Source organism: Chromobacterium haemolyticum DSM 19808, from assembly GCF_000711885.1.
Taxonomy (GTDB): Bacteria; Pseudomonadota; Gammaproteobacteria; order Burkholderiales; family Chromobacteriaceae; genus Chromobacterium; species Chromobacterium haemolyticum.
On sequence record NZ_JONK01000032.1, the window covers coordinates 1 to 56,492 of the forward strand.

47 protein-coding genes, 4 tRNA genes and 1 CRISPR repeat array (1 of these 52 running past the window's edge) are annotated in these 56,492 nt (G+C 63.5%); of the genes, 23 read left to right on the forward strand and 28 right to left on the reverse strand.

Going from position 1 to position 56,492, the window contains the following annotated elements; genetic code table 11:
- The coding region (locus BR71_RS24255) for a transposase (protein ID WP_244269656.1) at window positions 1–283 on the reverse strand (283 nt) is incomplete at its 3' end.
- Between the two features lie 36 nt (window positions 284–319).
- Window positions 320–1,027, reverse strand: coding sequence for an alanyl-tRNA editing protein (locus BR71_RS16470; protein WP_043640094.1), 708 nt, complete (start codon window positions 1,025–1,027; stop codon window positions 320–322).
- A gap of 195 nt (window positions 1,028–1,222) precedes the next feature.
- Between BR71_RS16470 and BR71_RS16475 the strand changes: the two genes are divergently transcribed.
- On the forward strand, window positions 1,223–1,897 hold the full coding sequence (locus BR71_RS16475) for a pseudouridine synthase (RefSeq protein WP_043640096.1): 675 nt from the start codon (window positions 1,223–1,225) through the stop codon (window positions 1,895–1,897).
- A 232-nt stretch (window positions 1,898–2,129) separates the two neighbouring features.
- On the opposite strand, the gene BR71_RS24260 is transcribed toward BR71_RS16475, so the two are convergent.
- On the reverse strand, window positions 2,130–2,372 hold the full coding sequence (locus BR71_RS24260) for a hypothetical protein (RefSeq protein WP_156039015.1): 243 nt from the start codon (window positions 2,370–2,372) through the stop codon (window positions 2,130–2,132).
- Between BR71_RS24260 and BR71_RS16480 the strand changes: the two genes are divergently transcribed.
- The gene (locus BR71_RS16480; RefSeq protein ID WP_019100609.1) at window positions 2,371–3,687 is read left to right on the forward strand and encodes an NAD(P)/FAD-dependent oxidoreductase; all 1,317 of its coding nucleotides are present in this window, start codon (window positions 2,371–2,373) and stop codon (window positions 3,685–3,687) included. The two genes, BR71_RS24260 and BR71_RS16480, sit on opposite strands and share 2 nt — an antisense overlap.
- Before the next feature lie 114 nt (window positions 3,688–3,801).
- The gene (locus tag BR71_RS16485) at window positions 3,802–5,124 is read left to right on the forward strand and encodes an MFS transporter (protein WP_043640019.1); all 1,323 of its coding nucleotides are present in this window, start codon (window positions 3,802–3,804) and stop codon (window positions 5,122–5,124) included.
- Window position 5,125: 1 nt separating this feature from the next.
- Here BR71_RS16485 and BR71_RS16490 read toward each other — a convergent pair whose 3' ends face one another.
- Complete coding sequence (locus BR71_RS16490; protein ID WP_039753953.1) at window positions 5,126–5,494, reverse strand: Mth938-like domain-containing protein; 369 nt, start codon at window positions 5,492–5,494, stop codon at window positions 5,126–5,128.
- Window positions 5,495–5,742: 248 nt separating this feature from the next.
- On the opposite strand from BR71_RS16490, the gene BR71_RS16495 reads away from it, so the two are divergent.
- The 4 genes from BR71_RS16495 to thrC all read left to right on the forward strand — a co-directional run bounded on the left by BR71_RS16495 (window position 5,743) and on the right by thrC (window position 10,227).
- Window positions 5,743–6,975 carry a pyridoxal phosphate-dependent aminotransferase gene (locus tag BR71_RS16495; RefSeq protein ID WP_039753972.1) on the forward strand — a complete coding sequence of 411 codons (1,233 nt, stop codon included), beginning with the start codon at window positions 5,743–5,745 and terminating at the stop codon, window positions 6,973–6,975.
- Window positions 6,976–7,182: 207 nt separating this feature from the next.
- Complete coding sequence (locus tag BR71_RS16500; RefSeq protein WP_019100613.1) at window positions 7,183–8,493, forward strand: homoserine dehydrogenase; 1,311 nt, start codon at window positions 7,183–7,185, stop codon at window positions 8,491–8,493.
- The gene (locus BR71_RS16505) at window positions 8,486–8,818 is read left to right on the forward strand and encodes a hypothetical protein (protein WP_019100614.1); all 333 of its coding nucleotides are present in this window, start codon (window positions 8,486–8,488) and stop codon (window positions 8,816–8,818) included. The genes BR71_RS16500 and BR71_RS16505 overlap by 8 nt, the downstream gene beginning before the upstream one ends.
- Complete coding sequence (thrC, locus tag BR71_RS16510) at window positions 8,818–10,227, forward strand: threonine synthase (protein ID WP_043640021.1); 1,410 nt, start codon at window positions 8,818–8,820, stop codon at window positions 10,225–10,227. Before BR71_RS16505 ends, thrC begins: the two co-directional genes overlap by 1 nt.
- A 252-nt stretch (window positions 10,228–10,479) precedes the next feature.
- Here the strand turns inward: thrC and BR71_RS16515 are convergent, their stop codons facing one another.
- Entirely contained in the window at window positions 10,480–12,513 is a 2,034-nt protein-coding gene (locus BR71_RS16515) for an autotransporter outer membrane beta-barrel domain-containing protein (protein WP_043640023.1), read from the reverse strand.
- A gap of 154 nt (window positions 12,514–12,667) precedes the next feature.
- Between BR71_RS16515 and flgA the strand changes: the two genes are divergently transcribed.
- From flgA to BR71_RS16540, 5 genes are all read left to right on the forward strand, one after another.
- Window positions 12,668–13,345 carry a flagellar basal body P-ring formation chaperone FlgA gene (gene flgA, locus BR71_RS16520; RefSeq protein WP_043640025.1) on the forward strand — a complete coding sequence of 226 codons (678 nt, stop codon included), beginning with the start codon at window positions 12,668–12,670 and terminating at the stop codon, window positions 13,343–13,345.
- 130 nt (window positions 13,346–13,475) lie between these two features.
- Window positions 13,476–13,772: a flagellar biosynthesis anti-sigma factor FlgM gene (gene flgM, locus BR71_RS16525; protein ID WP_043640027.1), complete on the forward strand. Its 297-nt coding sequence runs from the start codon at window positions 13,476–13,478 to the stop codon at window positions 13,770–13,772.
- Between the two features lie 23 nt (window positions 13,773–13,795).
- A complete protein-coding gene (locus BR71_RS16530) occupies window positions 13,796–14,260 on the forward strand; it encodes a flagella synthesis protein FlgN (protein WP_043640028.1) in 465 nt (154 codons plus the stop codon).
- A 221-nt stretch (window positions 14,261–14,481) separates the two neighbouring features.
- Window positions 14,482–15,402 (forward strand): CobD/CbiB family protein, encoded by a 921-nt coding sequence (locus BR71_RS16535; RefSeq protein WP_019100620.1) that lies wholly within the window; start codon window positions 14,482–14,484, stop codon window positions 15,400–15,402.
- Window positions 15,403–15,517: 115 nt separating this feature from the next.
- A complete protein-coding gene (locus tag BR71_RS16540; protein WP_043640031.1) occupies window positions 15,518–16,855 on the forward strand; it encodes a DEAD/DEAH box helicase in 1,338 nt (445 codons plus the stop codon).
- A 365-nt stretch (window positions 16,856–17,220) separates the two neighbouring features.
- Here the strand turns inward: BR71_RS16540 and BR71_RS24265 are convergent.
- A tRNA-Sec gene (locus BR71_RS24265) sits at window positions 17,221–17,312 on the reverse strand.
- 567 nt (window positions 17,313–17,879) lie between these two features.
- Between BR71_RS24265 and BR71_RS16550 the strand changes: the two genes are divergently transcribed.
- Entirely contained in the window at window positions 17,880–18,380 is a 501-nt protein-coding gene (locus tag BR71_RS16550; protein WP_043640035.1) for a putative pterin-binding protein, read from the forward strand.
- Between the two features lie 32 nt (window positions 18,381–18,412).
- Window positions 18,413–20,167: an ATP-binding response regulator gene (locus tag BR71_RS16555; protein ID WP_043640037.1), complete on the forward strand. Its 1,755-nt coding sequence runs from the start codon at window positions 18,413–18,415 to the stop codon at window positions 20,165–20,167.
- Here the strand turns inward: BR71_RS16555 and selB are convergent.
- The gene (gene selB / locus BR71_RS16560) at window positions 20,164–22,047 is read right to left on the reverse strand and encodes a selenocysteine-specific translation elongation factor (RefSeq protein WP_043640040.1); all 1,884 of its coding nucleotides are present in this window, start codon (window positions 22,045–22,047) and stop codon (window positions 20,164–20,166) included. The genes BR71_RS16555 and selB overlap by 4 nt on opposite strands.
- Before the next feature lie 70 nt (window positions 22,048–22,117).
- Entirely contained in the window at window positions 22,118–23,047 is a 930-nt protein-coding gene (locus BR71_RS16565) for a cation diffusion facilitator family transporter (protein ID WP_043640042.1), read from the reverse strand.
- A gap of 166 nt (window positions 23,048–23,213) precedes the next feature.
- Between BR71_RS16565 and BR71_RS16570 the strand changes: the two genes are divergently transcribed.
- A complete protein-coding gene (locus BR71_RS16570; RefSeq protein ID WP_043640044.1) occupies window positions 23,214–23,546 on the forward strand; it encodes a GlpM family protein in 333 nt (110 codons plus the stop codon).
- On the opposite strand, the gene selA is transcribed toward BR71_RS16570, so the two are convergent.
- Window positions 23,529–24,968, reverse strand: coding sequence for an L-seryl-tRNA(Sec) selenium transferase (gene selA, locus BR71_RS16575; protein ID WP_244269655.1), 1,440 nt, complete (start codon window positions 24,966–24,968; stop codon window positions 23,529–23,531). The two genes, BR71_RS16570 and selA, sit on opposite strands and share 18 nt — an antisense overlap.
- 46 nt (window positions 24,969–25,014) lie before the next feature.
- Between selA and BR71_RS16580 the strand changes: the two genes are divergently transcribed.
- Window positions 25,015–26,004 carry a serine/threonine protein kinase gene (locus tag BR71_RS16580; protein WP_043640099.1) on the forward strand — a complete coding sequence of 330 codons (990 nt, stop codon included), beginning with the start codon at window positions 25,015–25,017 and terminating at the stop codon, window positions 26,002–26,004.
- Between the two features lie 167 nt (window positions 26,005–26,171).
- Here BR71_RS16580 and BR71_RS16585 read toward each other — a convergent pair whose 3' ends face one another.
- From BR71_RS16585 to fdnG, 14 genes are all read right to left on the reverse strand, one after another.
- Window positions 26,172–27,374 carry an EAL domain-containing response regulator gene (locus BR71_RS16585; protein ID WP_043640049.1) on the reverse strand — a complete coding sequence of 401 codons (1,203 nt, stop codon included), beginning with the start codon at window positions 27,372–27,374 and terminating at the stop codon, window positions 26,172–26,174.
- Between the two features lie 13 nt (window positions 27,375–27,387).
- On the reverse strand, window positions 27,388–28,491 hold the full coding sequence (locus BR71_RS16590; RefSeq protein WP_043640053.1) for a protein-glutamate methylesterase/protein-glutamine glutaminase: 1,104 nt from the start codon (window positions 28,489–28,491) through the stop codon (window positions 27,388–27,390).
- Complete coding sequence (locus tag BR71_RS16595) at window positions 28,488–29,012, reverse strand: chemotaxis protein CheD (RefSeq protein ID WP_043640102.1); 525 nt, start codon at window positions 29,010–29,012, stop codon at window positions 28,488–28,490. The genes BR71_RS16590 and BR71_RS16595 overlap by 4 nt, the downstream gene beginning before the upstream one ends.
- A 75-nt stretch (window positions 29,013–29,087) precedes the next feature.
- Window positions 29,088–30,668: a methyl-accepting chemotaxis protein gene (locus BR71_RS23040; RefSeq protein WP_052370715.1), complete on the reverse strand. Its 1,581-nt coding sequence runs from the start codon at window positions 30,666–30,668 to the stop codon at window positions 29,088–29,090.
- Between the two features lie 6 nt (window positions 30,669–30,674).
- Complete coding sequence (locus BR71_RS16605; RefSeq protein ID WP_019103017.1) at window positions 30,675–31,235, reverse strand: chemotaxis protein CheW; 561 nt, start codon at window positions 31,233–31,235, stop codon at window positions 30,675–30,677.
- 13 nt (window positions 31,236–31,248) lie between these two features.
- Entirely contained in the window at window positions 31,249–32,886 is a 1,638-nt protein-coding gene (locus BR71_RS16610; RefSeq protein ID WP_052370718.1) for a methyl-accepting chemotaxis protein, read from the reverse strand.
- Window positions 32,883–35,177, reverse strand: coding sequence for a chemotaxis protein CheA (locus tag BR71_RS16615; protein ID WP_081862709.1), 2,295 nt, complete (start codon window positions 35,175–35,177; stop codon window positions 32,883–32,885). The genes BR71_RS16610 and BR71_RS16615 overlap by 4 nt, the downstream gene beginning before the upstream one ends.
- The gene (locus BR71_RS16620) at window positions 35,167–35,517 is read right to left on the reverse strand and encodes an STAS domain-containing protein (protein WP_052370720.1); all 351 of its coding nucleotides are present in this window, start codon (window positions 35,515–35,517) and stop codon (window positions 35,167–35,169) included. The genes BR71_RS16615 and BR71_RS16620 overlap by 11 nt, the downstream gene beginning before the upstream one ends.
- Window positions 35,518–35,530: 13 nt before the next feature.
- Window positions 35,531–35,899, reverse strand: coding sequence for a response regulator (locus tag BR71_RS16625; protein ID WP_019103013.1), 369 nt, complete (start codon window positions 35,897–35,899; stop codon window positions 35,531–35,533).
- Between the two features lie 17 nt (window positions 35,900–35,916).
- Window positions 35,917–36,924, reverse strand: a complete 1,008-nt coding sequence (locus BR71_RS16630) for a hypothetical protein (protein WP_043640054.1) — start codon at window positions 36,922–36,924, stop codon at window positions 35,917–35,919.
- Window positions 36,925–37,072: 148 nt separating this feature from the next.
- Window positions 37,073–37,999 carry a formate dehydrogenase accessory protein FdhE gene (gene fdhE / locus BR71_RS16635; protein ID WP_043640057.1) on the reverse strand — a complete coding sequence of 309 codons (927 nt, stop codon included), beginning with the start codon at window positions 37,997–37,999 and terminating at the stop codon, window positions 37,073–37,075.
- Window positions 37,996–38,625 (reverse strand): formate dehydrogenase subunit gamma, encoded by a 630-nt coding sequence (locus tag BR71_RS16640; RefSeq protein WP_019103010.1) that lies wholly within the window; start codon window positions 38,623–38,625, stop codon window positions 37,996–37,998. The genes fdhE and BR71_RS16640 overlap by 4 nt, the downstream gene beginning before the upstream one ends.
- Window positions 38,622–39,497 (reverse strand): formate dehydrogenase subunit beta, encoded by an 876-nt coding sequence (gene fdxH, locus BR71_RS16645; protein ID WP_043640061.1) that lies wholly within the window; start codon window positions 39,495–39,497, stop codon window positions 38,622–38,624. The genes BR71_RS16640 and fdxH overlap by 4 nt, the downstream gene beginning before the upstream one ends.
- A 9-nt stretch (window positions 39,498–39,506) precedes the next feature.
- Window positions 39,507–42,563: a formate dehydrogenase-N subunit alpha gene (fdnG, locus tag BR71_RS16650; protein WP_081862710.1), complete on the reverse strand. Its 3,057-nt coding sequence runs from the start codon at window positions 42,561–42,563 to the stop codon at window positions 39,507–39,509.
- A 134-nt stretch (window positions 42,564–42,697) separates the two neighbouring features.
- Here fdnG and fdhD point away from each other — a divergent pair, with 134 nt between their 5' ends.
- From fdhD to BR71_RS16680, 5 genes are all read left to right on the forward strand, one after another.
- Complete coding sequence (fdhD, locus tag BR71_RS16660) at window positions 42,698–43,507, forward strand: formate dehydrogenase accessory sulfurtransferase FdhD (protein ID WP_043640065.1); 810 nt, start codon at window positions 42,698–42,700, stop codon at window positions 43,505–43,507.
- Between the two features lie 217 nt (window positions 43,508–43,724).
- Entirely contained in the window at window positions 43,725–44,951 is a 1,227-nt protein-coding gene (locus BR71_RS16665; protein ID WP_043640069.1) for an aspartate kinase, read from the forward strand.
- A gap of 61 nt (window positions 44,952–45,012) precedes the next feature.
- Window positions 45,013–45,106: transfer RNA gene (locus BR71_RS16670), tRNA-Ser, on the forward strand.
- A gap of 6 nt (window positions 45,107–45,112) precedes the next feature.
- Window positions 45,113–45,189, forward strand: a tRNA-Arg gene (locus BR71_RS16675).
- Between the two features lie 8 nt (window positions 45,190–45,197).
- Window positions 45,198–45,272 (forward strand) — tRNA-Glu (locus BR71_RS16680).
- A 107-nt stretch (window positions 45,273–45,379) separates the two neighbouring features.
- On the opposite strand, the gene BR71_RS16685 is transcribed toward BR71_RS16680, so the two are convergent.
- The 5 genes from BR71_RS16685 to csy1 form a co-directional block, all read right to left on the reverse strand.
- Entirely contained in the window at window positions 45,380–48,058 is a 2,679-nt protein-coding gene (locus BR71_RS16685) for a TonB-dependent receptor plug domain-containing protein (RefSeq protein ID WP_052370722.1), read from the reverse strand.
- 149 nt (window positions 48,059–48,207) lie between these two features.
- Window positions 48,208–49,498: a CRISPR direct-repeat array (repeat unit 28 nt; unit sequence TTTCTAAGCTGCCTGTCCGGCAGAGAAC).
- 129 nt (window positions 49,499–49,627) lie between these two features.
- Window positions 49,628–50,185, reverse strand: coding sequence for a type I-F CRISPR-associated endoribonuclease Cas6/Csy4 (cas6f, locus tag BR71_RS16690; RefSeq protein WP_043640071.1), 558 nt, complete (start codon window positions 50,183–50,185; stop codon window positions 49,628–49,630).
- A 3-nt stretch (window positions 50,186–50,188) separates the two neighbouring features.
- A complete protein-coding gene (gene csy3 / locus BR71_RS16695) occupies window positions 50,189–51,226 on the reverse strand; it encodes a type I-F CRISPR-associated protein Csy3 (protein WP_043640075.1) in 1,038 nt (345 codons plus the stop codon).
- Window positions 51,227–51,238: 12 nt separating this feature from the next.
- Window positions 51,239–52,237 carry a type I-F CRISPR-associated protein Csy2 gene (csy2, locus tag BR71_RS16700; protein WP_043640077.1) on the reverse strand — a complete coding sequence of 333 codons (999 nt, stop codon included), beginning with the start codon at window positions 52,235–52,237 and terminating at the stop codon, window positions 51,239–51,241.
- Entirely contained in the window at window positions 52,234–53,577 is a 1,344-nt protein-coding gene (csy1, locus tag BR71_RS16705) for a type I-F CRISPR-associated protein Csy1 (protein WP_043640079.1), read from the reverse strand. Before csy1 ends, csy2 begins: the two co-directional genes overlap by 4 nt.
- A 360-nt stretch (window positions 53,578–53,937) precedes the next feature.
- On the opposite strand from csy1, the gene BR71_RS16710 reads away from it, so the two are divergent.
- Both BR71_RS16710 and BR71_RS16715 read left to right on the forward strand, forming a co-directional pair.
- Window positions 53,938–54,384, forward strand: a complete 447-nt coding sequence (locus tag BR71_RS16710) for a hypothetical protein (protein WP_043640081.1) — start codon at window positions 53,938–53,940, stop codon at window positions 54,382–54,384.
- A 120-nt stretch (window positions 54,385–54,504) separates the two neighbouring features.
- A protein-coding gene (locus BR71_RS16715; protein WP_043640084.1) for a non-ribosomal peptide synthetase crosses the window boundary here: on the forward strand, window positions 54,505–56,492 show its 5' portion. Its footprint extends 1,897 nt past the window's final position; 1,988 of the gene's 3,885 nt are visible here — the first part of the coding sequence; it begins with the start codon at window positions 54,505–54,507; its stop codon lies off the right edge, out of view.

The following is a 56,492-nucleotide window of genomic DNA, read 5'->3' on the forward strand; positions in this document are numbered from 1 at the left end:
GCCAACCTGATTTTTTTAATGCCAGCTCCAACACGCTTACGCCGTGCAAGTCAGGTTCGGTCCATTTGCGCCAATACGCATAGACGTTCTGCCACTTGGGAAAGTCAGGCGGTAGATAGCGCCACTGACAACCTGTGCGTAGAACATAGAGCACTGCGCAGAACACTTCATACAGATCCAGCTGTACCGGTTTGGTGTTACGCCGTACGCCACGTAGTAGCGGCTCTATCTGGGCAAACTTTTCTCGACTAATGTCGCTTGGGTAGGATTTTCTCTTCACCAGCCCATTATCGCTCACAAAAAGATCGTAAACAGGTTCTTAGTCGCGCAGCGCCACCACCACCCGCTTGTTGCGCGCGCCTTTGCTTTCAATCTTTTTCACCACGACCGGGCCAATCTCGCCTGTGCTGCGCACATGAGTGCCGCCGCAGGGCTGTAGATCGATGCCGTCGATATTGATCAAGCGGATTTCAGGCAGGTGCAGCGGCGGCGTCACCGACATGGTCTTTATCAACTCCGGTTGCCGCTGCAGCGCCTCGCCGCTGCTCATTTCGATGCGCACCGCGCGGTCTTCCGCCACTAGCCGGTTCAACTCGTTTTCGATGTGCTCGCGGTCCAACTCCATGCCCTCGGGCAGGTCGAAATCCAGGCGGCCGGATTCCGCGCTCAGATTGCCGCCGGTGACGCCCGCCTTGATCACCACGGACAATAAGTGCAGACAGGTGTGAATGCGCATGTGGCGATGGCGGCGCGCCCAGTCGAGTTCCAGGGTGACCGCCGTGCCGGCGGCGAGCCGCGGCGCATCGGGGGGCACCAAGTGGACGATGGCGCGTGTTTCGCGGTCTCGTCGGGTATCGCTTATCGCACAGCCGCCGCCGTCCCAGCTTAGCGTGGCGGTATCGCCCGGCTGGCCGCCGCCAAGCGGGTAGCAAAGCGTGTCCTCCAGGACCAGACCGGCGTCGTCGTGCCGCGCCACGCGGGTTTCCAGCCGAGTTTGATAGGGGTCGATGTAAAAGCGTTCTGCCATGCGGCGGTTCCTTTTCAGGCTATGCTGGGAAGACCGGCGGCGCTTGCGGCCGCCGGAGGCGATGATGTTGAGAATGCTGCCGCCGGCTGTGTATTTCAAGAGACAGCGCTGGCGAAAAATCATGGCAACAGCTTGTCGCAGCAGCGTTTAGCGCAGATAATCGCCGCCTTTTTCCGCTTTCCTTTCCATTGCCCCATGACCATTCGCCATAATCTGGAACATTACAATCCGCCGCCGGACACAGGCCTAGACGTGATCTACGCCGACGAGGCGATCCTGGTGTTGAACAAGCCTTCCGGCTTGCTGTCGGTGCCGGGCCGCGGCGAGGACAAGGCGGACTGCTTGATCAGCCGCGCTCAGCGGCTTTATCCGGACGCGCTGACCGTGCATAGGCTCGATATGGCGACATCGGGCCTGGTGCTGATGGGACGCGGCGCCAACATGCAGCGCGAGTTATCCATCGCCTTCATGGATCGCAAGGTGGACAAGCGCTATGTGGCGGTGGTGGACGGCATCGTCGAACAGAACAGCGGCACCGTGGACCTGCCGCTGATCATTGACTGGCCGAACCGCCCGCGTCAGAAGGTGGATTTCGAGAACGGCAAGCAGGCCGTCACTCATTACCGGGTGGTGTTGCGCGATGGCTTGCGCCAGACCAGCCGAGTGGAGCTAGAACCCTTGACCGGCCGCGCTCATCAGCTGCGCATGCATATGCTGCATCTGGGCCATCCCATTCTGGGCGACGACATCTACGCGCCGGAGGCGGTGTTGGCGAAAGCCGAGCGTTTGCTGCTGCACGCGGAGCGGCTGACTTTGCGTCACCCGATCACGCGCGAGGAAATGGAATTTGTCGCCAAGGCGTCTTTTTGAGTACTCGTTGAAAGCTTCGCCGGGCCAAGCTGCGCGCCGCGTCTTGACCCTGCCGGCTGTGTTCCGGCTGCGAAGCCGCGGATGAATTAGCCTTGTGGTTGGCCGAGAATACGGATTGTGTGCTGGGCTTGCTTAGAGCCTGTTCAAAGTCTCGCGAGCTAGGGCGATACAAGGCGAAACGGCTGAGAAAGTGGAATGTACGCGTGGTACAGAGCCGCCCCCGCGGACGCCTTCATTTTCCGCAACACTTACCCGGCCCGGTTTCCATGGCGAAAACCGGGCCGGTTTCGTATTGGGCGGCGGGCTTCGCCGCTGTCCCCTCCGTCATGCCTTCGGTTTTTTCTGCTGTGTAATCTTGGCTTGTCTTGCCAGCCTGTGCATACTTCTTCCTTGATCTGAAGCAAGAACTCCCTAAACAAGCGTGTTGCCGCCAGAACGTTTGTTTAGTGATTTCTACCTTGTAAGGATCTGTCATGTTAAGTCGCAATTCCGCATTGCCCAGCATTGTCGTCGTTGGCGGCGGCGCCGGCGGCCTGGAGCTCGCCACTCGGCTGGGGCGCACCCTGGGCGCGCAGCACAAGGCCCGCGTCGTGTTGGTCGACGGCTCGCCCACCCACATCTGGAAGCCGCTGTTGCACGAGGTGGCCACCGGCGCGCTCAACACTGGCGAGGACGAGGTCAATTACTTTGCCCATGGCTATCGCAACGGCTACGAGTTCGAGTTCGGCTATATGCAGTCGCTGGACACTGAACGGCGCAGCATCCAGCTTGCCGAAGTGCGCGATGCCGGCGGAGCGCAACTGAGCCCGCCGCGGGAAGTGTCCTACGACTGGCTAGTGCTGGCGGTGGGCGCGGAGGCGAACGACTTCGGCACGCCCGGCGTTGGCGAGCACGCGATGTTCCTGAACACCCCGGACGATGCGGAGAAGCTGCGCCACCGGGTGCTGGAACTGGCCTTCCGCTGCAGCAGCGGCCTGCAACCGCTGGCCAAGCTGGGGATCGCCATCGTCGGCGGCGGCGCCACGGGAGTGGAACTGGCGGCGGAACTGAACCACACCTTGTGTGAGCTGCATCATTACGGCGCGCGCCTGCAGCCGGAGCGCGTGGAAATCAGCGTGATCGAAGGCGCGGACCGCATCCTGGCCGCCGCGCCGCCGTCTTTGTCCGCTTATGCTCAGGAGCAATTGGCCGCGCGCAACATCAAGGTGCTGACCGGCAGCCGGGTGGCGGCCGTGCACGCCGACGGCGTGGAACTGCAGGGCGGCGACAAGGTGGCGGCCGACATCACGGTTTGGGCCGCCGGGGTCAAGGCGCCGGGTTGGCTGGCCGGTTTGGGGGGCTTGCAGACCAACCGCATCAACCAATTGCAGGTGGACAAGTGGCTGCGCTGCCAGGGGGCCGCCTGCGTCTATGCGCTGGGCGATTGCGCCGAAGCGCCGGACGGCGACAGCGGCCGCAATCTGCCGGCCACCGCCCAGGTGGCGCACCAGCAGGCGCGCTGGCTGGCGGATGAACTGAGCCGGCGCGTGGCCGGCCGCCAGGGCAAGCCCTTCGTCTTCAAACCACAGGGTATGCTGGTGTCGCTGGGCAAGCACAGCGCGGTGGGCAGCTTGGCGGCGGTGGTCGGCCCCAAGCGCGACTACTATGTGGAGGGCCGCGGCGCCAAGCTGATCTACAGCTCTCTGTACCGCATGCACCAAGCGGCTGTGCACGGCTGGGTGCTGGCGGGCCTGCTCTATGTCGGAGACAAGTTGCGCCGCGCCGCGAGGCCGTCTTTGAAGCTGCACTGACCCGCTTCAGACCGACGACAAGCCCATCCTCAAGATGGGCTTTTTTTTGGCGCGGCTTGACCGGGCGGCGCTTTGCGGACATCTTGTTTGCCGTTGGCATAATGGAGCGCGGAGATGGCGCAAGCTTCAAGTTTGGAGATCGACACCTGGCTGGATCAGCGGCCGCTGGGCGGGTTTCAGCGTCGGCTGCTGCTGCTTTGCGGCTTGCTGATGATTCTGGATGGATTCGATGTTCAGGCCATGGCCTATGTCGCGCCGGCGCTGCTGGCGGATTGGGGCTTGGCCAAACCGTCCTTGGGGCCGGTGTTCAGCGCCGGCTTGCTTGGTTTGCTACTGGGCGCTTTACTGTTCAGTCCGCTGGCGGACCGCTTCGGCCGCCGTGCCTTGCTGCTGTTGTGCACTTTGTGGTTCGGCCTGGGCATGCTGGCCACCGCCTTCGCCGCCACACTGGAGCACCTGCTGTGGCTGCGCTTCCTTACCGGCCTGGGGCTGGGCGGCATCATGCCGAACGCGATGGCGCTGGCCGGGGAGTACAGCCCGCTCCGGCGCAGGGTCAGCATGATGATGCTGATTTCCTGCGGCTTCACCGTCGGCGCGCTATTGGGCGGCTTGCTGGCGGCTTGGCTGGTTCCTGCCCACGGTTGGCGCGCGGTGTTTGCGGTTGGCGGGGCCGCGCCGCTGCTGTTGGCGCTGTGGATGTGGCGGCAGTTGCCGGAGTCGTTGCAGTTTCTGTTGTCGCGGCAACGGCGCGAACAGGCGCTGCTCTGGTTGCGGCGTCTGGACCCGGCGATGAGCGGGACGACGGCGTCTTGCCTGACGCTGCGGGAGCCCGCCGCCGCCGCGTCGTTGCCGCATTTGTTCCGGGCCGGCCGCGCACGGCTGACGCTGACCCTGTGGACGCTCAGCTTTTTGAATCTGCTTCTGCTCTATTTCCTGTCCAACTGGATGCCGGCCCTGGCGCGGGACGCCGGGTTGGACACGCAAAGCGCCATTCTCGCCGGCGCCGCGCTGCAACTGGGCGGCGTGGCCGGCACTTTGCTGTTGGGGATCTGGATAGACCGGCTGGGTTTTTTGCGGGTGATGCTGCCAAGCTTCGCGCTGGCGGCGGCGGCCGTTGCCATGCTGGGGCAATTGGGCGCGCAGCAGGCCGGCTTGTTTGGCCTGTTGTTCGCCGCCGGTTTTTGCGTGGTGGGCGGCCAGCCGGCGATCAACGCCCTGGCGGCCAACGCCTATCCCACCTCCTTGCGCGCCACCGGCGTGGGCTGGAGCCTGGGCGTCGGCAGGGTGGGGTCGGTGTTGGGGCCATGGCTGGGCGGCGAGTTGCTGCGTCAGGACTGGAGCCTGGCCAGCCTGTTCATGCTGGCCGCGACGCCGGCCATATTGGCGGCCTGGCTGGTGTGGATGTGTCCGCAGGCGGAGCGGCCGGTCGCCGGTTGAGTCAGATCGCCAGCAGCGCGGCGACGACGCGGCGGTCTTCCGCCAGCAGGATGTTGAAGGTGCGGCAGGCGGCCTGGGTGTCCATGGTTTCCACGCCAATGCCGGCGTTGGCCAGCGCGGCGGACAGGCGCGGGTGGCAAAAGCGCAGGCTTTTGCCGGTGCCGAACAGCACCACTTCCGGCTGCAGCGCCAGCAGCGCGCTGAAATGGCTTTCTTGCAAATCCTCGAAAGCGGTTACCGGCCAAGGCGCCACGCTGTCCGCGGTCACGATCAGATTGCCTTCGTGACGCTGGGCGTTGATCAGAACATGGCCTTCGCCATAGCCGGTGAACAAGTTGCGGCCCTGTCCAAGCGATTGCTGCATTTTCATGTGAGTGGATTCCCGATTGCGAGCGCTGCGGCGGACGACCCTTTTCGGGGGCGAAGAACCTGCTGCAGTGCATCAGAGATTGGGATAGGATTATAACTCGACCCCGCCGCTGATTGCCGCCACAACGTCAACGTGGTCATCGCTTCAGCGGGGACATCCAAAGAGATCAGATGAAAGAACACAAACCGCGCCGCCAGGGCAAGACCGCCGTCTCCGGCGGGCGGCAAGCCACGGAAAACATTGTCGTCATGCAGCCAGTCCATAAATCGCAAAAACTCGCCAACGTCTGTTACGACATCCGCGGTCCGGTGCTTGAGCACGCCAAGAAGATGGAAGACGAAGGGCATCGCATCATCAAGCTGAACATCGGCAACCCCGCGCCGTTCGGTTTCTTCGCGCCGGACGAAATCATCGAGGACGTGATCGTCAACCTGCCGTCCGCCTCCGGCTATTCCGACTCCAAGGGCCTGTTCGCCGCGCGCAAGGCGATCATGCATTACGCCCAGCAAAAACAGCTGCCTAATGTGGGCATGGACGACATCATCGTCGGCAACGGCGTGTCCGAACTGATTGTTATGGCGATGCAGGCGCTGCTGGACAACGGCGACGAAGTGCTGGTGCCGGCGCCGGACTACCCGCTCTGGACCGCAGGCGTCAGCCTGGCAGGCGGCAAGGCGGTGCATTATCTGTGTGACGAAGAGCAGGGCTGGTTCCCCAGCATCGACGACATCCGCGCCAAGATCACGCCCTCCACCCGCGCCATCGTGGTAATCAATCCCAACAATCCCACCGGCGCGGTTTACCCGCCGGCGCTGCTCAAGCAGATCGTAGAGGTGGCTCGTCAGCATCAGCTGATCATCTACGCCGATGAAATCTACGACAAGGTGCTGTACGACGAGGTCAAGCACACCTCCATCGCGTCCCTGGCGCCGGACCTGTTCGTGGTCACTTTCAATGGTCTGTCCAAAAACTACCGCGCTTGCGGCTACCGCGCGGGCTGGATGATTCTGTCCGGGGAAAAGAAACACGCGAAGGACTATATCGAGGGCCTGAACATGTTGGCCTCGATGCGTTTGTGCGCCAACGTGCCGGCGCAGTTCGCAATCCAGACGGCGCTGGGCGGCTACCAGAGCATAGACGACCTGGTGGCGCCGGGCGGCCGCCTCGCGCGCCAGCGCGATCTGGCGCACAAGCTGCTGACCGACATCCCCGGCGTCAGTTGCGTCAAGCCGCAGGGCGCGCTCTACCTGTTCCCCAAGCTGGACCCCAAGGTCTACCCGATAGGCGACGATCAGCAGTTCATCCTGGAGCTGTTGCAAGAGGAGAAGGTGTTGCTGGTTCAGGGCTCAGGGTTTAACTGGATTGCGCCCGATCACTTCCGCGTGGTATTCCTTCCCAACTCGGACGATTTGGTCGAGGCCATCGGCCGCATTGCGCGTTTCCTGGAAAACTATCGCAAGCGCCACGGCGGCGAAGCCTGAAACCGCGGTTGCTTGAGGCTTGAGCGGAGGGACGGGGGCTGCGGCTCCCGTCTTGCCATCAGGCTTTCCTTGTCAGCGGATACGGTCCGCTGACAAGGAAAACTTGGGACACGCGCCCGCTGCGCCGGCAATGGCTTGGCGGCACGGCTCTTGATCAGGGCTGGCCGTCGCGGGCAGGGACAAAATACTAGAGACAGGGAGCAGATAATGAAACCGATCAATATCGGCCTATTGGGCGTGGGGACTGTAGGTGGCGGTACCGCCACCGTTCTCAAACGCAACGCCGAGGAAATCAGCCGCCGCGCTGGCCGTCAGATCCGCCTGCTGCAAGCGGCCAACCGCAACCAGGCCCGCGCGCAATCCTTGCTGGGTCCGGACGTGGACGTGGTGGCCGACGCGATGCAGGTGGTGAACAACCCCGACGTCGACATCGTGGTGGAATTGATCGGCGGCGACACCGTGGCCAAGGAGCTGGTGCTCAAGGCCATCGCCAACGGCAAGCACGTGGTCACCGCCAACAAGAAGCTGCTGGCGCTGCACGGCACCGAGATTTTCGCCCGCGCGCAGGAACAGGGCGTGATGGTGGCCTTCGAGGCCGCGGTGGCCGGTGGCATTCCCATCATCAAGGCGTTGCGCGAAGGCTTGTCCGCCAACCGCATCGAGTGGATTGCCGGCATCATCAACGGCACTTCCAACTTTATCCTGACCGAGATGCGCGAGAAGGGGGCGAGCTTCGCCGAAGTGCTGGCCGAGGCGCAGCAGCTGGGCTACGCGGAAGCCGACCCCACCTTCGACATTGAAGGCCATGACGCCGGCCACAAGCTCACCATCATGGCGGCACTGGCCTTCGGCATTCCGATGCAGTTCGACCGCTGTTATCTGGAAGGCATCAGCAAGCTGGAAGGGCGCGACATCAAATACGCCGAGGAACTGGGCTACCGCGTCAAGCTGTTGGGCCTGACCCGCCGCACCCCCGCCGGCGTGGAATTGCGCGTGCACCCGACGCTGATTCCTGCGCGCCAGTTGATCGCCAACGTCAACGGCGTGATGAACGCCGTGCTGGCCAAGGGCGACGCGGTGGGGCCCACCTTGTACTACGGCGCCGGCGCCGGCGCGCTGCCCACCGCCTCCGCGGTGGTGGCCGACATCGTCGACGTGACTCGCTTGCTGACGGCGGACCCGGAGCACCGCGTGCCGCATCTGGCCTTCCAGCCGGACCAGTTGCAGGACCTGCCCATCCTGCCGATTTCCGACGTGGTCAGCTCCTACTATCTGCGCATCGGCGCCGCTGACCGCGCCGGGGTGCTGGCCAACATCACCCGTCTGCTGGCGGAGAACGGCATCTCGATAGAGGCGGTCATCCAGAAAGGTTCGGTGTCCGACGGCACCGCCGAAGTGGTGATCCTGACCCATCGCGTGCAGGAACAGGCGATTGACCGCGCCATCTCCGGCATCGAGGCGCTGGAAAGCATCACCGGCAAAGTGGTGCGCCTGCGCATGGAAGAACTGAATGATTAAACGCTGGCTGACCGGCCTCGGCGCCGGTCTGATCCTGGCAAGCGCCGGGGCGACGCCCTTGTCCCCCGGCCAGCACAGCCTGTTGCAGGGCTTTTTGATGCGTGGCTGCGTCAAACGCACTCCGGCCTCGGATGGCGTTGGCCAGCACTCGTCAGAACAAGTGCAAAAATATTGCCAGTGCGCCAGCCAGCATCTGGCCGGCCGCTTTTCCTCGGAAGAGGTGATGGGCGTGCTGACCGGCCAGATCAAGAAAGACGACCCGCGCGGTAAACAGCGGATGAAGGACGCCTCCGCCGCCTGCGCCCAATATCTGGAAACTCCCTGATGCGTTATATCAGCACCCGCGGGGGCATGGCCCCGCAATCGTTCAGCGACATCCTGCTGATGGGCCTGGCGCCCGACGGCGGCCTGGTGTTGCCGGAGAGCTATCCGCGGATTGATCGCGAGCGGCTGGACGCCTGGCGCGGCCTGTCCTATGCCGAATTGGCCTTTGAAGTCATCCGTCTGTTCGCCACCGATATCCCGGAAGACGATCTCAAATCCATTGTCGAGCGTACCTATACCCGCGCGGCCTTCGGCAGCGAGGCGATCACGCCGCTCAAGCGGCTGCACGACGGCCTGGCCATCCTGGAACTGTCCAACGGCCCGACGCTGGCCTTCAAGGACATGGCGATGCAGTTGCTGGGCAATCTGTTCGAATACGTGCTGGCCAGGAAGGGCGAGCGTCTGAACATCCTGGGCGCCACCTCGGGCGACACCGGCAGCGCCGCCGAGTACGCGATGCGGGGCAAGGCCGGCATCCAAGTATTCATGTTGAGCCCGGACGGACTGATGAGCCCGTTCCAGCGCGCGCAAATGTATAGCCTGCACGACGCCAATATCCACAATATTGCGATCCAGGGCATGTTCGACGACTGCCAGGACATCGTGAAGGCGGTGCAGAACGACCATGCCTTCAAAGCGCGTCACAAGATAGGCACCGTCAATTCGATCAACTGGGCGCGAGTGGTGGCCCAGGTGGTGTATTACTTCAAGGGCTATTTCAACGCCACGACGAGTAATGAGGAAAAGGTCAGCTTCTGCGTGCCGTCCGGCAACTTCGGCAATGTCTGTGCCGGCCATATCGCGCGTCAGATGGGCTTGCCGGTCGAACGGCTGCTGGTGGCCACCAACGAGAACGACGTGCTGGACGAGTTCTTTCGCACCGGCGCCTACCGCCCGCGCGGCACGGCCAACACCTACGTTACCTCCAGTCCGTCGATGGATATTTCCAAGGCCTCCAACTTCGAGCGCTTCGTGTTCGATCTGCTGGGACGGGACCCGGAAGCGCTGAAAGCGCTGTGGCGCCAGGTGGACGCCGGAATCGGCTTCACCTTGTCCGAGGAACAGACCACCGCCGCCGCAGAGGTCTTCGGCTTCGTTTCCGGCAAGAGCAGCCATGCCGACCGCCTGGCCACTATCCGCCAGCTGGACCGCGAAGACGGCGTGGTGGTGGATACCCATACCGCCGACGGGATCAAGGTGGCGCGCGAGTTGCGCCGCCCCGGCGAAACCGTGGTTTGCCTGGAAACCGCTTTGCCCGCCAAGTTCGCCGCCACCATCCGCGAAGCGCTGGACCGCGATCCGCCGCGGCCGGACGGTTTCGACGGCCTGGAGGATCTGCCGCAGAAAGTGTCGGTGTTTCCGGCGGACGCCGAGGAGGTCAAAGCCTTCATCGAACGCAGTTTGAGCTGAAGCGCTTCGGACGCGAAAACGGCCCCATGGGGGCCGTTTTTTTGCGTCTGCCGCGGCGTTAGGGCTTATTCAAAGTCTTGCTCTAGCTTGCGAGACTTTGAACAGGCTCTTAGAACCTGTTCAAAGTCTGCTGCGCTTCAGCGATACGGCGTTGAAAACGAGCTCAAAATGCTCATGTACCACTCGTACATTCCGCTTTTTCGCTCGTTTTCGCCTTGTCTCGCCCTTGCTCGCGAGACTTTGAACAGGCTCTTAGAACGTCAGCGCCACGCCGACATTGCCGGCGGTCTGGCTGCTGCCGCTGCGACCGCTGGCGGCGCTGAGCTGGCCGAACATCGACACGCTCTTGCTCAACTGGGCGCTGAGGCCGGCGGTCCATTCCAGCCAATCCGCCTTGGGCTTGCCCAACTTGACGCTGTAATCGCCCAGCGTGGTGGCCAGGCCGGCGGTGACTATGCGGTCGTCGCGCTTGAACTCGTGCGCGTAGCTGAGTTTGGCGTAAGGGCTGAAACGGCCGATGTCGGCTTCCAACTGCCAGCCGACGCGCGCCACCAGTGAGGTGCCGTTTTGCGCGTTGAAGGCCATGCTGCTGCTGTTGCCGCCTTGCTCTGTGAAGCCGTTCACCTTGACGTGGGCGTAGTCCAGGCCAGCGATGGGGCCGGTGCGGTAAGCGCCCAGCGGGATAAGGTAACCGCCGCCGACGCGCAAGCCGTATTGACTCTGGCGAGCCGTGCCGTTCAGCGCGATTTGGGCGGCGCCCAGCGATACTTGGCGGCGGGTGTCGATATCGCCGGCGCCGATGTGGGCGTCGCCGTCCAGCCAGAACCGTTCCTGCTTGTAGCTGAACAACGCGCTCATCAAGGTGCTGCGGTCATCTACGCTGCCTGGCGTGGCAATGCCGTTGATGTCGGTTTTGCCGTTCTGGCGCGACATCGCCAGCCCCAGGCTAAGCGCTGGGCTGGCCTGGAAGTCCAGGCCCACGGTGTACAGACGGCCTTGCGGCTTGGCGGACAGGCTGTCATAGCCGATCTTGTCGTCGTTGAAGGCGCCGCTGACGAAGGCGCTGACCGCGCCAACCTCGCGTTTCTGCGCGCGGATGGCCTGATAGCGGCTGTCCAGCGTTCCGCCCAGTTGGCGGGCGTTGTTCAGCGCGGATTCCGGCAGCGCCCCAGCGAAATAGGGCGCTTGCAACAGGCCGTAGATGTAGTCGCCTATCAATTGATAGGCTGCCGGTGTGGGATGCAAGGCATCGGTGAACAGATAGTTTTGCCCCGGAATAACGGAGGCCAGGCAGTATAGGGCGGACTGCGAGCAAGCCGCGCCGGAGGTATTGCTGAAACCATAGGCTCGCGGATTGGCCAGAAGCTCAGAAAACAGGCCCGATATATTGGCTCTGACGACGCCATGCTGCAGATTGCCTGCGCTAAGCGCCATATCCACCAGCTGGTTGTAACCGCTAGCGCCTTTTTGAAGGTTGGGTTGTACCGCGGCGTAAGCGCTGGTCAGCGTGCCTTCGCTCAGGCCGGCGGTGGTTTCAGCCTTGCTTAGCGCCTGGTTGATGAGGGCCGGCGAATTGCTGGTCTGGCCGGCGCTCAGCACCTCCCAGGCGGCGCCCCAGGCGGTAAGGACCTTGCCGGCATTGCCAGCGCCGGGCAGCGCTGTCTGAATGGCGGCGAGTACGGATAGCGGCGCCGCGGAGATGTCGGGCAGATTGGGCAGGATGATGGTGTTTGCCCCGGCAGCCTTGAGCGCTGCCACCGCCTGCGCGGTGTAGCCTGCGGAGGCGCCTAGATAGGCGGTTGGGTTGCTCTGGCTGCCGGCGGCGATGACGTCGTTGCCGCCGATCCAGATGGCGTAGGCGGCGTTGGGGTCGGCCTTTTGGCCTTTCTGGCCCAGATAAGCGTTGATCTGGCCCGGCAAGTCGGTGACCGGGATCGCGTCGGCGGCAGGGCTCTGGCTGGGCGTCTCTGGATTGGTGTTGGGCGGGCTGGCGGGCTGCGCGCGAGCGTCGCCCTGAGCATAATTATTGCCTGCGGTATTGGCAATGTGGGTGTTTAGGCCGTTGTTGGGCGATACGCTTTGGCCGTAGTGATTGGCCAAGACTTCGGCCCAACCCGTTCCGTAGCCCAGAGTCCAGCGGGCGGTTGACGGCAGGCCGCCCAGCCCGCCGAAAGCGCCGGTGTCGGTCAGACTGTCGCCGAAGAAATAAAAATGACTATAGGCGTTGGCGGCGGCGGGCAGGGCCAGCAGAGTGGCCACGGCCAGCGTGTTCAGGCGCTTGCGCATTTGGAATGTCCCCTTCCGGATAAATTTTTGGTTTTATTTGATTTAGGTTTAAGAGTCTAAGCTCTATTCGAACGATTATTTTAATTTCTCCATGGCATTGTCAATAGGAGGGCGCAGGCTGCAGCCCTGGCCTTGCTTGCGCTAGAATGTGGGTATGCGACGTTTACTACTTTGGATGATGTGCTGCGTCTGGGCCGTGGCGGCATCGGCCGCGGGCATGCAGGACCTGGGACGCTTGGAGGCTTTGGCCGGAGACTTCCTCAAGCACGAATTGTCGATGCGTCCCGCCACTTGGACCTTGGGGCAGTTGGACCGTAAGCTGGCGGTGCCGGCCTGCGCGCAGCCCAAGGCGGATTGGGCGACGCCAGGCGTGACCATCGGCGCCACCTTCGTCGCGGTGTCGTGCCCGGAGCTGGGTTGGGCGCTGCGGATTCCCGTGCGGATCAATGAAAAGAAAATGGGCGTGGCCCTGAGCCGGGCCGTGGCGGCCGGCGAGGTGCTGAGCGCCGCCGACGTGCGCTTAGTCGACGTGGCCAATCCCAGCCTAGCGCGGAATGTGTTGGACGACCTGCAGCAAGCCATAGGCAAGACCATGCGCTCCGGTGCGCCGGCCGGCGCCTGGTTGCGCAGCTTCATGGTGCGTGCGCCCTATCTGGTGAACAGCAACCAGCGGGTGAAGGTGGTGGCGTCGGGGGAAGGTTTCGCCGCGGCGGCCGACGGGCTGGCGATAGGCAATGCCGCCGAAGGCGAGCAAGTGTCGGTGCGCATGGCTTCCGGCCGGGTGATACGCGGGCAAGTGCAGGCGGACGGCAGCGTGATGGTGATATATTGAGACGGCTCGCCGGCAAGCCGATGTGGCGGCCGCGGCGCGCGGGGACGGATAATTAGGAGAAAGTCTTCAAGATATTGTTTTTCCGTCCGATAATAGAGGTAATCCAGGTTCCCTTTGGGAAGGCCATGCCATGAAAGTAGATAACTCGGGTAAGCTGTCAGCAAGCTACAGCACCCAGAACAAGGCCGCGCCGCGAGATGCGGCCGCCAACGCCAACCCTGCCGCCAGTGGATCCGACAGCGTGACGATTAATCCTTTGGCCAGCCGTCTGAGCGCGGTGGAAAGCAAGGTCAGCGGCGACTCTGGCTTTGATGCCGGTAAGGTGGCCGCGATCAAGTCGGCCATTGCCGCGGGCACATTCAGCGTCAATCCGGAGAAGATCGCCGATGGCTTGATCGCCTCCACCAAGGAATTGTTGGCGCGTTAAGCGCGCGCAGTTGAGAGTCAGGCATGAACGTTGTTGAAGAATTCTGTCAGCTGTGCCGGGCCGAGAGCGATCTCGTTGCCCGGCTGATTGCGTTGCTGGAGCAGGAACAAAAGGTATTGGTGCAGGGTTTTGACGTTCAGCTGGACGCTCTGGCCGAGGGCAAGAGCGCAGTGCTGGACCAACTGGCCGTCAGCGCCGCTCAGCGCGGCGAACTGATGCGTCGGATCGGCGTGCAGGACAGCGAGACGGTTTACATCTGGCTGGCGGACAAGCCGGAAGCCAGTCTGGCCTGGACCGGGCTGGAAGAGGCGATTCAGCGGGCGCAGAGCATCAATCAGCTCAACGGCAGCTTCATCGACCAGCGCTTGTCGTTGGTGGAGGGCGCGCTGAACACCTTGCGCGACGCCGCAGCCTCCACCATGGGCTACGACAAGGCCGGGCAGCTGCCGGAACTGGCGACCGGGCGGCGCTTTCTCGGCTCCGCCTGAGGTTTGTTCAAAGTCCGCCGCGCGTGGGCGGGATGGCTGGAAAAGGGGAGTGAAAACGCCCCCGGCAAGCTCAATATACGAAGAGAGCGCCTTTGCGGCGCTCTTGGCTTTTTCACCGCGTCGCGGCCGGTTTTAGAGTCTATTCTCAAGGAGCAGTGGGAATGCCCTGGCCTTTATGGTATCTTCCTCTCCGGGCCTGAGAAAACCACTATCCGGAACCAATGACCCTGATTTCCTTGATTATCGCTCTGGCACTGGAGCAGTTGCGGCCGTTAGGCAATCGCAATCGCGTCTGGCTGCTGTTCACTCGCTACGCCAATCATTTGGAACGCAATCTGAATGCCGGCTCCAACCGTCATGGCGTGTTGGCGTGGTCCTTGGCGATCGTGCCGGCGGTCTTGCTCAGCTTGCTGATCTACTACGCGCTGCACGCCTTGAGCCCGATCCTGGCGATGTTGTGGAATGTCCTGATCTTGTATCTGACCATGGGTTTCCGCCATTTCTCCAGTGCGTTCTCCGAAATCTCCCAGGCCTTGGCCGAAGGGCGGGATCTGGACGCGCGCACCGCGCTGGCGAATTGGACTGGCCAGGGCACCGCTGAATTGTCTGTCGAGGAAATTTCCCGGCTGGCGATTGAGCAGGGGGTGGTGGACAGCTACCGCCATGTGTTCGGCACCATGTTCTGGTTTGTGTTGTTGCCGGGCCCGGCCGGCGCGCTGTTGTACCGACTCTGTTCTATGCTGAATCAGAAGTGGGGCAACCGCGACGCGGACGAAGACCCGTTCGGTCGTTTCTCGGCTAGCGCCGCTGCCTGGCTGGACTGGATTCCGGTGCGTTTGACCGCCGCCAGCTTCGCCATTATGGGCGATTTCGAAGATGCGGTGTATTGCTGGCGCTCCCAGGCCAAAACATGGGGGAACTACGCTAATGGCATTCTTCTGGCTTCGGCCGCGGGTGCGATCGGCGTGAAATTGGGCGATCCGCTCAGACAGGATTACTCCATACGCTTCCGGCCCGAACTGGGCTTGGGCGACGAAGCCGATCCCAACTACCTGAAAAGCGCGGTTGGTCTGGTCTGGCGTTCCGCCTTGCTATGGTTGGCCGTAATCCTGCTGCTCAGCGTCGCAAGCCACATGGGCTGACGACCCAACGCCGCCGTTAGGGCGGCGTTGTCTTGTCCGTTTGTGTCATTTGAATACGGGGGCATGTTGGCGCGTGCGCGCAACAGGCCCCGCGAGTTTTGCAGGAGTTTTGTCCATGCTGTTTTCCGAACTCGGGCTGTCGCCCGAGATTCTGCGCGCCATTGAAGAACAGGGCTATTCCCAGCCCACCCCGATTCAGGAAAAGGCGATTCCTCTGGTTTTGTCCAGCCGCGATTTGCTGGCCGCCGCCCAAACCGGCACCGGCAAGACCGCGGCCTTCATGCTGCCCATTCTGGAGCGCCTGAAGAAATACGCCAATACCAGCGTGTCCCCGGCGATGCATCCGCTGCGCGCCCTGGTGTTGTCTCCTACCCGCGAATTGGCGGATCAGATCGGCGTCAACGTCAAGAGCTACACCAAATACCTGCCTCTGCGCTCCACCACGGTGTTCGGCGGCGTCAATATGGACCCGCAAACTCAGGAACTGCGCCGCGGCGTGGAAATCCTGATCGCCACGCCGGGACGCCTGCTAGACCACATCCAGCAAAAAACCGTTCAATTGAACAAGGTGGAAGTGCTGGTGCTGGATGAAGGCGACCGCATGCTGGATATGGGTTTCATTCAGGACATCCGCAAGATCATGGGCATGCTGCCCAAAGAGCGTCAGACTCTATTGTTCTCCGCCACTTTTGCGCCGGAGATCAAACGGCTGGCCGCTGATTTCATGAAGTCGCCGCAAACGGTGGAGGTCGCGCGTCAAAACGCCACCAACGACCAGGTCGAGCAGATTGTTTACTCGGTGGACGCCTTCAAAAAGCGCCATCTGTTGACGCATCTGATCAAATCTCGCGAGATGAGCCAGGTCATCGTGTTTTGCAAGACCAAGCTCAGCGCCGACCGTCTGGCGCGTGAACTGCAGCGCGATGGCCTGCAAGCCGAAGCCATTCACGGCGATAAGGCTCAGGGCGCGCGTCTGGAAACGCTGGCGGGGTTCAAGGAAGGCAAACTGCGCATATTGGTGGCCACCGATGTCGCCGCTCGCGGCCTGGATGTGACGGAGTTGCCCTATGTGGTCAACTTCGAGCTGCCGAACGCCCCGGAAGATTATGTGCACCGGATTGGCCGTACCGGCCGCGCCGGCGCCAAGGGCGTGGCGATTTCGTTAATGTCCCCGGAAGAAACCCGTCAGCACGAGTCTATCGAGAAGCTGACCAAGCAGACGTTGACGCCGCAGATCGTCGATGGTTTCCGCCCTTCCTGGCTGACGCGTCCCAGTGAGCGCGAACGGGAGCGTGAGCGCTTGCCGGCGCCGCCCAAGCCGGAAGCTTCGGTTCTGGCCGGTTTGACCGAGGGCGTGAAGAGACCTTTGAGCGGCCGTCGCAGCCGGAAGGCAAAGCGCGAGGTGCCGGCTCTGCTGCTGCCGCCGCGCTATAAGGTGGAAATCATTCGCTGATTGGGCGAATAGACAAGAAACGGCCCTGATGGGGCCGTTTTTTTATGCGCATCGTCGGCACTTCCTATCAGCGATAGAGTCGGACATCTGTGCGAACCGTTCTGGGATAGGGAGAGGGCGATGGGGGTGAAGTGGCTGCATATCGGCGCGGGTGGAGTGATGTTGGGCGCAGGCGCGGCAGCGGGAGCGGCGGCGACAACGACGCTTCCATCCGCTTTGGGGAAGACCGAGGCCAAGCCCGTGGCGGCATCTGTGATGCTGGCGGAGGCGCAGCGGCTGGAACGCCTGCGCGCGCTGGTGAAACAGCATGCGATCCAATGCCATTGCCCGCTATGCCTGGGGCGGGATGTTGGCGGAGCGAACGGCGGAAGAGAACAGGAGTCGAACCTGCCCGGGACCGCTGGCGGCCCCATCTGATTTTGAAGACCAGCCGCCCCACCGGGGACGAGTCTCTTCCTGCGTGCGAACGGACTGTTGGCCCGCTGGCGTCAAGCCGACGCCAGCGGGCATTATATCGCGGAATCGCGATAAGCCAATTTTATGCCTTATAAATAAAATGAATTTCTAGACAGAGCCTCATGCCATTAGAATAGATGGCCCGCTGCAATGCGCCGCAAGAGCGCGCGGGTCATTCCGTCTACTGAGAATAAAGGAAATCAGCATGAAGCACCTTCTGTCTTTGTTTACCCAGCTTTGCCATGTCGCGGGACGTCCGGGGCTGCGCCGCGGCAAATGAGCCTATCGCCGGCGAGGCCGGCGGAGCGAAGCGAAAGCGGCCCTTTTCAGGGCCGCTTTCGCATTGAGCGCCGCGAGCGACGGCTACTGTCCCATGGTACTGGTCCGGATAGGGGCGGATGGTTTTTTGTCGGGCAGCTTGATATATTGGCCAGAAATATTTTAATGGCATTTTTGTTCTAATTAGATTTAATTGTTTTGCTTGTGAAATCAAAGTTCAAATGTCATGAGCCCGGCGCCGGAAGACGTCGGACGACGGGCACGGGATGAGCAGGGTTGGGAGCGTGGCATGGGGAAGAGCTGGAAGGCGGTCTTGGGCGGAATGGCGCTGGCGTGTTGCATGGCCGCGCTGCATGCCGAACCGGGGCCAGTGGTGTTGACGGTGTCGGGCAAGATCAGCCAGTTCACTAATAAAGAAAAGAATGTGTACGAGTTCCGCGAGCAGGATTTGCAGAACTTCAAGCAGCATTCGGTGGTGACCAAGACCAGCTGGACGCCGCAATCGGTGTTCAGCGGACCGCTGATGCGGGACATCCTGGCCAAGGTGGGCGCCAGCGGCCAGAAAGTGAAACTGCGCGCGCTGAACGACTACGTGTACTGGATAGACCGCCGCGAATTCTACGACTTCGACGTCGTGCTGGCGCGCTCGGTCAACAACAAGCCTTTGGACATCACCAACCGCGGGCCGCTTTGGCTGATGTATCCACTGGACCAAATGCCGGAGGATAAGAAAGGGCCGGTGATGGACGCCAAACTGGTATGGCAGATCAATCGCCTGGTGGTGTTTTGATGCCGGCCGGTCAGGAGGGCTCGGGACGAGCGATGAACAAATCGATGCTGTCCGGCTGGAAGGGGATTCCGGCGCTGGCCTTGCTTGGCTTTTTGTTGCTCGCCATCGGCGTTTACATGGCGATCGAGCGTTATGTGCCGGCGCGCAGCTTTGAGGGGCGCAGCGAAGATTTGTACTGGTCGGTGGCGCAGATGCAGCTTGAGCTTGAGAAAGCCCGCGCGGACCTGTTGAGGTTGAAGGCGGGGGAAGTCTCTGAGTCGCAAGTGCAATTTCGCTTGGCGGTGGCCAACAGCCGTTTCCTCGATTTCGTCACTCCATCCAAGATGCAGGAGATGCTGAGCCGCGTGGACGGCTTCAAGGGCACCGCCAGCCTGCTGCAGGATTTCTTCGAAGACGAGAATATTCTGCATCCCAGCCTAAGGACCGCGCAGCAGAATATAGACCGCATCGACAGCATCAGGCCTTCGCTGGCGGAGTTCGCGGTTCAGGCGCGCGTGGCCGAGGTGTCGTCCCGCGACGCGCGCAATAAGGATTTGCGGCACAACCAGCAGTTGGTCGCTTCGCTGTGGTTCGCGCTGGGCGGCATTTGCATGGTGATTTTCGTGCTCTTGTACCGCTATCAGGGCGCGCGCCGCGACGCCGCCGCCCGTCAGCAACTATTGGAACAAGAGCGTGAGGCGCATAAGGCCACGGTGAACGCGGAACTGGACCGCACCACCTTCCTCGCCACGCTGAGCCACGAGATCCGCTCGCCGCTGCAGACCATGCAGGTATGCGTGGAGCTGATCGAGCCCGACATTGATCCGGCAGGAAAGGCGGCCAAGGCGGTGGGGCGCTTGAAAACCTGCATGACGCATCTGATGACCCAGGTGCGGGACATCATGGACATCTCCGCGATCAAAAACATGCAGTTCCGCTTGCATATCAGCGATGTGGATGTGGCGGCGGCGTTGAACGAGGTGATCGACGTGCATCGCGCTCAGCTGGATGGCAAGGGTCTGGGCCTGTATGTGCGGCTGGGCGAGTTGCCGCCGAAGGTAAGGTTGGACGGAGACCGTTTGCGGCAGATAGTCGGGAATCTGCTGACCAACGCCATTCGTTACACGGATCACGGGACGGTTACTGTTGAGGCCGGTGTGGACGCCGCCGATGGCCGCAATATTTTGGATATCCGGGTGATAGATACCGGCATCGGCGTGCCTGAGGAGTTTCAATCTCGCATTTTCCAGCCGTTTTTCCAGGGGCATGCGCGTCGAGTGGGCAGCAGCGGGCTGGGTTTGGCGGTGGTCAAGGAGCTGGTGTCGCTGCTGGGCGGCGAGCTGGAGCTGAAGAGCGTGGTAGGCGTCGGCTCCGAATTCATCGTCCGTTTGCCGATTGTGGTGCCCGACCAACTGCCGGGGCCGGAGCGCTCGGTGTTGGTGGTGGACGACGACAAGAATATCCGAGAACCATTTTCAGATTGTCTGCAGATGAACGGTTACGCGGTGTCCACCGCCAGCTCGGTGGCGGAAGCTTGTCAAAAGCTGCAGCAGGCGAGCTTCAACGTGGTGTTGTTGGACATGCAGCTGGGTAATGAGAGCGGTTATTCAGTGGCGGAAGCGCTGAAGCGCAGCGTGCGCCACCGTGGCGTGAAAATCATCGCGATGACGGCGTATCCGGAAGAGTACGCCGACCCGCGCGCCGCTTGGTTCGCCGCGCGTCTGGAGAAGCCGTTTGACATCAGCCGGCTGCGCGCGGTGCTGGGCCGGGCCTTGGAGTCGCCGCCAGGCCCCGGGCATGCCGGCTAGTCGAACAGCCGGGCTTCGCGCAGAAGGTGTTTGTCGCCCAAGCGACGGGTAAAACCGCAGCGGTCGAAGTATTCCAGGATCTGAATCGCCAGTTTGCGGCCGCAGCCCAACTGATCGCGGAAGTTGGCGGCGTCGGCGTAGCCGACGTCTTGGTTCAGGTTTCGAACGATGGCCGCCATGCCGCGTATGGTCGCGCTGGAGCAATAGCGGTCCCGCACCACGGCGTGGACATGGCCTAGTCGTGCGGCTTTGCGCAGCAAGGCGCGCGCCTGTTCTTCTTCCAAGCCGGCAGCCGTTGCCAGATCCCGTACCCAGTGCGCTTGGTTCTCCTCAGCGAAAGCCGGTTCCAATCGCCGCCACTGCGCGGTCTCTTCTGCGTTGAAAGCCAGCACGTGCTCGGGCAGGTGCAGCCAGCCGCGGGTGTTGGCCAGCCTCCCTTCCGCCAGTAACTGATCAATCATCAAGTTGACGGCCGCCTCGCTTTCCTGCGGCAGCGCCAGCCGGCGCGCGCGGCCGCGGCTGGCGCCCAGTTGATCCGGTTGCTGAAGATGCAGCGCCGCCAGCCGTTGCAGCAGTTGTTCTAGCAAACTTGCCCAGTGTTCCGGCGCATAAGCATGTTGGCCGGCGATGTGTAGCGGCGCGGCGCGCAGCAGTTCCGCCAGGCCGGTTTCGTTTAATTGCCGGTCCCAGGCCAGATCGGGCAGGGAAACCGCTTGCCGGCTGAGGCGGAGCCGCAGATTCTCGACATCCTCCATTCCCGCCGCGGCCAGGGCGCGCAGATAGGCCAGCCGTTCGTCGTGTCGCTTGCCGCGGGTGGGCGGTTGCCGCTCCAACACCGTGGCGCAGGCCAGCGTGTGCTGCGCGCCGGCGTCTCGCAGGATTATCCGGTCGCCGTCGGCCAGGTGGAGCGGACGGTCCAGGCTCAGTTCCGCCAACCCCTCGTCGCCGGAATGGAGCTGCGAGCGTTCCAGTAGCGCCACCCGGCCGGTGCAGTGGCTGGCCGCGTGATGGATATGTACGGCCTGCCAATGGCGCAGCGCGGCGTGAAGCCCCGGAGCCAGGCGCAAGCGGACGCTGACGCGGGTGCTCGGTGCCGGGGCCGCTTGCGCCAGCAGCCAGTCGCCGCGCTGAATCTGTTGTTTTTCGATGTCGCCTGCCAGGTTGAGCGCGATGCGCTGCCCCGCCTGGCCTTGCCGCGCCGGCTGGTTTTGCACGTGCAGGCCGCGTACGCGGACCGGAACGTCCTTGCCGCTCAGCCATAGCGTGTCGCCTATGCTGACGCGGCCGCCCCAAGCCGTGCCGGTTACCACAAGGCCGGCGCCGCCTATGGTGAAGGCGCGGTCTATCGCCAGACGGAAGCGCCGTTCCGTTCCCGTCGCGTCGCCGCGCTGTTGCAGCAGTTGCCGCCGTAAATCATCGACGCCGACGCCGGTGCGCGCGGAAACCGGGAGCAGCGCTGTCGCTTGCAGGCCGTGCTCCGTCAGCGTCTGTCGCGCTTCGCTCATGACGCGTTCCAGTGCTTCCGGGCCGACCAGATCGCTTTTGCTGACTGCCACGGTCAGGCTGTCCAGCTGCAGCAATTGCAGAATGGCAAGGTGCTCGCGGGTTTGCGGCATCACGCCGTCGTCGGCGGCGATGACCAGCAGCGCGTGGCGCACGCCGCCTACGCCGGCCAGCATGTTGCCGAGGAAGCGTTCATGGCCGGGCACGTCGATGAAACCGATCGCGCCGCCGTCCGGCGTGGGCAAATAGGCATAGCCCAGATCTATGGTCATGCCGCGTTTTTTTTCTTCCGGCAGACGGTCGGCGTCGGTGCCGGTCAGGGCGTGCAGCAGGGCGGTTTTGCCGTGGTCTACGTGTCCGGCGGTGGCGATAATCATGGCGGGCGAAGCTGAAGGGGTAAAAGGCCAAGTATCGCCAGAAACGGCGGGCTTGGCCATGGGGCCGCACTCAGCTAGTGGGCGCGGCGTCCGGAAGGTAGTGCTCGACGGGATCGATATGGATCAGCACGTCCAGCACCGGGTGCCGTTCCAGCACATGGTGGCGCGCGGCTTCTGAGATGGCGTGGGCCTGCTCCACGCTGATTGAGCCGTCTACTTCCAGATGCACATCCACTTGGATCAGATCGCCCATCTTGCGAGTGCGCAGGTCATGAACGCCGTGGATGCCGGGGGTGGCCAGCAGGGTTTGGCGGATGGCGGCGACGGCCTCGTCGTCGGCGGCGCGGTCCATCAGGTCATGCATCGCATCCCAGCCGAAGCGCCAGCCCATGCGGGCGACCAGCAGCCCCACCAGCAGCGCGGCCACCGGGTCCAGCAGCGGGTAGCCCATCAGGTTGCCGATAATGCCCAGCGCCACCACGAGCGAGGAGGCCGCGTCGGAGCGCGCGTGCCAGGCATTGGCCACCAGCATGCTGGAGCGCACGCGTTTAGCCACCGCCAGCATGTAGCGGAATAGCGCCTCTTTGACCACCAGGGCCAGCAGCGCCACCCACAAGGCGACGACATGGACGGTGGGGATGGAGGCGGGGTCGTGGAATTTAGCGGCGGCGCTGTACAGCATGCCCAGGCCGACGCCCAGCAACAGCAGGCCCAGAACCAGCGAGGCGGCGTTCTCGTAGCGGTGGTGGCCGTAGTGGTGATCGTTGTCCGGCGCTTTGTGGCTGTGTTTGCCGGCCAGCAAGACGACGAAGTCGGCGATCAGGTCGGACAGCGAGTGCAGGCCGTCGGCGATCAAGGCGGAGGAGTGCGCCAGGGCGCCCACCACGATCTGGGTGGTGGAGAGAATCAGGTTGACCGCGACGCTGACGAGCGTGCTGATGCGGCCGGCGCGGCGTTTTTCTACGCTGTCGCCGTCGATGGCGTGATGAGTGTGGGCCATGGCAGTGCAGTCCGGCAGTGGGTGGGATATCGCTATTATCGCATATTGGCTATTAATTTTAAAAAATTGATTGTTTTTATTAATGAGAATGAGAACAAGAATGAACCTCAGCCGTTGGCTGGACGGCTTGTGACACAATCGTGGTTTTCCGCGGGCGGGTAAGGAAATGGCTTTATTGTTGAAAAGCGCCTTGGGCGCGCTGGCGGTCTTGTTGATCAGCGTGTTGGCCAGGTCCAGAAATTACTATATCGCCGGCCTGGTGCCGCTGTTTCCCACCTTCGCGCTGATCGCGCATTATATTGTGGGCAGCGAGCGCGGCGTGGCCGAGCTGAAAACCACCTTGCTGTTCGGCATGGCTTCGCTGCTGCCTTATTTTATTTATTTGTTGGCTTTGTATTGGCTGATCGACCGTTGGCGCTTGGGCGCGGCCTTGCTGGGCGCGGCGGCATGCTGGACCATGGCCGCCGGCGTTTTGGTGTGGCTATGGACGCGCCAATGAGCCCAGGTTGTCGATAAAGCCGGTTTCATCCTCCAAGCAGCGCAGGTCCAGCCATAACCGGCCGTCGGCCAAGCGGCCGATTACCGGCCGCGGCAGCGCGCGCAGCGCTTCGGCCAGCCGTTCCAGCGTACCGCCTCGGCCGTCGGCGGGCGAAACCGCCAGCGCCCAGCTGGGCAAGCGGTCCACCGGCAGCGAGCCGCTGCCGATCTGGGACAGGCAGGCGGCGTCCTCTACCAGATAGTCCGTTCCCAGCGCGGCGGCCAGCGGGGCGCGCAGGCGCTCGGCGCTGGCGCGCATCGTTGTTTGCGGGCGGGTCAGCAGGCGCAGCGTCGGCAGGGTTTCGGGCAGCCGGTCCGGTTCCAGATATAGCCGCAGCGTGGCTTCCAACGCCGCGAGGGTCATTTTGTCGCAGCGCAGCGCGCGTTTGAGCGGGTGTTGCTGAATCTTGTCTATCCATTCGCGCTTGCCGATGATCAGGCCGGCCTGCGGCCCGCCCAGCAGCTTGTCGCCGGAGAAGCTGACCAAGTCTACGCCGGCGGCGATCATCTGCTGTGGCATCGGCTCGTGAGGCAGGCCGTGGGCGGCCAGGTCGATCAGCGCGCCGGAGCCCAGGTCGGTGGCCACCGGCAGGCCGCGTTCGCGCGCCAGTTCGGCCAGTTCCGCCTCCGCCACGCTGCTGGCGAAGCCCTGAATCGCGTAATTGCTGGTGTGGACCTTGAGCAGGAGGCCGGTTTCCGCCGTGATCGCGTTGCGATAGTCCTTCAGGTGAGTGCGGTTGGTAGCGCCCACTTCCACCAGCCGGCAGCCGGCCTGGCGCATCACGTCCGGCATGCGGAAGGCGCCGCCGATCTCCACCATCTCGCCGCGGGACAGAATGACCTCGCGGCCGGCGGCCACGGTGGACAGCATGATGAGCACCGCCGCCGCGTTATTGTTGACCACGCAGGCGGCTTCAGCGCCGGTGAGTTCGCGCAATAGTTCGCTGACCGCCTGGTCGCGGTGGCCGCGGCCGGCGCCTTTCAGGTCGAATTCCAGCGTGGCGGCTTCGCGCATCGCCGCGGTCACCGCGTCCACCGCGGCCTCGGCCATCGGCGCGCGGCCCAGATTGGTGTGCAAGACGGTGCCGGACAGGTTGAACACCGGGCGCATCCGCATGCGCTGGCGCTCGGCGACTCGGTCGCCTACCGCGGCGGCCAGGCTGTCGTCGCTGGCGGCCCAGGGCGGCAGCGCGTGCTGTTCGCGTATGGTCCGGCGCGCCTGCTCCAGCGTCTGGCGCACGGCTTCGGCCAGCGCGGCGTTGCCGTGGCGGCCCAGCAGGCGGGACAGACGGTCGTGGCTCAGCAGGCGGTCTACGGAGGGCAGGCGGGTATACAGGTTTTTCAGATCCATGGGGGCTTCCGGCGCGGCGTCAGATTCCTTCATTTTACCCGCTTACGCTCGAGAGCTGCCGGCTGCGTATAATGCCTGGATGCAGACACATCAAACGCCACCCTTCGCCGGTCTCACGCCGGACGCCATTCTCGACGCAGTGGACAGCCTGGGCCTTTTCAGCTCCGGCAGCCTGCTGGCGCTGAACAGCTATGAGAACCGGGTTTATCAGATCGGCATCGACGACGCCGCGCCGCTGGTGGCCAAGTTTTACCGGCCGGAGCGCTGGAGCGACGAGCAGATACTGGAGGAGCACGCGTTTTCGCTGGAGCTGGCGGAACGCGAGATCCCGGTGGTGCCGCCGTTGGCTTTCAACGGCGCGACGCTGCACCATCACGGCGGTTTCCGCTTCGCCTTGTTTCCTCGCCGCGGAGGCCGGGTGCCTGAGCTGGGAGACGCGCGAACCTTGGAGTGGATCGGCCGTTTCCTTGGGCGCATTCACGCCTTGGGCCGAGTGGAGGGCTACGCGAGGCGGCCGGCGCTGGACCCGGACAGTTTTGGCCGCGAGCCGGCCGAATACCTGCTGCGGCACGCGGACTTGCCGCCGGAATTGCGCGAGGTGTTTCGCGGCGTGCTGGAGCAAGCCTTGGCCGGCGTCGAGCGCGCTTACCAGCGAGCAGGCGCGGTAAGCACGCTGCGGCTGCACGGCGATTGCCATGTCGGGAATATGCTGTGGACCGACGACGGCCCGCATTTCGTCGACTTTGACGACAGCCGCATGGGGCCGGCGGTACAGGATTTGTGGATGTTGCTGTCCGGCAGCCGCGAGGAGCAATCGGCGCAGTTGGCCGAGGTGCTGGCCGGCTACGAGGACTTCTGCGAATTCGACCTGCGCGAACTGCATCTGCTGGAGGCCTTGCGCACCCTGCGTCTGATCCATTACAGCGCCTGGCTGGCTCGGCGTTGGCACGATCCGGCCTTTCCGGCCGCCTTCCCCTGGTTCAACAGCCAGCGTTATTGGGAGGAGCAGATTCTGACCTTGCGCGAGCAGATTGCGCTGTTGGACGAGCCGCCGTTGTGGTCGGTGTAAGCGCGATTTTACGATCTTGCGAACCAGAGCGAGACAAGGCGAAAACGAGCGAAAAAGCGGAGTGTACGAGGGGTACATGAGCATTTTGAGTTTGTACTCGCCGTGCAAGGCTCCACGAAGCGCGGCAGACTTTGAACAGGCTTTAAGCGCCGGTTCAAAGTCCGGGGTCAGCCGGTGCTGGCCTCCTTATGCTGCTGCATTCTTTCCTTGACCCAGCTTTCAAAGTGGGGCGCGTCCATCGGCTTGGCGATGAAATAGCCCTGGCCCATCAAGCAGCCGCGGTTGCCCATGAAGTCCAGGTCGGTGGTGGTTTCTATGCCCTCGGCCACGGTAGTCAGTTGCATGCGCTGGGCCAGTTCGATCACGCTGTTGAGCACGGCTTCCAGGTGCGGCTTGGTGGACACCGAGGTGACCAGCGATTGATCGATTTTCAGTTCGGTGAACGGGAAACGGGTCAGTTGCTGCAAGGTGGCGAAGCCGGTGCCGAAGTCGTCGATGGACAGGCCCAGGCCGCCCAGCCGCAGCCGGGCGGCGATGCCGATGGCCTCGGCCAGGTTGTCGGCGATCGCGGTCTCGGTCACTTCGAAGATGATGAAGCGCGGCGGCACATGGGTGCTAAGCAGCCGCTGCTCGATTTGCTGTGTCAGATCGTCGCCCTTCAGCGACAGCGCCGACAGATTGACCGATAGCGGCAGCCGCAGCCCGCGACGCGCCCATTCCTGCCATTGCTTCAGGCCTTGGTCCAGCATGCTGAGCGTCAGTTCGGTGGCCCAGCCGCTGGCTTCCACCACCGGGATGAAGCGGGCGGGCGAGACGATGCCGAGCTCCGGGTGCTGCCAGCGCGCCAGCATTTCCGCGCCTTTGAGCAAGCCGCCGTTGAGGGTGACCTTGGGCTGGTAGTAGGGAATGATCTCGCCCTTGTCCAGGGCCTCGCGCACCTCCACCTCGCTGAACAGTTCGGCATGGTGTTCGTCGCTGCCCTTGGGCGTCCAGACCCGTTTGAGCAGGTCCAGCAGCTCGGGCTGGCGCAGCGGCTTCTTTAAGCCGCCCAGCACCGGCAGCCCAAGCTCCCGCCCCATCAGTTCCACGGTGGAGATCAACAGATAGTCTTTGCTGGAAGTGACCACCAGCGGCGCGGTCAGCCCCTCTTTGGCCATGTGTTGCATCACTTGCACGCCGTCCAGTTTGGGCATTTCCAAATCCAGCAGGATCAGACTGGGCAGTTGCTCGCGCATCCGCTCCAGACCTTCCTCGCCGTTGGCGGCCTGGCGGATCTGCTGCGCGCCCAGGCCTTGGCAGATCTCGCAGCCGTGCTGGCGCTGCAAGGTGCTGTCGTCAATGATCAGGACGTCCTGGATATCCAGTTGCATGGTGTTTCCTCGTTCAGCGGCAAATCGCCTTGGCGATGGTGTCCAGCGACATCACTTCGTCGGCCGCGCCCAGGCGGATCGCTTCCTTGGGCATGCCGAACACGACACAGCTTTCCTCGTCTTGGGCGATGGTCTTGGCGCCGCAGTCGTGCATTTCCTTCAAGCCCTTGGCGCCGTCGTCTCCCATGCCGGTCATGATGATGCCCAGCGCGTTTTTGCCGGCGAACTTGGCGGCGGAGCGGAACAGCACGTCCACCGACGGCTTGTGGCGGCTGACCAGCGGTCCATCCACCACTTCCACCAGATAGAAGGCGCCGCTGCGTTTGATCATCATGTGCTTGCCGCCGGGGGCGATCAGCGCGCGGCCCGGCAGGATGCGGTCGCCGTTGCTGGCTTCCTTGACTTCAATCTGGGACAGGCTGTCCAGCCGCTCGGCGAAAGAGCGGGTGAATTTTTCCGGCATGTGCTGGACGATGGCGAGGCCGGGGCAGGTGCGCGGCAAAGCGGTGAGGACGGTTTCCAAGGCCTGGGTGCCGCCAGTGGAGGTGCCCACGGCAATGATGCGTTCCGTGGTGGCGAACATATTGCCGCCGGTGGGCGCGGACAGGATGGCGTCGGCGGACAGCTTGGGCCGGGTTTCCAGCGGGTTGGGTGTTGGCGCCGCGCCGCCAGAGGGCGCTCCACCGCCGGCGGAGGGCATCACCCGCACTCGGTTCATTCGGGCGGCGGCGGCGCTGCGCACCGCATGTACCAGTTGGCTGGCGCTCTCTTCGAGAAAGCCCTTGACCCCGGCCATGGGTTTGGCGATTACCTCCACCGCGCCGGCGGCCATCGCCTGCATGCTGATGTCGGTGCCTTTTTGCGTCAGCGATGAGCAGATCACCACCGGCGTCGGCCGGCTAGCCATCAACTGCTTGAGAAAGGTGATGCCGTCCATGCGGGGCATCTCGATGTCCAGCACGATGACGTCCGGCCATTGCTGTTTCATTTTTTCCATCGCGGCGATGGGGTCGGTGGCCACATCCATCACCGTCATGCCGGTTGCCTGGCTGAAAACCTGGCTCAGCACTTGGCGAACCACTGCAGAGTCGTCCACGATCAGCACTTTGATAGTCATGCCCGAGTCCTTGCCTTATGGTGTGCGGAAATCTTGTTCATGTCCGCGTCTTGCGTTTGTTTTACCCACACATCGCCCGTGGCCAGATCGAACATCACCAACCGCGGGCTGTTGCCGCCCAAATCCTCCGCATGCACGGATAGCCCGAGTTGTTTCACCAACTGGTAGGCCATGTCGATATTGCGCGACGGCACGTCGTGCGGTTGATCGCGTTCGATGCCGGCCAGCACCGCGGCTCCACCCACCAGCTTGGCGTGGAATTCCTGCAAGGGCAGTCCGGAGTTCAGCACCTCGTGCAGCATCAACAGCATGGCTTCGTCGCCGTAGCGGCCCGACAATGTCGATGCCCTGCGGTCGGTGCGCCGAGCCAGCAGGTAGTGGCACATCCCTCCGATTTTGGCTTTGGGATGCCATAGCGTGATCGAGACGCAGGAACCTAGCAGCGTGCGGACCTTGTGGTGCTTGTCGCCGAAGTACCAATCGCCGGGATGCAGGAAAATATCGACGTCTTGTTTTGTCATTACCAGGGCCTTTGTGCCGAAGGTGGCCAAGCGACCGGTTCATTCGTTTTAATGTAGATCAGTTGCCGCGCCGTTTCAGGGTGGATTCGACGCGCTCTCCGTCTCCGCGCTTGTCTCCTGAATCAGAAAGTAAGCGATTTGCTGTTGCAGACGCGCTGCCTGTTTGTGCACTTCGGCGGCGGTGGCCGCCAGCGCTTCGCTGTTGGAGGTGTTGCGCTGGGACACCTCGCCCAGGTGCTCCATCGCGTCGCGGACTTGGGATATGCCGCGCGCCTCTTCCCGGCTGGCGGCGCTGATGCCGCCCACCAGTTCCGCGGTGGCCGCGCTGCGTTCCAGAATGCCGGACAGCGCGCGCGCGGCCTGACGCGCTTCATGGCGGCTGTGCCGGGCCAGTTCGCTGATTTCCCGGGCGGCGTGATGGCTGCGTTCGGCCAGCTTGCGCACGTCGCCGGCCACCACGGCGAAACCATGGCCGTGCCGGCCGGCGGTGGCGGCCTCTATGGCGGCGTTGAGCGCCAGCAAATTGGTTTGGTAGGCGATGTCTTCGACGGTTGCGATGCGTTCCGCAATCTGTTCCAGCGCGTTTTCCGCGGTCTGCACCGCTTGTTTGCCGTCAGCCACCTGGCGCGCGGCGTCGTGCGCGGCGGCGTTGGTCAGTTCGGCCTGAGCCAGGTTGCCTTGGCTGACGTCGTGCATTTGAGCGCAGGATTGGGCGGTGGCGCTCACGCTGAGCGCGGCGGCCCAGCTGTTTTGCGCCAGCGCCTCGGCGGTGGCTCGGATTTCGCGGGCGCTGTCGGCCAGTTGGTCGGCGTTGTGACGCACGTCTTGGATGATGTCGCTCAGGTGGCGGCTGCTGTATTCCAAGGTGGAGTGCACGCTGCGGCGCGTTCCCGCGGGCAGCTTGCCGCCGCGCCATAGCCGGCCGGCGGCCATTTCGCGCATGCGTTCGGCCAGCTCGTCTGGCTCCGCGCCCAAGATGCGCCACAGGTTGCGGTGAATGGCCCAAGCCAACAGCAGGCCGGCCAGCGCGCTGCCTCCGGCCAGCGTCAGCAACAGCGTTTTCAATTCCCGGCCGCGGCTCTCCGCTTGCAGGGCGGCTTGTTGCTGCAAGGCGTGGGTTTCGGTCCGCAGCTTCCGCAAGGCGGCCAGGAAATTGGGCGTAGCGTGGCCCAGGACTTTGCGCGCTTCGTATTTTTGGTTGGCGGCGGCCTGGCGCATCGCCTGGTCCAACTGGATGAAGGCCTCTATGCGGCGATTTTGCAGTTGCCGCAGGGCCTGTTGCAGGCTGGCCCGGCCCGGCGCTTGTTGCCGGGCGATGCCGTCGGCCAGGCGCTGCTCCAGCTCCAGGTAGCGGTTGCGCGCGCTCAAATAGCGTTCGCGCCAGGTGTCGATGTCGCGGCGGGAGGAGACGATGATCAGCGAGCGGTAGTCGATGCGCATTTCCTGGATCTGGACCTGCATGCGGTCGCTGAGCCGGGCGTGGCGGCCATAGACTTGGGTGATCTCCTCCAATTGAACGTGGAATTGCTCCAGGCCGTACAGCCCAGCGCCGATCAAGGCCAGCAGCAGAAACAGCAGCGCGCCGAAGCCCAGTTTCAACTGCCGGGAGACGGACAGAAAACTTGGGCCGGGCGCGGAGGCGAAGTGGGCCGGCATGGCCGCTCAGGCCTTTTCCGTTTGGGTTTCCGCTGCGGTTTCCTGCTGGCCCAGGCTGGAGATCAGGGCCATTTCATCGACCGACAGCACTTTGTTGACATTGAGCAGCACGATGAAGTGGCCGTCCAGCTTGGCCATGCCGGCAATGAAGTCGACGCGGATCTTGCTGCCGAACTGGGGCGGAGGCTCGATGTCTGCGTCGGGAATGGCCAGCACTTCGTGCACTGCGTCCACCAGAATGCCGATCAACTGCAGCTGGTCCTCTCCTTCAACCTCGATGATGACGACGCAGGTGCGGCGATTGATTTCGGTTTCGCCTCGGGCGAAGCGCAACGACAGGTCTATTACCGGCACCACCGAGCCGCGCAAATTCATCACGCCGCGAATGAAGGGCGGCATCAGCGGCACATGGGTGGGTTTCAAATATTCCAGGATTTCACGTATTGCCAGGATGCCGATGGCGAAGACGTCGCCGCCCAGCTGGAAGGTCAGGTATTGACGTGCGTCGGTCTGCCCTTCGGCGGAGACGGCGTTGTCGTGTTTGCGCTGCAGATGGAGCGGTTTCATGGCGCTAGTCCGGTTAGAAACGGATGAAGTCGGACTCTTCCGCCAGCGGCGGGTGCAGCGGTTTGTGCTGCAGCACGGACTCGCGCCGCGCGCGCGGCGCGGGGTGGAAGGATTCGGCGGCGCCCAGCTTGAAGTAGCCCATCAGTTCGTGAAGATGTTCGGCCTGGTCGTTCATTTCCTCGGCGGTGGAGGCCAGTTCTTCGCTGGCGGACGCGTTCTGCTGCGTGGTCAGGCTCAGTTGTTGGATGGCGGAGTTGATCTGGCTGACGCCGCTGGCCTGTTCATTGGAGGCGGCGGCGATTTCCTGCACCAGATCGGCGGTGCGGCTGCTGGAGCGGACAATTTCCTCCAGGAACTGGCCGGCCTGCTCGGCCAGCTTGACGCTGCTGCCGGCCACGCCGCTGATTTCCTGAGCGGCGATCTGGCTGCGCTCGGCCAGCTTGCGCACTTCGGCGGCCACCACGGCGAAGCCCTTGCCGTGCTCGCCGGCGCGCGCGGCTTCGATGGCGGCGTTGAGCGCCAGCAGATTGGTTTGGTAGGCGATGTCGTCGACGATGCCGATCTTATCTGCGATCTGACGCATCGCCTCTACGGTGCGGCGTACCGCCTCGCCGCCCTCGGCCGCCTCGCGCGAGGCCTTGGTGGCGATGCTCTCGGTGACGCGGGCGTTGTCGTTGGTCTGGCTGATGGACGAGGACATCTCTTCCACGGAGGCCGATGTCTCCTCAATGCCGGCGGCCTGTTCGCTGGCGGCCTGGGACAGCGCCTGGGAGGTGGAGTTGATCTGCTGCGCGGCGCTGGACAGCGCCTCGGAGCCGCTCTTGACCTCGGCGATGATGTTGCGCATCCGCTCTATGGTGACGGCGATGGCGGCGCACAGGCTGCTTTGGTCTCCCTGCCGCAGCCGGATTTCCGCGTCCAGATTGCCGTCGGCCACCTGACGCATCACTTCGGACACGTAGTGCGGTTCGCCGCCCAGAGTGCGCAGCAGGTTGCGGGTGATCAGCGTGGCGAGGCCGGCGCTGATCAAGGTGGCCAGCAAGGACAGCGCTATCATCACCCAGTGGGCTTGCTGATAGCTGGCGTCGGCCTGATTGGCCAGTTGGTCGTTGAGTTTGTCTTCCAGGTCCGCCAGCGCGGTCAGTTGCTGGTTGAAGGCGATCATTTGCGGAGCGATCTCGTTCTGCATCAATTTCTTGGCCTCATCCTGGCGGCCCTGGTTGGCTAGATCCACCGCCTTGTCCACCAGGGCCAGCGTGGCGGGGCGCATATTCTGGATGCGGCTCATCTGCTCCAATTCTTGTGGGGTGTTGTTGCTGGCTTGCCGGAATACTTCGGCCAGCTTCTTTTCCCTGTCCGTATAGATGATTTTTGCCGCCTGATAGGCTTGCAGCGCGTTGTTGATGTCGGCAGGCCCCTCGGCCAGCATCACGTTGCGGTAGGCAATCCGGATGTCCTGATTGTCGCTGATCAATTGGCGCGCCAGCCGGCTTTCCGTGTTGTTGACCTGGGTGATGTCGCGCAAGGCGATATTGCTGACTTCCAGCCCGTACAGCGCTGCGCTGACGCAGATCAGCATCAGCGCGATGATCAGGCCGAAACCCAGCCCGAGCTTCTGCGCGATGGACATGCCGTGTTTGTATTGGCTCATTGGGCGCTCCTATCCGTTTTCGCCGCGGTGTTTGTTGTGCCAGCGTCCCATTCCCGGGCGGGAAGCAGCGCGTACCGCTCCGCCTCTTTTTGGGTGGCATGGTGGATCAGGGCGGGCACGTCGAGAATCAAGGCGACTTCGCCGGTGCCCAAGATGGTGGAGCCGCTGATGGCCTTGAGATGGCGGAACAGATTGCCCAGTGGCTTGATCACGGTCTGGAATTCACCCAGCAGGGCATCCACCACCAGACCAGCCTTGCGATCGCCGTAGTGGACCACCACCACGTTGCGGCGTTTGGCCGCGACCGACGGCAAATCCAGGAAGCTGTCCAGGCGCAGCAGCGGCAGCAACTCGCCGCGCAGATTCAGGCAGTCGTGAACGCTGTCTTTGTCCAGGGCTGCGGGTAGTTCTATGCATTCGATCACCGCTTCCAGCGGCACCACGAAGGTGGCGGCGGCCACTTCCACCAGGAAGCCGTCGATGATGGCCAGCGTCAGCGGCAGCCGGATACGGAAGGTAGTGCCGAGCCCGAGTTCTGATTCGATGTCTATGGTGCCGCGCAGCTGCTCTATGCTTTTTCTCACCACGTCCATGCCGACGCCTCGGCCGGAGATGTTGGTGACTTGGTCCGCGGTGGAGAAGCCTGCCTCGAAGATCAGCCGGAACACGTCCTGCTCCGGCAGCGCGGAGTCGGCGGGAACCAGGCCGCGTTCCACCGCCTTGGCCAGGATGCGCTCTTGGTTGAGGCCGCCGCCGTCGTCGGCCACTTCGATCACGATGCTGCCGGACTCATGGTAGGCGTTGAGCCAGACATGTCCTTCGGCCGGCTTGCCGCTGGCGAGCCGGCGCTCCGTGGTTTCGATGCCGTGGTCTATGGCGTTGCGCACGATGTGCATCAGCGGGTCGCCCAGTTTTTCCACCATGGATTTGTCCAGCTCGGTTTCCGCGCCGGAGATGTGCAGCTGGATGTCCTTGCCCAGTTCGCGGGAGACATCGCGCGCCACGCGCGGGAAGCGGCTGAAGATTTCGCCGATCTGGATCATGCGCATGGACAGCGTGCCGGCGCGGATCTGTTCGATCAGGTTGGCGATGGTTTGAGTGGCTTCCACCAGCGCGCTTTGCTGAGAACGGCGCGCCACCAGGTTGGCGGCGGCGCCGGCGATCACCAGTTCGCCTATCAGGTTGATCAGGCTGTCCAGCTTGCCAGCCTCCACCTTGATGAATTTGCTTTCAGCCTGCTTGCCGCTTTTGGCGTCGCCGGAGGTCTTGACGCCGGCGCGGGCTGCCGGGGCCTCCTGGGCCGCGTCGACGAGCAGAACAGGATCGAGGTCCGCGGTGGAATGTTCCTCCTGCGCCAATTCCACGACTTCCGCCTGCGGCGTTTCCACCTCCGTCGCGAAGGACTCGTCGGGCGCGGCTTCCGGCTCGGCGGTCTCGGGTTCCAGGCCAAAGCGCAGCCATACCGCCAGCACCGCCTCGGCCTCCTCCGGCGCGGCGCTGGCCAGCGTCTGCGCTTGTTGTCGCGAAGTGGGCGGCCACGGCCAGATATGGACCTCGCTGTCTTCGCGGGCGAATTCGAAGACATCCAGCAGCGTCTGCTGTTCTTCCGGGCTGCGGTACAGCGCCTCCAGGCGCAGATAATTGGTTTCCGGATTGAAGGCGTCGCCGGCCGGCAGTTGGGTGGTGACGGCTTCGATCCGATCGATCTCGCCGATGGTGGCGAGATAGCGGATGAAGGAGGACGGATCCATGCCGTTGCGCAACATGTCCGGGCCAAAGCGCAGCGACAGCAGCCACTGCTCCGGCTTTTGCGCGTCGGGCGCGGCCGGAGGTTCGGATGGGGCCGCTGCGGGCGGCGCTTCCGGGGGCGGGGTTGTTTCCGTCGCATCCTGAGCCGAGGCGCCGCCGGCCGCGCGGTTGTAGGCGATCAGCTCGTCCAGCAGTTCGGTGTCGGCGAAGCGCTCCAGGCTGTCCTTGGCCGCCAGCACGGTGAGCATCTCCTTGACGTGGTCGTGGCAGCGCAGCAGCAGGCCGGTCAGCATATCGTCCAGCCGCAGGGCGCCGTCGCGCAGCAGGTCCAGCACGTTTTCCACCTCATGGGTGAAGCCGACGACGATGTCCAGACCAAACAGCCCGGCGGAACCCTTGATGGTGTGCATGGAGCGGAACAGGGCGTTCAGCTGTTCCGTGGTGGTGGAGTCGGCCTCCGCGTCCAGCAGGATGCTTTCCATCTCCCCCAGCAGATCGTTGGACTCTTCGAAGAAGGTTTGCAGCGCCAGTTCAAGATCCATGCGCGGCCTCTTCCAATGAGAGCTCGCCTTGCAGGCCGACGAGTCGTATGAAGTCCTGAGAGGCCGGGCTGGGGGCGATGAAGCGCAACGCGACGCCCTTGCGCAGGCTTTCCCGGCGCAGCCACAGCAGCACCTGGGCGATGGCGCAGTCCAGTTCTCCGACACAGGACATATCCAGCTCGATGGCGGCGTGGCCGGCCAGGGCGGCGTGAAGCTGCTGATGCAGTTCCGCCGCCTGGTAAATGGTTTGTTCTCCGCTGAGCGTCAGTTGGAAAACGTCGGCGGACGGTGTGGCGGGCGCGCCGTCTCGGGCGTCTGATTTTTTGCGGGTGCGCGGCATGTCGGGCTCCCGTTCAGGGCAGGATCAATTTGGAAACGGCGGTTAACAGCACCGGCGGCTGAAATGGTTTGACCACCCAGGCTTTGGCGCCGGCGGCCTTGCCCTCCTGCTTCTTTTCCTCGGAGGATTCCGTGGTCAGCATGATGACCGGAGTGAATTTGTAATTGGGATGGACCTTGATATTGCGCAGCAAGGCGATGCCGTCCATCAGCGGCATGTTCACGTCGGAGACGATCAGATGGACTTTGCGTCCGTCCAGCACATCCAGCGCCTCCTGGCCGTTGCCGGCCTCCAGCACCTCATAGCCCGCGCCGGCAAGCGTCATGCGCACCACCTGTCGCAGGCTGGCCGAATCATCGACGATGAGTATGGTTTTGGCCATCGGAAGCGTTCCCCGGATCAAAAAAAGGTAATGTTGTTTTGGTTATTGCCCGATTCAGTCTTGTCGCTGCTGTGCAGGACGCGCTGCTCATGGGTGGTATAGCTGTTTTTCAAGGCCTCTAGCCAGGCTGCCGTGTCCGGCGGCGTCGGCCGCTGTTTGGTATCGATCAGCGCCTGGCTGAAGACGCTTTCCAGCCTGCGCATGTCGTTTTGCACTCCGCTGAGGATTTGATCGACCCTATCCTGGAATTGCAGTTGCACCAGGATGTCTTCCAGCGCCTGCTGCAAGGATTGAGACTGAGCGGCCTCTTCGTCCAGAACGGCTTCTTTATCTTGCGCGGCCGGGTCGGAGGGGTTTAGCAGCGTGTGCGGCCGCAGCGGCTCGTGCGCCATCTGCGCCAGGCTGCCCATTGCCTTGTCGATCTGGTTTTGCAAACGGGACAGCTGTTCCAGCGTGTCGCTGCCCAGTTGTTCGATGCTTTGCTCGCCGTCCAACTGGCGGCCGCTGATCAGGCTGCGCACCAGGTTTTGCAGGGTATTGGCCGATTGGCCCAAAGTGTGCAGATGGATGGCGAGATCGGTTTGTTGTCGGGTGGCGTTTTGCAAGAGCTGCAGCATGTGCTTGAGCCGGCTTTCCGCCTGCGCCAGCGCCGCTTGGTCGGTGTGCTCGCCGGGTTTGGGCACCGCGCCGCCGACTTGGCGCAAGATGCCGTCGAAGCGCAGGGTCAGCCGGTTGGCGGCGTCGTCCATTTGTTCCTTGCCCAAGGAGATGTGGCCGGCCCACAGCGGGAGCAAGGCGCAAACATGGCTGGCGAAGCCCTGCCAGTAGGCATCCGGGTTGGGCGTCTCTTCCGCGGCGTCGACCGGAGAGGGCCAGCTCAGCGCCAGCGCCAGCGCGACGGAGCTGAGCGCCAGCCCGGCCCAGAGCAGGGCATGCCCCCAAAACAGCCAGCACAAGGCGCCGCCATTGATGGCCAGGCCCAGCAGCAGGCGGTTTCTTGGCGTCAGAGGCGGGAGCAGAGCCATGTCGATTAACCGGAATAGAAAAAAGTCATACCTTTTTTGTAGTTGTTGGTTTTTTCTTATGCAAACGGCCGGCGCGGCCAAGCCGCTTGCCTAGGCAATAAAAAAGCCTCCGTGACGGAGGCTGGCAGGGTGGAAACAGAAGCGCTTCTCAGCCGGGGAACAGCAGAGGATTCATCCCGCTGCGGGCAAAGCCGCGCTGCTCCAGCTGCTGATCCAGCGCCAGCGAGGCCAGGTCATCGGCTGCCGGCTCGGCGTTCAGGTCCTTGTCCAGCGCCAGGATCTTCAGGTAGCTGCCGCAGTCGCCGCAGCTTTCGCCTCGCACCGCGGCCTGCTGGCTGTCGCCTTGCTCCAGCGACCAGTAGCCGATGTCGCGCGTGGCTTCGCAATTGCTGCACTTGGCGCGCACCAGATGCCATTCGCTTTCGCACAGACTGCAATGCAGGTAGCGCAGGCCGGACTCGTTGCCCAGACGCACCACGCTGGCCACTGGCGGCATTGCGCATACCGGGCACAGGCGGCGGGCGTCGTCGGGTTCGGCCACCGCGGCAACTTGCAATTGCGAGGCCAGCTGGCTGAAGTAAACCGACAGCGCCGCCCACAGCAAGGGCGCTCGCGCCGAGCCGACGGCGGCGAAGTCCCCGTCCAGCAGCGCGCGCGCGGCGCTTTCCAGCGCGTCGTCGCTCGCCTGTCCCAGCTCGCGCGCCACTTCGCCGGCGGGGCCGGGCAGGGCGGAGAGTTCCGCGCATAGCGCGCGCAGCAGGCCGCGCCAGACAGGATCGCGCGGCCAGGCGGCTGCGCCCAAGGGCGGCAGGCCGTGTTCGGCGCAATGATGGAAGTAATCGCCGCGCTGCGGCAGCGCCACCGGCTGTTCGCGCACCAGCCGGTGCTGAGCCGCGGCGATGCGGGCGGCGAACGCCAGATAGGCCGCCATCGGGTGGCCGTCGGCCAGCGCCGTCAGGCGCTGGCTGCGGGCCAGGTAGCGTTCGGCGGGCTGGGGCAGCAACAACGGCGGGATCTCTCCCGCCGCGGTTTGCAGCCGGCCAGCCTCGTCCAGGGGGACGATGCGTATGCTCATGGCTTGTTCTTGTCTCCGGTCATTTCACGATACCAACGCGGATGATGCTTCTTGGCCCAGGCGTGGGTGACCACGCCTTCCACCATTGCCCGTATCGTGCCGCGCACCCAGATGGCGGCGTAGACGTGGACGATGATGCCGGCGATCAGGATCAGCGCGCTCCAGGCGTGCAGGAGCAGCGCCACGCGTATCACCGGGATGGGGAAGTACATCGCAAAGTACGGCCGCCACATGATGAAGCCGGTGCACACCAGCACCAGCATGCAGCCGGTCATCAGCCAGAACATGCCTTTCTGGCCGCCGTTGTACTTGCCGATGTCGCCGACCTCATGGCCGGACAGCACTGACTTCACCGCCATCATCCACTTCACGTCTTCCTTATCCAGAAAGTTGTGATGCCAGTAACGCAGGAACTGGCGCGCGAAGCCGAGGAACATCAGCACCCCGACGAAGGGGTGGATGATGCGCGCCAGCTGCGGGGTGCCGAATACGCCGGTCAGCCAGAAGAAGGCCGGGTAGAAGAAGGCCAGGCCGGAAATCGCCAACAGCACGAAGCACACCGCCACGATCCAGTGGTTGACGCGTTCCGCCGCGCTGTAGCGCTTGATCAGCTTTTCCTTGCTCATGCCTGTTCCTCCTCTTCCTCTTCCGCCTTATTGGGGCCGACGCCGATGTAGTGGAAGAAGCCGAACAACACCGAAGCCGCCAGGCCGATGGTGGACAGCGGCTTGAGGATGCCCTTCCACAGGCTGACCACCGGGCTGATCTTGGGATCCTTGGCCAGGCCGGAATACAGCTCCGGCTTGTCGGCGTGGTGCAGCACGTACATCACGTGAGTGCCGCCCACGCCTTCCGGATCGTACAGCCCGGCGTTGGCGTAGCCGCGGGTTTTCAGTTCTTCCACCCGCTCGTGGGCGTAGGCCTGCATATCGGACTTGGTGCCGAAGCGGATGGCTCCGGTGGGACAGGTCTTCACGCAGGCCGGCTCCTGACCCACCATCACCCGATCGGAGCACAAGGTGCATTTATACGCCTTGTTGTCCTTCTGGTTGATGCGCGGGACGTTGAACGGACAGCCTGAGATGCAATAGCCGCAGCCGATGCAGTGCTCGGACTGGAAGTCCACGATGCCGTTGGCGTACTGGATGATGGCCCCCGGCGACGGACAGGCCTTCAGACAGCCCGGGTCGGCGCAGTGCATGCAGCCGTCCTTGCGGATCAGCCACTCCAGCTTGCCGCTTTCCTCCACCTCGCTGTAGCGCATCACTGTCCAGCTGTGCGCGGTGAGATCGGCCGGGTTGTCGTAGACGCCGACGTTGCTGCCCACTTCGTCGCGGATGTCGTTCCACTCCGAGCAGGCCACCTGACAAGCCTTGCAGCCGATGCAGGTGGACACGTCGATCAGCTTGGCCACTTCGGCCTTGTAATCGCGCACCACCGGCGGCTGGGTGGGGCTGGCGGAGCGGCGCAGGATATCTTGCGATTGCAGTGATGACATGGTCGCTCCTTATACTTTCTCGACGTTGACCAGGAAGGATTTGAATTCCGGGGTCTGGGTGTTGGCGTCGCCGACAAACGGCGTCAGCGTGTTGGCGCTGAAGCCCTTCTTGGCCACCCCTTCATAACCCCAGTGAATCGGAATCCCGATCTGGTGCACCGTCTTGCCGCCCGCCTGCAGCGCGCGGATGCGCTTGGTCACTACCGCCTTGGCCTTGATGTAGCCGCGCTTGGACGACACTTTCACTGTGTCGCCGTGAGCGATGCCTTTCTCCTTGGCCAGCGCCTCGCCGATTTCCACGAACTGCTCCGGCTGGGCGATCGCGTTCAGCCGCGCGTGCTTGGTCCAGCCGTGGAAGTGCTCGGTCAGCCGGTAAGTGGTGGCCGCGTACGGGAAGGCGTCGTGCTTGCCCATCTGTTCGCGGTCCGCGGCGAATACCCGCGCTGCCGGATTGGACACCACCTTGGGATGCAGCGGATTGGTGCCCAGCGGCGTTTCGAACGGCTCGTAGTGCTCGGGGAAGGGGCCTTCCGCCATCTTGTCGAGCGCGAACAGCCGCCCCAGGCCCTCGGCCTGCATGATGAAGGGGCCCATGGCGCTGCCGGGCGGCTCGTCGGCCTTGAAGTCAGGCACGTCCACGCCCACCCATTTTTCGCCGTTCCACTTGATCAGCGTCCGCTTTTTGTCCCACGGCGTGCCATCCGGCTTACAGGAAGCGCGGTTGTACAGCACGCGGCGGTTGGCCGGCCACGCCCAGGCCCAGCCCAGAGTGTTGCCCAGCCCGGACGGGTCGCTATTGTCGCGGCGCGCCATCTGGTTGCCGGCCTGGGTCCAGCTGCCGGCGAAGATCCAACAGCCGGACGCGGTGCTGCCGTCGGCCTGCATCAGCGCGAAGCCGGACAGCAGCTCGCCTTTCTTGGCCAGGAATTGTCCAGGGTTCTTTGGATCCGGGATGTCCGCCAGCGCCTTGCCGTTGAGCTCCTTGGCCAGTTCTTCCGGCTTGGGCTCGTGCGGGTTGCCGTAAGCCCAGGACAGGCTCATGATGGCCTCGGCGTTCTTGCCGCCGTCCTTGGCGTACTGCGCCTTCAGGCGGGTGAAGATGCCGGCCAGGATTTCCGCGTCGGTGATGGCTTCGCCCGGCGCGTCCGCGCCTTTCCAGTGCCATTGCAGCCAGCGGCCGGAGTTGACCACCGCGCCGTCTTCCTCGGCGAAACAGGTGGTGGGCAGGCGGAACACCTCGGTCTGGATCTCCGCGGTCTTCACATCGTTCTGCTCGCCGTGGTTTTTCCAGAAGGTGGAGGTGTCGGTGGCCAGCGGGTCCATGATCACCAAGTACTTCAGTTTGGAGAGCGAAGACACCACCTTGTTCTTGTCCGGGAAAGCCAGTACCGGGTTGAAGCCCTGACAGAAGTAGCCGTTGATCTTGCCCTGGTGCATCAGCTCGAAGTACTGCAGCACGTCGTAGCTCTTGTCCCACTTGGGCAGCCAGTCATAGCCCCACTGGTTGTCGGCGGTGGCCTTGTCGCCCCACATCGCCTTCATCAGCGAGATGAAGAACTTGGGATAGTTCTGCCAGTAGTTCATCTGCCCGTCGGCCAGCGGCTTGCTGGTGTACTTGGCCAGATAGGCCTCCAGCGTGGGCTCTTTCTCCGAGGGCATGTTCAGATAGCCCGGCAAGCTGGTGGACAGCAGGCCGATATCGGTCAGACCCTGGATGTTGGAGTGGCCGCGCAAGGCGTTGACCCCGCCGCCGGCCATGCCCATATTGCCCAGCAGCAGCTGGATCATCGCCATGGTGCGGATGTTCTGCGAACCGATGGAGTGCTGCGTCCAGCCCAGCGCGTACAGGAAGGACGTGGTCTTGTCGTGGGCGCCGGTTTCCGCCAGGTATTCGCATACCTTGAGGAAAGCTTCCTTGGGCGTGCCGCAGAGGGTTTCCACCATTTCCGGCGTATAGCGGGCCACGTGGTCGCGCATCAGATTGATTACGCAGCGCGGGTCGGACAGGGTGTCGTCGCGCTTGGCCATGCCCTTGTCGTCCAGCTGGTAAGTCCAGGTGGATTTATCGTAGCTACGCTTCTCCGCGTTGTAGCCGGAGAACAGGCCGTCGTCGAACTTGAAGTCCGGGTTCACCAAGAGCGCGGCATTGGTGTAGGCCAGCGTGTATTCCTTATTGTACTTGCCGGTTTGCAGCAGGTAGCGGATCACGCCGGACAGGAACGCAATGTCCGTGCCGGTGCGGATGGGGGCGTAATAATCCGCCACCGAGGCCGTGCGGGTGAAGCGCGGATCAATGACGATCAGCTTCGCCTTGTTGCGGGTCTTGGCTTCAATCGCCCAGCGGAAACCCACCGGGTGCGCCTCGGCCGCATTGCCGCCCATGACGACAATGAGGTTGGCGTTCTTGATGTCGACCCAATGGTTTGTCATGGCACCGCGACCAAATGTTGGGGCAAGACTTGCCACCGTTGGTCCGTGTCATACACGCGCCTGGTTGTCGACCGCCAGCAGCCCCAGGCTGCGGGTGAATTTGTGGGTGAGCCAGCCGGCCTCGTTGCTGGACGCGGATGCGGCCAGGAAGCCTGTGGTCAGCCAACGGTTGACGGTGACGCCATCGGCGTTTTTCTCGACAAAGTTGGCGTCGCGGTCGCGCTTCATGTGGGCGGCGATGCGCTCGAAGGCTTCGTCCCAACTGATGCGTTTGAATTCGTTGGAGCCCGCTTCGCGCACTTCGGGGTAGCGCAGGCGGTTGGGGCTGTGGATGAAGTCGATCAGGCCGGCGCCCTTGGGACAGAGCGCGCCGCGATTGACCGGGTGGTCCGGATCGCCTTCAATGTGGAAAATATCGGCTTTGGCGTTTTTGGCGCCGTCGCCCAGGCTGTACATCAAGATGCCACAGCCCACCGAACAGTATGGACAGGTATTCCGGGTTTCCGTCGCGCGCATCAATTTATAGCTGCGCGTGTCGGCCAGCGCGGTTTCGGGCATGAAGCCCAGGGTCGCGATGGTGGTGCCTGCCATGCCGCCGGCGCAGAGCTTGAAAAACTGCCGTCTGCTGACTTGCATGGGTTTGTCTCCTTGGTATGAACCTGGCGCCCTTGACCCACCAAGGGCGCATTGCTCACTCACAGCGGAAAATCTATTATCGCCCTAGGTATCAATTAGTACAAACTATTGCAGCGGATGGCGGGCCAAATTCTATGAAAAAAAATGAAGCGCTGGAGCATGCGGCGCTTGAGCTGGGCATTCTAGATTGCCGCGATGGCGGCGCTCAGGCCAGGCAAGACTGGGTGGCGGTGGAAACCCCGGTGGCGCTGGTGTACAACGGCCTGTCCCACGTGGTGATGATGGCCAGCCCGATGGCGCTGGAAGACTTCGCGCTCGGCTTTAGCCTGGCGGAAGGCATCATCGCCCATTCGGGTGAAATCTACGGTATCGACATCCTTCCGGGCGAGCGCGGGGTGGAGGTCCATATCGAGCTGGCTTCGGCCCGGTTCATGGCCCTGAAAGAACGCCGCCGCCAACTGGCCGGGCGCACCGGCTGCGGCCTGTGCGGCGTGGAGCAGTTGGCCGAAATCCATAGGCCGCTGCCGCCGCTGCCGGTTACTCAAAGCTTTAGCCTGGACGCGCTGGCGCGCGCCTTGCCGGCCTTGCAGCAGGCGCAAAGCCTATCTCAAGCCACCGCCTGTGCCCACGCCGCCGGCTGGGTGACGCCTCAGGGCGAACTCCTGCATCTTAGCGAGGACGTGGGCCGTCATGTGGCGCTGGACAAGCTGATCGGCGCGCGCGCGCGCCAAGGCTGGCGCGATGGCGCAGCCGTCGTCACCAGCCGCGCCAGTTATGAAATGGCGCAGAAGGCCGCCGCCGCCGGCATCGAAATCCTGATAGCGATGTCCGCGCCCACTTCGCTGGCGGTGGAGATGGCCGCGCGCTACGGCCTGACCTTGATCGGCTTCGCCGGCCGCGGCCGCGCCAATCTCTATAGTTGTCCCGAACGTTTGCGCATGTAATCCAACAGAAATAATCTGCCAGTAAACGGCATGGCTGCCGTGGATTGATGCCGGCAAGCACGGCAGCGCCGGCAGCTTGCGCCGCGATGCTCCGGCAGGGGCCGGCAGCTGGTTTTGCAATGCAATATCGGTGGTGAATTCCGTCTTGCAATTCTTGGCAAGTTAGGGTCAGAATCGAAGCTCGACATTTCAACCCTTTCGAATATAAGAAACAAGAATGGCACTCATCGTACAAAAGTACGGCGGCACTTCGGTTGGAACCACCGAACGGATCAAGAACGTTGCCCGCCGTGTCGCCAAGTGGAAGTCGCAGGGACATGATGTCGTGGTGGTGGTGTCCGCCATGAGCGGCGAAACCAACCGCCTCATCGCCCTGGCAAAGGAGATTCAGGACTATCCGGACCCGCGCGAGCTGGATGTGGTGGTATCCACCGGCGAGCAAGTCACCATCGGCCTGCTGGCCATGGCGCTGAAGGAAATCGGCGTGCCGGCCAAGAGCTACTGCGGCTGGCAAGTGAAACTGGTCACCGATAACGCCCACACCAAGGCCCGCATTCAGGATATCGACGACGCCGCGATGCGCTCCGACCTCAATGAAGGCCGCGTCGTCATCGTCGCCGGCTTCCAGGGCGTGAACGAAGACGGCGATATCACCACGCTGGGCCGCGGTGGTTCGGACACCTCCGCCGTGGCGTTGGCCGCCGCGTTGAAGGCCGACGAATGCCAGATCTACACCGACGTGGACGGCGTATACACCACCGATCCGCGCGTGGTGCCGGAAGCGCGCCGCCTGAAGACCGTCACTTTCGAGGAAATGATCGAAATGGCGTCCTTGGGCTCCAAGGTGCTGCAGATCCGCTCGGTGGAGTTCGCCGGCAAGTACAAGGTTCGTTTGCGCGTGCTCTCCAGCTTCGAAGACGAAGGCGAAGGCACCCTGATTACGTATGAGGAAGATGAAAGCATGGAAAAGGCCGTTGTCGCAGGCATCGCATTTGACCGTAACGAAGCGCGCATCAACGTCAAGGGCGTGCCGGACAAGCCTGGCATCGCCTACCAGATTCTGGGGCCGATCGCTGATGCCAATATCGAAGTGGACATGATCATCCAGAACGTGGGCGAAAACGGCGCGACCGATTTCTCCTTCACCGTGCCGCGCGGCGAATTCCAGCGCGCGCTGACCATCCTGCGCGAGGTGCAGACCCATATCGGCGCCGCCAAGATCGACGCCGACGACAAGGTGGCCAAAATTTCCATTGTGGGCGTGGGCATGCGTTCGCACTGCGGCATCGCCTCCACCATGTTCCGCACCCTGGCGGAAGAGGGCATCAACATCCAGATGATCTCCACCTCGGAAATCAAGGTATCGGTGCTGCTGGACGAGAAGTATCTGGAGCTGGCGGTTCGCGTTTTGCATAAAGTTTTTGGGCTGGACCAGCCGGCGTAAATAATTTCGGATACACGCTTGACAGAGGGCGCAGCGCTAATTAATATGGCGCTCTCTGAACGGAGAAATGGCCGAGTGGTCGAAGGCACTTCCCTGCTAAGGAAGCATACGGGCTTAAACCTGTATCGAGGGTTCGAATCCCTCTTTCTCCGCCAGTCAGCGCACCCGTAGCTCAGTTGGATAGAGTATCTGGCTACGAACCAGAGGGTCGGGCGTTCGAATCGCTCCGGGTGCGCCACAATTTAAGTCCCTATAGTTTAGCGGTTAGAACACCGCCCTTTCACGGCGGTAGCCGGGGTTCGATTCCCCGTGGGGACGCCAGATTCAGAAAAGCCCATCGCGTAAGCGATAGGCTTTTTGCATTGCGCCGTTGCTTTGAGCGCAGGCGGCGGCAGGCCGCCCGCGCGGATCGGCGCAGGCCGTTTGGCTCAGAACTTGTGGTTCAACTCAACCCACCACTGGCGGCCATAGGGCAGATAACTGCCCACCGGGTAGTAAGGCCAGCCGCTGGTGTCGTCGCGCTTGATGGTGTCCAGCACATTGTTGACGATAAGCCCCACCGACGTCCGCTTGTTCCACTGGTACTGAGTGCTGAAATTGGCCAAGACCGTGGGCGTGAGATTGCCGTTGCCGCTGGCCTTGGGAATCTTGCCGTAGCGGGTCAGCAGCACGGTGGACGACCACGGGCCAATGTCCCAGGTCAGGCTGGTATCCAGCTTGTCCGGCCAATCGGTGTTTTCCGGATCGTTCAACATATTCTTTTCCGCATCGCCGGCAAACTGCTGGTAAGTGTGCTTCAACACCTTGGTGTAATTGGCTTTCAGCAGGAAGCCGCCCCAGTTGGCGGTTTTCCAGCGCAGCTTGCCTGCGATGTCGAAACCGCTGGTGCGCTCGCTGGCCGCGTTGATAGGGTTGACGACGATCTGCTTGATCGCGCCCGGATTGATCAAGGCATTGGCTGGATTGCGCTGCACCCGGCGCAATGTGTCCTGGCACAGCTGGGATGACGCGTCCAGCATGCCGGCGCGGCACAGCGCCTCGTCGCGCAGCAGTTTGTCGCCGCTCAGGTCGGTGACCAGATCGTTGATGGCGATATCCCAGTAATCCACCGAAATATCCGCGCTGCTGCTGGGCGACCACACAAAGCCGAAACCGTAGGACTTGCCGTTTTCCGGCTTCAACGTCGCGTTGCCGTTCTTCACGTAATCCGCGCCGGGCGACATGCTTTTGTAGTCGCAGCTGGCCAGCGGTTGGCCGGCCTGGGCGCAGCGCCAGTAATCGGTGCTGGACGAGTAATAACCGCGGCTCTGGGTCAGGAACAGGTAATTCATGTCCGGCGCGCGGAAGCTGGTGGCGTAACTGCCGCGCAGCAGCAGCGTGTTCAGGGGCCGGAATTCCAGGCCGGCGCCGTAAGTGAACTTGCCCGCGCTGCTGTCCGGCAGTTGGTAGCGGTCGTAGCGGCCGGACAGGGTCAGGTTCAACTGCTTGAACACCGGGATGTACAGTTCGCTGCCCGCCGCCTGACGCGAGCGGGTGCCGCCGGCGTGCACGGCCGGCGAGGTGTTGTAGAAGGCGCCCTGGTTGATCAATGGGTCCGGATCGTTGCTGAAGCCCTGGCTGCCCCATTCCAGCGTGCCGGCCAGCTTCACCGCGCCGGCTGGCAGCTTGAACAACTCGCCGCTGCCGCTCAGGCTCAGCGCCTGCAGCCAGGACTTGTTCTGGCTCACCGAGCGCCCGGCGATGCTGTCGAACTCCGCCTGCGTCAGCCGGCGGTTGAACGGCCCGGCCGACGGCGCGTAAATCGGCACGCCCTTGGCGTCCACGCCCTGCTGCTGGCCCAGGAAGAAGCTGTCCGCATTGGCCAGCAGCCGCGGCGCGATGTTCTGACTGGTGTAGATCGACGCGTTGTAAGCGGCTTCATAACTCCAGCTGCTGTCCGGCACCGCGCCGCGCAGGCCGAACGTCAGGTTGGCCGCCACATCGTCCCACTTGCGGTTGTAACGGCTGGCGCCGCCCATCTCCTCCGGCGACAGCAGCCGGGTCCAGGCCTCGTAGCGGCCGTTGTTCTGGTTCAGGAAATAGCCGCCGTTGCCGCCGGCGGAGGTCCAACTGGGGCCGCGGGTGTTGTTCTCGCTGTGATTGAAGGCCAGCAGCGCGTCGCCAAAGAGTTCAAGGTGATCGTTGAGCGCGTAGTTCAGGCTCAGATAACCGTTTTGGCTTTGGTTGGCGGTCTGCACCGTCCAGTACGAGGCCTTGGCCAGCGGGCTGGCGCAGACATTGGTCTTGCTGGTGCGGTAAGCGCGCACGCTGCCGGCGTACAGGCCGCCCAGGTCGCCGCAAGTCGAGCCGGGATCGATGAATTTGCCGGTCTTCACATCTTTCTGAGACCACACCGTGGTGGGGGCCGCGCCGTTGACGGTATTGTCCGCCATGAAGCCGCGCTGGCGCGACCAGATCGGGTTGCGCTGGCTTAACTCCAGCGCGTAGACCAGGTTCAGCTTGTCCCAGCTCTTGCCGCCGCTCAGCTGCAGGCGCAGGTTTTCGCCGCCGTGATGCTCGCTGCCGCCGGCCTTGACGTTGACCGTGGTGCCGTCGGCCTTCTTCTTCAGGATCACATTGACCACGCCGGCAATGGCGTCGGAGCCGTAAATCGCCGACGCGCCGCCATTGAGCACCTCGATGCGCTCAATCATCGCCGCCGGGATATTGGCCAGATTGACGAAGTTGACCGAACCCTCGTAAGCCACCGGGTAATCGGCGATGCGGCGGCCGTTGAGCAAGGTCAGCGTATGGTTGGGGCCCAGTCCGCGCAGGCTGATGGCGTTGGCGGCCGGGGTGAAGGTATTCCCGAAATCCGCGCCCTGGGTGAAGCCGGTGTTCTGCGCCAGATTGTTCAGCGCGTCGTAAACATTGGTATAACCCTGTTTTTCGATATCGGCCCCGGTCAACACCGTGACCCCGGTGGCGCCTTCCTTGCCGGCGCGCGCAATGCGCGAACCGGTGATAGTGACGCTGTCCAGCGTGTTGCCGTCGCTGGCCAGCACCGGCAAGGCTTGCCCTGCCAAGGCCAGCGCCAGCGCGGAGAGAGTGAAATGTGGATATGCCATCGTGGAACGCCGGCTGGGCCGGCCCTTTCTTGATTTTGGAAAACAAAATCTAGCACAATTGCATATATGTTAAAAATCTGGAAAATTAGATTGTTATTCAAATTGAGAATAATGTGATTGGAAGGATTGCGGGGAGGGATTGGGGAGCCTTTCTAGGCTGCCTGTCCGGCAGAGAACAGTCCACGCCATAGCCTGTTGTGCCCCAATACTTTCTAAGCTGCCTATCCGGCAGAGAACATGGACGACTACCATTGCATCCGCGTCGCCCATTTCTAAGCTGCCTATCCGGCAGAGAACGCAAGGGCCACGGTAGGGCTTTCACTCAGCAATTTCTAAGCTGCCTATCCGGCAGAGAACCCATAGAAGCGCACAGACCCAGTGGCTGGTTCTTTCTAAGCTACCTATCCGGCAGAGAACGGCGGGCACAAAACGCCCGCATGGGGCCCCTATTTCTAAGCTGCCTATCCGGCAGAGAACGGCGGGCGTTTCGCAACAGCCGCAGATTCTAATTTCTAAGCTGCCTGTCCGGCAGAGAACACCGCACCCACGCACAAGGCGGCTCGCGTGATTTTCTAAGCTGCCTGTCCGGCAGAGAACCTGTTGATACCGGAGCCGTTAGGATTGTTGTTTTTCTAAGCTGCCTGTCCGGCAGAGAACTGCTTGGCCATCACGCGAGCCGCCTTGTGCGTTTTCTAAGCTGCCTGTCCGGCAGAGAACTACAACATCGAGCAGGCATTGCGCGCGCCATCTTTCTAAGCTGCCTGTCCGGCAGAGAACCTAGTGGCGGATGGCTCGCTCGTGGGGCGGCGTTTCTAAGCTGCCTGTCCGGCAGAGAACACGGATCACTACAACGGACACTTTGAACTTTTTTTTCTAAGCTGCCTGTCCGGCAGAGAACCGCTAGCGGGACTTGCGGAGCGCCCTCCTCTTTTTCTAAGCTGCCTGTCCGGCAGAGAACACGGGTAGGGGGCGTCAGCCTGTGTGGGTCAATTTCTAAGCTGCCTGTCCGGCAGAGAACCGTATCGTTCTATTAATCGAAAGATGCACCATTTTCTAAGCTGCCTGTCCGGCAGAGAACAGATGTGATCACCGTCCTTTTCATGCGTTTGATTTCTAAGCTGCCTGTCCGGCAGAGAACCTCAACGTCCAGCCGGCTCAGGCTCCCCAGTCTTTCTAAGCTGCCTGTCCGGCAGAGAACGTTGGGTAATAAATACGATATCAACGCCTTTGTTTTCTAAGCTGCCTGTCCGGCAGAGAACTCCGCATGAGTGTTCATTGACCTGGACGGGCATTTCTAAGCTGCCTGTCCGGCAGAGAACATCGATTACATCTCGATCTCGCAGCTGCATCCGTTTCTAAGCTGCCTGTCCGGCAGAGAACGCTGGCGACAGTAGAAACTTGAAGCGGCCACTTTTCTAAGCTGCCTGTCCGGCAGAGAACTAGACCCTTTCTCCCGCAAACCCGCGCCAGCCGGGGAAAGCATCGCTTTCCCCAATAAAAACCCTTTTATCCCGCCCCGCGCCAAGCCATTGATTTAAAAGGCTTGGCGGTGGGGCTGGAAAAAAAGGGTTAGAACCACGGCACGGTGGCGTCGGGGCTGAGGCCGAAGGTGTTGAAGCGGCCGCTGTGGGTGGCTGGGGCCGGGCGTTGTTCGATGTGCAACTGATAGCGCTGGCCGGTGCTGGCGCTGTTGAGGGTGAGGAAGGGCAGGGTTAGCCGGCGGGCGGCGCTGTCCGGGAAGCGCTGCGCGGCTTCTTCCGCGCTGATGCCCAGCCGCCGCACCAGCCGGCGGCGTTCCTTGTCCGGATTGGTCTTGGCCTGTTTGCGCCGCACCTGCCAGGCTTCCGCCTGAGGCGGCACCGGCTGGATGGCGGCCAGCGCGATGTGGTCGCGCATGCCGCTGAGCCAGTCGCCGGCCATCAGCCGCTGCAAGGCGGCGTGGCCGCCGTGCAGGCGCAGGGTGTCGCCCAGCGCGGCGGCCGGGGCCGCGCGCGGGAAACTGACGCCGATGTCGTCGCGGTCTTGCTCGCTCAGCGCGCGGTGCAGCTTGGCGAACAGCGCGTTCATCAGCAGCGTGGGCGCAAACTCCGGGTCCGGGCGCAGCCGGATGTCCAGGTAATGATCCATGGCTTACTCCGCCGCGCCGAACACGCCGCCGCGGATCAGCGTGGCCAGCACAAAGTGCTGGTCATGCTGCGACGGAGCCTGGTCTTTCAGTACCCAGTTGTCCAGCAGGGTGTAGAAGTCGGACTTGGCCTTGGGCTGGCGGCAGGCCTTGCCCAGCGTGGTGACCGAGCCGTAGGGCTCCACCGCGATGGGGCCGAGTTGCTCGGCTTCCGGGTGCCAGTCGTCTATGGTGCGGATGGCGTTGCCCAGTTTCTGCGAGTGGATGGCGGCAATCTTCAGCGCCCCTTGCTCAATGGCGTACAGGGTCTTGCTCTTGTCGCCGCGGCCGCGCTCCAGTACCAGTTCCTGCGAGGGGAACACTTCCTGGCCGGCGCCCAGCCGCGCAAAGGCGGTGATTTGCAACAGCAGATGGCGCTGACCGGCCAGGCCGGCGGCGATGGCGGCGGCCAGCTGTTCCAGCGCGGCGGCCTGGCTGCCGGGGTCGAAGTGGCGCAGGGACAGCGCCAGCGCGTCGAATTGCCATTGCTGCGCCGGCTGGCCTTGCTCCAGCAGCGCCACCCGCACCTCCACCTGCTCCGCGCCCACGCGGTTGCGCCACAGGAAGCGGCCGTTGGCCAGGTTGCAGGCATAGCGGCGCGCCAGCTCGGCAAAGCCGTGGGCTTGCACATAGCCGGCCACGGTGGCGCGCAGCTTGGCCTGGTAGGCGCTGTCGTTGCAGGCGGACGGCGCGCCGACATTGCCCAATACCCGCAGCGTGAAGCTGACTTTCAAGGTGTCCGCATGGTGCGGCAGCGCGGCCACGTCCACGGTTTGCAGATTGGGGTTTTCAATCTGCGCGTCCAGCTTGGCCGGGTCCTGATCCTTGGTTTTCAGGCGGTTGGAAATGGTGCCGCGCACGGATTTTTCGATGACCCTGACCGGCTCCCAGCCGGCGTGCTGCTCGCGCTGTTGCCAGTCGCCGGCGTGGAACAAGGCGTCGGACGGGTCCAGCTTGCGTTCAAAGGCCAATACGGTAGCGGTTTTCAGCGGTGCGGTGCTCATGAGGCTTCCTTTCTAGTCTTCTATTTCCAAGGTGGCGGCGTAATCATTGCGGCAGCGGTACAAGCCGCTGGCGGTGTCGTCGTCGGCGTACCACAGCAACTGGGCGACATCGTGCAGCCGGTGCGGGCTGACCCATTCGCCCAGCGAATACAGGCTTTCCACAAAGCGGAACGGCGTATGCGCGTCGCGGGCGTTGGCCACGCTGCCGGCCGGGTAGAGCGGGGACAGCGCGCCGTAGCCCACTGGCATCGGCACCGTCCAGCCCTGGCTGTGGCCGCGTTGGCTGCGCCATTCCAGCGTGCGGCGCGGCTCGCCGCCGGCCGGGTCGGCTTGTTCCTGCCAGTGCGGCGCGTGGTTGATGCGGGACAAGTCCAGCCAGGCGTCGAAGAGGTCTGTCTGCGGCTGGCTGGCGCGCAGGGCGGCCAGGTGGCTTTGCAGCAGGTCGTCGCGGGATACCAGCGCAAAGCCGGGCAGCAGGCTGCGTCGCAATTGGCGGAATTGTTCGCGTCGTTCCGTCTCGTTCTCGCTCAAGGTCATCAACTGCGGCGCGGGACGGCGGCGGCCGGGCAGCGGCGGTGTCACGCTGCCGCCGGCAATGCGCATGCCGTGCAGGGTGTCCGCCACCTGCCGCGCCAGTTCCGGCAGCTGTTCCTTGGGCGCGGCCAGCGCTTCGCCGGTGAGACCGAACAGCAGGCTGATGTCCAGATGAATGCGGCCTTCCTCCACGATGGCGGCGGTGGCGCCGTCCTTGTCCACCGGGTTGCGGCTGAGGTGGAAACCCTGGGTGTACGCGCCGCTGGTCTGCGGCTGGTAATGGTGGCAGACCACGCCCACCGCCTCGAACTGCAAATCCAGGCTGCCGGCCAGCTTGCGCTCCAGCGCCTGGGCCAGGCCGGTGAAGGCGGTAATGGCCGGAAAGCCCCAAGTGAAGGGGCTGGAGATGGCGTTGGCGTTTTGCACCCGCAGCCGGGGCACGCTCAGCAGGCCGGTGATCACGGGCAGGGTGCTCATGCTTGCTCCTTGGCCATGGCCGCCAGCTGGCGGCGGGTTTGATCGTGCTGGGCCTGCCAGCCCAGGTCTCCGGCCAACTCGCGCGCCCAGTGGCGGAATTCCGCGTCGCCCATCTCCAGCGGGCTGGCGTCGAATTGCTGGTTCAGCCAGCGACCGAAGCGCTTGGCCACTTCCAGCGGCCAGTCCTCGCCGTGCCAGCGCGCGGCAAAGTCCGCGTCGGCATCGGCGCGCCAAGGGTCCAGCCACAGCTGTTGGCATTCCGGCAGCCGGCAACGCGTGTCCGCGCTCCAGCCGGGCGGCAGGCCTTCGTGCATTTCCTTGCCGAACAGCAGCAGTTCCTCCAGCAGCGCGTCGCTTAGCTCGTCGCGGCGGTCGCGGGTGTCCATGATCTTGCGCGGTTGGCTTTCCAGGAAGGCGCGCAGTTGGCGGACCAGCCGGCGCACATCGTTGCGGCGGCCAAAGCGCAGCAGCGCGTCCTCGCTATTGAGCGGCGGTTTCAGGCCCAGGCTCCGCCACTGCGGCGGCAAGGAAGCCAGTAGATAGTTATTGCCCTTGCGTTCGCTATTGAGCTGGGAAATATTCTGCGGCTTGGTGCCGCCCAGCTTCTGCACCGCCAGCTGCGGATAATCGCAATAGCCGTGCGGGTGATCGCGCTGTTCGCGGCGGGCCTGGCGCGCGGCCTTGGCGGCTTCTCCGAAGCGGTGCTCCTGGATGGTTTGGTACAGCCGTTGCGCCAGCGCGCTGGGGTAAAGCGGAGCCAGCAGGTGGTAGTGCTCGTCCTTGGCCGGCTCGTAACCCACCAGCCAATACACTTGCTTGGCGCGGCTGTGGCTGGCGGCCGCCGCGCCGGCGTCGGTTAGCGCGGCGAAGGCGGCGATCCAGGCTTGCGCCTGCTCGGGGTTGTCGCTGAGCGCGGCGGCCAAGTCGGCGTCCTGAGCCAAGGCCAGCGCCAGCAGGCTTTGGCCGTCGTGCTGTTGCTTCAGAAACTTGTACACATCCAGCGCGGCGGCGTTGCCCACCACGTCGTCGGCAAAATCCGCGCCCAGGCAGTGGCTGCCCACTTCGCGGCGCGGCGGCAGGGTGGAGGGCGGCGCGTACAGATTGCTGCCGCGGGCGTCTGGGTGGATGGCTTTAAGGGTATGGGTGGCGGCTTGCAGTTGGCCGGCGCGGCGGGCCGCGTCCGCCAGCCAGGCGGCGGGCTGGTGTTGGGCCAGCAGCGCTTCGCGCTTGGCGTCGTCGTCGGGTGCAAGCTTGTCCAGCTTGTCGTCGCGCCGTTGCCGGATGAAGTCGGCCATCAAGGCGCGTAGTGCGGTGGCGCGGGGCGTGAGGGTAGGGGGCATGGCTGTCCTTGGATCACAAAGTCAGAAACAAACAGCTACGCGGCCCCGGCGCGATTGGGCTGCCGGGGCCTTGGCTTGGTGTTTCATTGCATACTCATCCTCCTGTTATGCAAGGGATTGGGATGGGGGCGTTTTTTAGGCCCATTCGATTGGTATGACGTCTACTAGTGTGCCTGCGGCGAGATCGTATTGGAATGGACTGTGGTCTTGATTTACTTGATTTGCATCATGCGGTGGAGGGGCTCAGTTTAGAAGGAGGCATGCCGTTGGGGAGACGGCGTGGGCTGTGTGGCGGCTTGACGCAGACAGCCACGCAAGGTTTGATTCCGCCCCTTGCCCATGGAATGAAACGAACCGTAGATGAATGCCATCCTAGTAGAGCACTCCCCCGGCGAACTGGCGCTGGCTTGCGCGCCGGCCGCCACCTTGCTGTTGAACCAAGGTTTCCAAGCGGTGGATTTGCCCTGGTCCTCGGCTGCGGCGGTATTGGCGGTGGCCAGCCTGGGGCTGGGCGTGGCGCGTGCGCGCAAGCAGGCGGCGCTGGCCTGGGTGGAGAATGGCGAGCTATACGTGCCGCGGCGCTTTGGCGCGGCCAGGCATTGCGCCTTGGGCCAGGTGCGTTCGGCGCGGCTGTATTACCACCACAGCGCGCGGCCCACCGCGTTGGCGTTTGAAACCGAGCAGGGACTCTGGCTGAGCGTGCGTCTGTCCGGTCTGAGCGTGGGCGATGCGGCGCGGAAGCGTTTGGGGCCGGCGCTTCGCGCGTTCTGCGCCTGCCACGGCATCGCCTTTGTAGAGAAGGCTTGAACAGACGGGTCATCAAGTCAATATTGATAATCATTCCCATTTATGGTGTAAGATTGCGGCTCTCATTGATCTGCCCGCACTGCATAGCGCAGGCATGGAACCGCAACGGCACGCCTTTTTATGACTTTGACCGCTTCTCGCCTCCCCGTCAGCGCCGCACAGCACGGCATCTGGATGGGGCAGCAGCTTTCCCCTGACAACCCGAGCTACCTCACCGCCGAAGCCACCGAACTGCGCGGCGCGCTAGATCTGGACGCCTTGCGCGATAGCGCCGCCGAGGTGCTGGCCAATTGCGCGGCGCTTAACATGCGCTTCGAGTTTGACGGCAGCCAGCTGTGGCAGCAGCCGGTGGCCGCGCAGGCGGAGATACCCTGCCTGGACTTCAGCGCGGAAGCGGAACCGGAAGCGGCGGCGCGGGCCTGGGTGGTCCAGTCATTGGCGCGGCCGTGCGATCCGTCGCGGGACGCGCTCTATCTTGGCGCGGTGTTGAAGCTGGGACCGGAGCGGCACTGGTGGTATCTGCAGACCCACCATATCGCGCTGGACGGCTTCGCCTACGGCCTGCTGAGCCAAGCGCTGGCGGCGCGCTACAGCGCCCGCGTCAAGCAGCAGGCCCTGCCGCCGCTGGCGGATTGGTCGCTGGACAAGATCATCGCCGCCGATCACGCCTACCAGGCCAGCGAGGCCTGCGCGCAAGACCGCGCCTTCTGGCTGCAACGCCAAGGCCGGCAGCCGGCGGCCAGCACGCTGGCGCCCGCCGCCTTGCTGGCGGACGGGGTGAACAAGGCCGAGCAATGGCTGAGCCCGGCGCAGATCGCCGCCTGGCAGACCTCCGCCAAACAACACGGCGTGGACTGGGGCGCTTGGCTGCTGGCGGCGGTGGGTGCCTGGCTGACCAAGCACAGCGGCCGCCGAGCGCTGACCCTGGGCCTGCCGGTGATGAATCGCCTGGGCACGCCGGCGCTGGCGGTGCCGTGCATGGCGATGAATATCGCGCCGCTAAGCCTGCGGCTGGATGAAGACCTGAGCGCGGCGGACTTGAGCCGCCAACTGGCGGACAGCCTGCGCGATATCCGGCCGCATCAGCGCTATCGCTACGAGCAACTGCGCGGCGATTTGGCGCGCGTGGGCGGCCAGCAGCGCTTGTTCGGCGCGGTGGTGAACCTGATGCCTTTCGACCGCCGCGCGCCGTTTGCCGGCCTGGACAGCCGGGTGCTGCCGCTGGGCTCCGGCCCGGTGGAAGATGTGTCGATCAATTTCAGCCTGCTGAACACCGAATGGCGGCTGTGCCTGGAAGCCAACCCCAACGCCTACCCGCAGGCGGAGCTGGACGGCTTGCGCGATGATTTGCTGGCCTGGCTGGACGCCTGGGCCGGCCGTGCGCCGGACGTCGTTCTGAGAGAGCTGTTGCCGGAGCTCCCGCCGCTGAGCGTGCTGGACGGCGCGACGCTGGAACGCGAGCCGCGGGAGGTGCTGAGCCTGATCCGCGCCGCCGCCGCCGCGCGGCCGGATGCGATCGCCCTGGAGCAAGACGGCGAGCGCCTGTCCTACCGCGCGCTGTTGCAGCGCGTGCTGCAACTGGCCGGCCGCTTGCAAGCCGCCGGCCTGCAGGCGGAAGAACGGGTGGCCATCGTGCTGCCGCGCAGCCCGGAAGCCATCGTCGCCATCCTGGCCACGCTGTGGGCCGGCGGCTGCTATGTGCCGCTGGACCCGCACGGCCCGCCCACACGGCTGGCCATGGTGCTGGACGACGCGCAGCCTCGGCTGGCCGTCACCCTGAGCGCCTGGCGTCCGCTACTGGGCGAAGTGCCGGCGCTGTGCCTGGACCTGCCGCCGCAACAGGACGCGCTGGCCGCCGCGGACCCGGCGCCGGCAGCCGAGCAAGCCGCCTATCTGCTCTACACCTCCGGCTCCACCGGCAAGCCCAACGGCGTGCTGGTCAGCCACGGTGCGCTGGCCCAGTTCGTCAGCAGCGCCGGCCAGCTGTATCGCATCGGCGCCGACGAACGCATCCTGCAATTCGCGCCGCTGCATTTTGACGCCAGCATCGAAGAAATCTTCCTGGCGCTGTGCCATGGCGGCACCCTGGTGCTGCGCACCGACGCGAT

Bases quoted from the DNA above. Each gene is read 5' to 3' on its own strand.
- BR71_RS16470 (WP_043640094.1), bottom strand. From the start codon at position 1,027: ATGGCAGAACGCTTTTACATCGACCCCTATCAAACTCGGCTGGAAACC.
- BR71_RS16475 (WP_043640096.1), top strand. From the start codon at position 1,223: ATGACCATTCGCCATAATCTGGAACATTACAATCCGCCGCCGGACACA.
- BR71_RS16480 (WP_019100609.1), top strand. From the start codon at position 2,371: ATGTTAAGTCGCAATTCCGCATTGCCCAGCATTGTCGTCGTTGGCGGC.
- BR71_RS24260 (WP_156039015.1), bottom strand. From the start codon at position 2,372: ATGACAGATCCTTACAAGGTAGAAATCACTAAACAAACGTTCTGGCGG.
- BR71_RS16485 (WP_043640019.1), top strand. From the start codon at position 3,802: ATGGCGCAAGCTTCAAGTTTGGAGATCGACACCTGGCTGGATCAGCGG.
- BR71_RS16490 (WP_039753953.1), bottom strand. From the start codon at position 5,494: ATGAAAATGCAGCAATCGCTTGGACAGGGCCGCAACTTGTTCACCGGC.
- BR71_RS16495 (WP_039753972.1), top strand. From the start codon at position 5,743: ATGCAGCCAGTCCATAAATCGCAAAAACTCGCCAACGTCTGTTACGAC.
- BR71_RS16500 (WP_019100613.1), top strand. From the start codon at position 7,183: ATGAAACCGATCAATATCGGCCTATTGGGCGTGGGGACTGTAGGTGGC.
- BR71_RS16505 (WP_019100614.1), top strand. From the start codon at position 8,486: ATGATTAAACGCTGGCTGACCGGCCTCGGCGCCGGTCTGATCCTGGCA.
- thrC (WP_043640021.1), top strand. From the start codon at position 8,818: ATGCGTTATATCAGCACCCGCGGGGGCATGGCCCCGCAATCGTTCAGC.
- BR71_RS16515 (WP_043640023.1), bottom strand. From the start codon at position 12,513: ATGCGCAAGCGCCTGAACACGCTGGCCGTGGCCACTCTGCTGGCCCTG.
- flgA (WP_043640025.1), top strand. From the start codon at position 12,668: ATGCGACGTTTACTACTTTGGATGATGTGCTGCGTCTGGGCCGTGGCG.
- flgM (WP_043640027.1), top strand. From the start codon at position 13,476: ATGAAAGTAGATAACTCGGGTAAGCTGTCAGCAAGCTACAGCACCCAG.
- BR71_RS16530 (WP_043640028.1), top strand. From the start codon at position 13,796: ATGAACGTTGTTGAAGAATTCTGTCAGCTGTGCCGGGCCGAGAGCGAT.
- BR71_RS16535 (WP_019100620.1), top strand. From the start codon at position 14,482: ATGACCCTGATTTCCTTGATTATCGCTCTGGCACTGGAGCAGTTGCGG.
- BR71_RS16540 (WP_043640031.1), top strand. From the start codon at position 15,518: ATGCTGTTTTCCGAACTCGGGCTGTCGCCCGAGATTCTGCGCGCCATT.
- BR71_RS16550 (WP_043640035.1), top strand. From the start codon at position 17,880: ATGGGGAAGAGCTGGAAGGCGGTCTTGGGCGGAATGGCGCTGGCGTGT.
- BR71_RS16555 (WP_043640037.1), top strand. From the start codon at position 18,413: ATGAACAAATCGATGCTGTCCGGCTGGAAGGGGATTCCGGCGCTGGCC.
- selB (WP_043640040.1), bottom strand. From the start codon at position 22,047: ATGATTATCGCCACCGCCGGACACGTAGACCACGGCAAAACCGCCCTG.
- BR71_RS16565 (WP_043640042.1), bottom strand. From the start codon at position 23,047: ATGGCCCACACTCATCACGCCATCGACGGCGACAGCGTAGAAAAACGC.
- BR71_RS16570 (WP_043640044.1), top strand. From the start codon at position 23,214: ATGGCTTTATTGTTGAAAAGCGCCTTGGGCGCGCTGGCGGTCTTGTTG.
- selA (WP_244269655.1), bottom strand. From the start codon at position 24,968: ATGAAGGAATCTGACGCCGCGCCGGAAGCCCCCATGGATCTGAAAAAC.
- BR71_RS16580 (WP_043640099.1), top strand. From the start codon at position 25,015: ATGCAGACACATCAAACGCCACCCTTCGCCGGTCTCACGCCGGACGCC.
- BR71_RS16585 (WP_043640049.1), bottom strand. From the start codon at position 27,374: ATGCAACTGGATATCCAGGACGTCCTGATCATTGACGACAGCACCTTG.
- BR71_RS16590 (WP_043640053.1), bottom strand. From the start codon at position 28,491: ATGACTATCAAAGTGCTGATCGTGGACGACTCTGCAGTGGTTCGCCAA.
- BR71_RS16595 (WP_043640102.1), bottom strand. From the start codon at position 29,012: ATGACAAAACAAGACGTCGATATTTTCCTGCATCCCGGCGATTGGTAC.
- BR71_RS23040 (WP_052370715.1), bottom strand. From the start codon at position 30,668: ATGCCGGCCCACTTCGCCTCCGCGCCCGGCCCAAGTTTTCTGTCCGTC.
- BR71_RS16605 (WP_019103017.1), bottom strand. From the start codon at position 31,235: ATGAAACCGCTCCATCTGCAGCGCAAACACGACAACGCCGTCTCCGCC.
- BR71_RS16610 (WP_052370718.1), bottom strand. From the start codon at position 32,886: ATGAGCCAATACAAACACGGCATGTCCATCGCGCAGAAGCTCGGGCTG.
- BR71_RS16615 (WP_081862709.1), bottom strand. From the start codon at position 35,177: ATGGATCTTGAACTGGCGCTGCAAACCTTCTTCGAAGAGTCCAACGAT.
- BR71_RS16620 (WP_052370720.1), bottom strand. From the start codon at position 35,517: ATGCCGCGCACCCGCAAAAAATCAGACGCCCGAGACGGCGCGCCCGCC.
- BR71_RS16625 (WP_019103013.1), bottom strand. From the start codon at position 35,899: ATGGCCAAAACCATACTCATCGTCGATGATTCGGCCAGCCTGCGACAG.
- BR71_RS16630 (WP_043640054.1), bottom strand. From the start codon at position 36,924: ATGGCTCTGCTCCCGCCTCTGACGCCAAGAAACCGCCTGCTGCTGGGC.
- fdhE (WP_043640057.1), bottom strand. From the start codon at position 37,999: ATGAGCATACGCATCGTCCCCCTGGACGAGGCTGGCCGGCTGCAAACC.
- BR71_RS16640 (WP_019103010.1), bottom strand. From the start codon at position 38,625: ATGAGCAAGGAAAAGCTGATCAAGCGCTACAGCGCGGCGGAACGCGTC.
- fdxH (WP_043640061.1), bottom strand. From the start codon at position 39,497: ATGTCATCACTGCAATCGCAAGATATCCTGCGCCGCTCCGCCAGCCCC.
- fdhD (WP_043640065.1), top strand. From the start codon at position 42,698: ATGAAAAAAAATGAAGCGCTGGAGCATGCGGCGCTTGAGCTGGGCATT.
- BR71_RS16665 (WP_043640069.1), top strand. From the start codon at position 43,725: ATGGCACTCATCGTACAAAAGTACGGCGGCACTTCGGTTGGAACCACC.
- BR71_RS16685 (WP_052370722.1), bottom strand. From the start codon at position 48,058: ATGGCATATCCACATTTCACTCTCTCCGCGCTGGCGCTGGCCTTGGCA.
- cas6f (WP_043640071.1), bottom strand. From the start codon at position 50,185: ATGGATCATTACCTGGACATCCGGCTGCGCCCGGACCCGGAGTTTGCG.
- csy3 (WP_043640075.1), bottom strand. From the start codon at position 51,226: ATGAGCACCGCACCGCTGAAAACCGCTACCGTATTGGCCTTTGAACGC.
- csy2 (WP_043640077.1), bottom strand. From the start codon at position 52,237: ATGAGCACCCTGCCCGTGATCACCGGCCTGCTGAGCGTGCCCCGGCTG.
- csy1 (WP_043640079.1), bottom strand. From the start codon at position 53,577: ATGCCCCCTACCCTCACGCCCCGCGCCACCGCACTACGCGCCTTGATG.
- BR71_RS16710 (WP_043640081.1), top strand. From the start codon at position 53,938: ATGAATGCCATCCTAGTAGAGCACTCCCCCGGCGAACTGGCGCTGGCT.